At 69.4% G+C, this 56,312-nt stretch carries 53 protein-coding genes (1 of these 53 only partly in view); 32 read left to right on the top strand and 21 right to left on the bottom strand.

Translation table 11 applies throughout. The features are described from left to right. From ACLQ2O_RS16600 to ACLQ2O_RS16580, 5 genes are all read right to left on the bottom strand, one after another. A protein-coding gene (locus ACLQ2O_RS16600) for an AurF N-oxygenase family protein (protein ID WP_425832136.1) crosses the window boundary here: on the bottom strand, positions 1–595 show its 5' portion. The gene continues 281 nt to the left of window position 1, outside the view; the window shows 595 of its 876 coding nt (coding positions 1–595); it begins with the start codon at positions 593–595; the stop codon falls past the left edge of the window. Between the two features lie 88 nt (positions 596–683). Beyond that, on the bottom strand, positions 684–1,211 hold the full coding sequence (locus ACLQ2O_RS16595) for a GNAT family N-acetyltransferase (RefSeq protein WP_425832134.1): 528 nt from the start codon (positions 1,209–1,211) through the stop codon (positions 684–686). Continuing rightward, the gene (locus tag ACLQ2O_RS16590) at positions 1,212–2,180 is read right to left on the bottom strand and encodes a zinc-binding dehydrogenase (RefSeq protein ID WP_425832132.1); all 969 of its coding nucleotides are present in this window, start codon (positions 2,178–2,180) and stop codon (positions 1,212–1,214) included. A gap of 66 nt (positions 2,181–2,246) precedes the next feature. Beyond that, positions 2,247–2,840 (bottom strand): DUF1349 domain-containing protein, encoded by a 594-nt coding sequence (locus ACLQ2O_RS16585; protein WP_425832130.1) that lies wholly within the window; start codon positions 2,838–2,840, stop codon positions 2,247–2,249. A 239-nt stretch (positions 2,841–3,079) separates the two neighbouring features. Then, positions 3,080–4,279, bottom strand: a complete 1,200-nt coding sequence (locus ACLQ2O_RS16580; protein WP_425832128.1) for an NAD(P)-dependent malic enzyme — start codon at positions 4,277–4,279, stop codon at positions 3,080–3,082. A 303-nt stretch (positions 4,280–4,582) separates the two neighbouring features. Here ACLQ2O_RS16580 and ACLQ2O_RS16575 point away from each other — a divergent pair, with 303 nt between their 5' ends. The 3 genes from ACLQ2O_RS16575 to ACLQ2O_RS16565 are packed head-to-tail and all read left to right on the top strand — an operon-like array spanning position 4,583 to position 7,031. Continuing rightward, positions 4,583–5,428: an ABC transporter substrate-binding protein gene (locus ACLQ2O_RS16575; RefSeq protein WP_425832126.1), complete on the top strand. Its 846-nt coding sequence runs from the start codon at positions 4,583–4,585 to the stop codon at positions 5,426–5,428. Next, positions 5,425–6,246, top strand: a complete 822-nt coding sequence (locus tag ACLQ2O_RS16570) for an amino acid ABC transporter permease (protein WP_425832124.1) — start codon at positions 5,425–5,427, stop codon at positions 6,244–6,246. The genes ACLQ2O_RS16575 and ACLQ2O_RS16570 overlap by 4 nt, the downstream gene beginning before the upstream one ends. After that, the gene (locus ACLQ2O_RS16565; protein ID WP_425832122.1) at positions 6,246–7,031 is read left to right on the top strand and encodes an amino acid ABC transporter ATP-binding protein; all 786 of its coding nucleotides are present in this window, start codon (positions 6,246–6,248) and stop codon (positions 7,029–7,031) included. Before ACLQ2O_RS16570 ends, ACLQ2O_RS16565 begins: the two co-directional genes overlap by 1 nt. 43 nt (positions 7,032–7,074) lie before the next feature. Here the strand turns inward: ACLQ2O_RS16565 and ACLQ2O_RS16560 are convergent, their stop codons facing one another. Beyond that, positions 7,075–8,364, bottom strand: a complete 1,290-nt coding sequence (locus ACLQ2O_RS16560; protein ID WP_425832120.1) for a Gfo/Idh/MocA family protein — start codon at positions 8,362–8,364, stop codon at positions 7,075–7,077. A 223-nt stretch (positions 8,365–8,587) separates the two neighbouring features. Between ACLQ2O_RS16560 and ACLQ2O_RS16555 the strand changes: the two genes are divergently transcribed. Both ACLQ2O_RS16555 and ACLQ2O_RS16550 read left to right on the top strand, forming a co-directional pair. Continuing rightward, on the top strand, positions 8,588–8,980 hold the full coding sequence (locus ACLQ2O_RS16555; protein WP_425832118.1) for an ATP-binding protein: 393 nt from the start codon (positions 8,588–8,590) through the stop codon (positions 8,978–8,980). Further along, a complete protein-coding gene (locus ACLQ2O_RS16550; RefSeq protein WP_425832116.1) occupies positions 8,977–9,771 on the top strand; it encodes an RNA polymerase sigma factor SigF in 795 nt (264 codons plus the stop codon). Before ACLQ2O_RS16555 ends, ACLQ2O_RS16550 begins: the two co-directional genes overlap by 4 nt. 5 nt (positions 9,772–9,776) lie before the next feature. Here ACLQ2O_RS16550 and ACLQ2O_RS16545 read toward each other — a convergent pair whose 3' ends face one another. Next, entirely contained in the window at positions 9,777–10,181 is a 405-nt protein-coding gene (locus tag ACLQ2O_RS16545; RefSeq protein ID WP_425832114.1) for a hypothetical protein, read from the bottom strand. Positions 10,182–10,682: 501 nt separating this feature from the next. Between ACLQ2O_RS16545 and ACLQ2O_RS16540 the strand changes: the two genes are divergently transcribed. Next, complete coding sequence (locus ACLQ2O_RS16540; RefSeq protein WP_012922773.1) at positions 10,683–10,934, top strand: WhiB family transcriptional regulator; 252 nt, start codon at positions 10,683–10,685, stop codon at positions 10,932–10,934. Between the two features lie 181 nt (positions 10,935–11,115). Here ACLQ2O_RS16540 and ACLQ2O_RS16535 read toward each other — a convergent pair whose 3' ends face one another. Together ACLQ2O_RS16535 and ACLQ2O_RS16530 are read right to left on the bottom strand one after the other, a co-directional pair. Then, positions 11,116–11,517 carry a hypothetical protein gene (locus ACLQ2O_RS16535; RefSeq protein ID WP_425832112.1) on the bottom strand — a complete coding sequence of 134 codons (402 nt, stop codon included), beginning with the start codon at positions 11,515–11,517 and terminating at the stop codon, positions 11,116–11,118. Positions 11,518–11,619: 102 nt separating this feature from the next. After that, positions 11,620–13,095, bottom strand: a complete 1,476-nt coding sequence (locus ACLQ2O_RS16530; protein ID WP_425832110.1) for a sensor histidine kinase — start codon at positions 13,093–13,095, stop codon at positions 11,620–11,622. 97 nt (positions 13,096–13,192) lie between these two features. Here ACLQ2O_RS16530 and ACLQ2O_RS16525 point away from each other — a divergent pair, with 97 nt between their 5' ends. Next, on the top strand, positions 13,193–14,101 hold the full coding sequence (locus ACLQ2O_RS16525) for a DUF2785 domain-containing protein (RefSeq protein WP_425832108.1): 909 nt from the start codon (positions 13,193–13,195) through the stop codon (positions 14,099–14,101). Here the strand turns inward: ACLQ2O_RS16525 and ACLQ2O_RS16520 are convergent. Beyond that, the gene (locus ACLQ2O_RS16520) at positions 14,098–15,159 is read right to left on the bottom strand and encodes an endonuclease/exonuclease/phosphatase family protein (protein WP_425832106.1); all 1,062 of its coding nucleotides are present in this window, start codon (positions 15,157–15,159) and stop codon (positions 14,098–14,100) included. The genes ACLQ2O_RS16525 and ACLQ2O_RS16520 overlap by 4 nt on opposite strands. A gap of 84 nt (positions 15,160–15,243) precedes the next feature. Between ACLQ2O_RS16520 and ACLQ2O_RS16515 the strand changes: the two genes are divergently transcribed. The 4 genes from ACLQ2O_RS16515 (at position 15,244) to ACLQ2O_RS16500 (ending at position 18,765) form a co-directional block, all read left to right on the top strand. Then, positions 15,244–15,504, top strand: a complete 261-nt coding sequence (locus tag ACLQ2O_RS16515) for a DUF3311 domain-containing protein (RefSeq protein ID WP_425832104.1) — start codon at positions 15,244–15,246, stop codon at positions 15,502–15,504. Further along, on the top strand, positions 15,501–17,150 hold the full coding sequence (mctP, locus tag ACLQ2O_RS16510; protein ID WP_425832102.1) for a monocarboxylate uptake permease MctP: 1,650 nt from the start codon (positions 15,501–15,503) through the stop codon (positions 17,148–17,150). Before ACLQ2O_RS16515 ends, mctP begins: the two co-directional genes overlap by 4 nt. A 130-nt stretch (positions 17,151–17,280) precedes the next feature. Continuing rightward, positions 17,281–17,862, top strand: coding sequence for a DUF5317 family protein (locus ACLQ2O_RS16505; protein WP_425832100.1), 582 nt, complete (start codon positions 17,281–17,283; stop codon positions 17,860–17,862). Between the two features lie 129 nt (positions 17,863–17,991). After that, positions 17,992–18,765 (top strand): class I SAM-dependent DNA methyltransferase, encoded by a 774-nt coding sequence (locus ACLQ2O_RS16500; protein WP_425832099.1) that lies wholly within the window; start codon positions 17,992–17,994, stop codon positions 18,763–18,765. A gap of 7 nt (positions 18,766–18,772) precedes the next feature. On the opposite strand, the gene ACLQ2O_RS16495 is transcribed toward ACLQ2O_RS16500, so the two are convergent. Both ACLQ2O_RS16495 and ACLQ2O_RS16490 read right to left on the bottom strand, forming a co-directional pair. Then, positions 18,773–20,056 (bottom strand): HD-GYP domain-containing protein, encoded by a 1,284-nt coding sequence (locus tag ACLQ2O_RS16495; RefSeq protein WP_425832097.1) that lies wholly within the window; start codon positions 20,054–20,056, stop codon positions 18,773–18,775. Beyond that, the gene (locus tag ACLQ2O_RS16490; protein ID WP_425832629.1) at positions 20,053–21,387 is read right to left on the bottom strand and encodes an HD-GYP domain-containing protein; all 1,335 of its coding nucleotides are present in this window, start codon (positions 21,385–21,387) and stop codon (positions 20,053–20,055) included. The genes ACLQ2O_RS16495 and ACLQ2O_RS16490 overlap by 4 nt, the downstream gene beginning before the upstream one ends. 279 nt (positions 21,388–21,666) lie before the next feature. Here ACLQ2O_RS16490 and ACLQ2O_RS16485 point away from each other — a divergent pair, with 279 nt between their 5' ends. Together ACLQ2O_RS16485 and ACLQ2O_RS16480 are read left to right on the top strand one after the other, a co-directional pair. Further along, positions 21,667–21,741 (top strand): 50S ribosomal protein bL37, encoded by a 75-nt coding sequence (locus ACLQ2O_RS16485; RefSeq protein ID WP_369759046.1) that lies wholly within the window; start codon positions 21,667–21,669, stop codon positions 21,739–21,741. A 291-nt stretch (positions 21,742–22,032) separates the two neighbouring features. Beyond that, positions 22,033–24,444 carry a tetratricopeptide repeat protein gene (locus tag ACLQ2O_RS16480; RefSeq protein WP_425832095.1) on the top strand — a complete coding sequence of 804 codons (2,412 nt, stop codon included), beginning with the start codon at positions 22,033–22,035 and terminating at the stop codon, positions 24,442–24,444. A 59-nt stretch (positions 24,445–24,503) separates the two neighbouring features. On the opposite strand, the gene rsrA is transcribed toward ACLQ2O_RS16480, so the two are convergent. The 5 genes from rsrA to ACLQ2O_RS16455 form a co-directional block, all read right to left on the bottom strand. Further along, a complete protein-coding gene (gene rsrA, locus ACLQ2O_RS16475) occupies positions 24,504–24,776 on the bottom strand; it encodes a mycothiol system anti-sigma-R factor (RefSeq protein ID WP_425832093.1) in 273 nt (90 codons plus the stop codon). Further along, complete coding sequence (locus tag ACLQ2O_RS16470; RefSeq protein ID WP_425832091.1) at positions 24,773–25,390, bottom strand: sigma-70 family RNA polymerase sigma factor; 618 nt, start codon at positions 25,388–25,390, stop codon at positions 24,773–24,775. Before ACLQ2O_RS16470 ends, rsrA begins: the two co-directional genes overlap by 4 nt. Positions 25,391–25,490: 100 nt before the next feature. After that, on the bottom strand, positions 25,491–26,123 hold the full coding sequence (locus tag ACLQ2O_RS16465; protein ID WP_425832089.1) for an alpha/beta family hydrolase: 633 nt from the start codon (positions 26,121–26,123) through the stop codon (positions 25,491–25,493). Between the two features lie 66 nt (positions 26,124–26,189). Then, on the bottom strand, positions 26,190–26,999 hold the full coding sequence (locus ACLQ2O_RS16460) for an SOS response-associated peptidase (protein ID WP_425832087.1): 810 nt from the start codon (positions 26,997–26,999) through the stop codon (positions 26,190–26,192). A gap of 142 nt (positions 27,000–27,141) precedes the next feature. Further along, on the bottom strand, positions 27,142–27,948 hold the full coding sequence (locus ACLQ2O_RS16455) for a hypothetical protein (protein ID WP_425832085.1): 807 nt from the start codon (positions 27,946–27,948) through the stop codon (positions 27,142–27,144). A gap of 212 nt (positions 27,949–28,160) precedes the next feature. Between ACLQ2O_RS16455 and ACLQ2O_RS16450 the strand changes: the two genes are divergently transcribed. The 11 genes from ACLQ2O_RS16450 to ACLQ2O_RS16400 all read left to right on the top strand — a co-directional run bounded on the left by ACLQ2O_RS16450 (position 28,161) and on the right by ACLQ2O_RS16400 (position 42,827). Continuing rightward, the gene (locus ACLQ2O_RS16450) at positions 28,161–30,470 is read left to right on the top strand and encodes a sigma-70 family RNA polymerase sigma factor (protein WP_425832083.1); all 2,310 of its coding nucleotides are present in this window, start codon (positions 28,161–28,163) and stop codon (positions 30,468–30,470) included. A 265-nt stretch (positions 30,471–30,735) separates the two neighbouring features. Further along, complete coding sequence (gene aspS, locus ACLQ2O_RS16445; RefSeq protein WP_425832081.1) at positions 30,736–32,019, top strand: aspartate--tRNA(Asn) ligase; 1,284 nt, start codon at positions 30,736–30,738, stop codon at positions 32,017–32,019. A 47-nt stretch (positions 32,020–32,066) separates the two neighbouring features. Further along, positions 32,067–33,320, top strand: a complete 1,254-nt coding sequence (locus ACLQ2O_RS16440; RefSeq protein ID WP_425832080.1) for an ArgE/DapE family deacylase — start codon at positions 32,067–32,069, stop codon at positions 33,318–33,320. 15 nt (positions 33,321–33,335) lie between these two features. After that, positions 33,336–35,918: an ATP-binding protein gene (locus ACLQ2O_RS16435; protein ID WP_425832078.1), complete on the top strand. Its 2,583-nt coding sequence runs from the start codon at positions 33,336–33,338 to the stop codon at positions 35,916–35,918. A 137-nt stretch (positions 35,919–36,055) separates the two neighbouring features. Then, entirely contained in the window at positions 36,056–36,766 is a 711-nt protein-coding gene (locus ACLQ2O_RS16430) for an alpha/beta fold hydrolase (protein ID WP_425832076.1), read from the top strand. Beyond that, complete coding sequence (locus ACLQ2O_RS16425; protein ID WP_425832074.1) at positions 36,763–37,557, top strand: alpha/beta fold hydrolase; 795 nt, start codon at positions 36,763–36,765, stop codon at positions 37,555–37,557. The genes ACLQ2O_RS16430 and ACLQ2O_RS16425 overlap by 4 nt, the downstream gene beginning before the upstream one ends. Before the next feature lie 79 nt (positions 37,558–37,636). Then, complete coding sequence (locus ACLQ2O_RS16420) at positions 37,637–38,359, top strand: DsbA family oxidoreductase (RefSeq protein ID WP_425832072.1); 723 nt, start codon at positions 37,637–37,639, stop codon at positions 38,357–38,359. A 90-nt stretch (positions 38,360–38,449) separates the two neighbouring features. Next, positions 38,450–39,040 carry a DoxX family protein gene (locus ACLQ2O_RS16415; protein WP_425832070.1) on the top strand — a complete coding sequence of 197 codons (591 nt, stop codon included), beginning with the start codon at positions 38,450–38,452 and terminating at the stop codon, positions 39,038–39,040. A gap of 133 nt (positions 39,041–39,173) precedes the next feature. Further along, positions 39,174–40,445, top strand: coding sequence for a 3-phosphoshikimate 1-carboxyvinyltransferase (gene aroA / locus ACLQ2O_RS16410; RefSeq protein ID WP_425832068.1), 1,272 nt, complete (start codon positions 39,174–39,176; stop codon positions 40,443–40,445). 91 nt (positions 40,446–40,536) lie between these two features. Beyond that, positions 40,537–41,526: a ribosome small subunit-dependent GTPase A gene (rsgA, locus tag ACLQ2O_RS16405; protein ID WP_425832066.1), complete on the top strand. Its 990-nt coding sequence runs from the start codon at positions 40,537–40,539 to the stop codon at positions 41,524–41,526. 551 nt (positions 41,527–42,077) lie between these two features. After that, positions 42,078–42,827 (top strand): siderophore-interacting protein, encoded by a 750-nt coding sequence (locus ACLQ2O_RS16400; RefSeq protein ID WP_425832064.1) that lies wholly within the window; start codon positions 42,078–42,080, stop codon positions 42,825–42,827. 2 nt (positions 42,828–42,829) lie between these two features. Here the strand turns inward: ACLQ2O_RS16400 and ACLQ2O_RS16395 are convergent, their stop codons facing one another. Further along, on the bottom strand, positions 42,830–43,324 hold the full coding sequence (locus ACLQ2O_RS16395; protein WP_425832062.1) for a DUF2231 domain-containing protein: 495 nt from the start codon (positions 43,322–43,324) through the stop codon (positions 42,830–42,832). Positions 43,325–43,477: 153 nt separating this feature from the next. On the opposite strand from ACLQ2O_RS16395, the gene ACLQ2O_RS16390 reads away from it, so the two are divergent. Both ACLQ2O_RS16390 and hisN read left to right on the top strand, forming a co-directional pair. Next, entirely contained in the window at positions 43,478–44,431 is a 954-nt protein-coding gene (locus tag ACLQ2O_RS16390) for a cyclase family protein (protein WP_425832060.1), read from the top strand. Between the two features lie 57 nt (positions 44,432–44,488). Further along, positions 44,489–45,268, top strand: a complete 780-nt coding sequence (gene hisN, locus ACLQ2O_RS16385; RefSeq protein ID WP_425832058.1) for a histidinol-phosphatase — start codon at positions 44,489–44,491, stop codon at positions 45,266–45,268. 64 nt (positions 45,269–45,332) lie between these two features. On the opposite strand, the gene ACLQ2O_RS16380 is transcribed toward hisN, so the two are convergent. Both ACLQ2O_RS16380 and ACLQ2O_RS16375 read right to left on the bottom strand, forming a co-directional pair. Further along, on the bottom strand, positions 45,333–45,713 hold the full coding sequence (locus ACLQ2O_RS16380) for a hypothetical protein (protein ID WP_425832056.1): 381 nt from the start codon (positions 45,711–45,713) through the stop codon (positions 45,333–45,335). A gap of 29 nt (positions 45,714–45,742) precedes the next feature. Continuing rightward, the gene (locus tag ACLQ2O_RS16375; RefSeq protein WP_425832054.1) at positions 45,743–46,123 is read right to left on the bottom strand and encodes a hypothetical protein; all 381 of its coding nucleotides are present in this window, start codon (positions 46,121–46,123) and stop codon (positions 45,743–45,745) included. Positions 46,124–46,303: 180 nt separating this feature from the next. Here ACLQ2O_RS16375 and ACLQ2O_RS16370 point away from each other — a divergent pair, with 180 nt between their 5' ends. Continuing rightward, on the top strand, positions 46,304–49,417 hold the full coding sequence (locus ACLQ2O_RS16370) for a BTAD domain-containing putative transcriptional regulator (protein ID WP_425832052.1): 3,114 nt from the start codon (positions 46,304–46,306) through the stop codon (positions 49,415–49,417). Between the two features lie 5 nt (positions 49,418–49,422). Here the strand turns inward: ACLQ2O_RS16370 and ACLQ2O_RS16365 are convergent, their stop codons facing one another. Then, a complete protein-coding gene (locus ACLQ2O_RS16365; protein ID WP_425832050.1) occupies positions 49,423–50,388 on the bottom strand; it encodes a LacI family DNA-binding transcriptional regulator in 966 nt (321 codons plus the stop codon). Positions 50,389–50,644: 256 nt separating this feature from the next. Here ACLQ2O_RS16365 and ACLQ2O_RS16360 point away from each other — a divergent pair, with 256 nt between their 5' ends. The 5 genes from ACLQ2O_RS16360 to ACLQ2O_RS16340 are packed head-to-tail and all read left to right on the top strand — an operon-like array spanning position 50,645 to position 56,299. After that, positions 50,645–51,580: an ABC transporter permease gene (locus tag ACLQ2O_RS16360; RefSeq protein WP_425832048.1), complete on the top strand. Its 936-nt coding sequence runs from the start codon at positions 50,645–50,647 to the stop codon at positions 51,578–51,580. Continuing rightward, positions 51,577–52,497: a carbohydrate ABC transporter permease gene (locus ACLQ2O_RS16355; protein ID WP_425832046.1), complete on the top strand. Its 921-nt coding sequence runs from the start codon at positions 51,577–51,579 to the stop codon at positions 52,495–52,497. Before ACLQ2O_RS16360 ends, ACLQ2O_RS16355 begins: the two co-directional genes overlap by 4 nt. A gap of 16 nt (positions 52,498–52,513) precedes the next feature. Further along, the gene (locus tag ACLQ2O_RS16350; protein WP_425832044.1) at positions 52,514–54,142 is read left to right on the top strand and encodes an extracellular solute-binding protein; all 1,629 of its coding nucleotides are present in this window, start codon (positions 52,514–52,516) and stop codon (positions 54,140–54,142) included. A 16-nt stretch (positions 54,143–54,158) separates the two neighbouring features. Further along, the gene (locus tag ACLQ2O_RS16345) at positions 54,159–55,211 is read left to right on the top strand and encodes a Gfo/Idh/MocA family protein (protein WP_425832042.1); all 1,053 of its coding nucleotides are present in this window, start codon (positions 54,159–54,161) and stop codon (positions 55,209–55,211) included. Then, on the top strand, positions 55,208–56,299 hold the full coding sequence (locus tag ACLQ2O_RS16340; RefSeq protein ID WP_425832040.1) for a Gfo/Idh/MocA family protein: 1,092 nt from the start codon (positions 55,208–55,210) through the stop codon (positions 56,297–56,299). Before ACLQ2O_RS16345 ends, ACLQ2O_RS16340 begins: the two co-directional genes overlap by 4 nt. Positions 56,300–56,312: the final 13 nt, after the last annotated feature.

Below are 56,312 nucleotides of genomic sequence, written 5' to 3'. Positions count from 1 at the left end.
CCTCGCGGGCGAACACCATGTGCCGCGACTCCTCGACGACTTGGATGTGGTTCACCGTGCGGACCAGCGGCGCGACCCGGCGGTCGCGCATCCAGTCACGCTGCATCACGTCGAGGACCTCCTCGGCGACCAGGATCGCGGCGTACGCCGTGGCGCCGGTCGCGACGGTCTTGAAGCCGCGGCCGAGCTCACGGGCCAGCAGCCCCGGCCGGTAGCGGTCGTCGACGAGCCGGGCGGAGGCCTTGGCGAACATGATCGAGTGCCGGCACTCGTCGGCGATCTCGGTCAGCGCCCACTGGAACTCCGCGCTCGCCGGGCTCTCGTCGTACACGTCGCGGAGGATCATCTGCTGCAGGATCAGCTCGAACCAGATCCCGGTCGAGGCGACCGACGCGGCCTCGTGCTTGGTCAGCGCGCGGCGCTGCGGCTCGGTCAGCTCGTCCCAGTACGGCGTGCCGTAGAGCGTGCTCCACTCGGGACTCAGGCCGTAGCCGTCGCCGACGGGGGCGTCCCAGTCGATCTCGGTCTCCGGGTCGCGGGACAGCTGCGCCGCCGAGGCGAGCAGGCGTTGTGCGGTTTCGTCCGTGCCGTGCATGACGCACCTCCGGGAATCGATACATTCTCAATGTAACATGAGTGATGTATCGATCCGCAAGAGCTGCGCGGCCGGCTGTTCGGACGGGCTATCGGGCGGGCTTCTGGGCGGGCCGGACCATCCGGATCTCGGGGACGCCGAAGTACTCCTCGTCCACCCGGGCGCCGTCCTCGACGAAGCCGTTGCGCCGGTAGAAGGCCAGTGCGCGGTCGTTGCCCTCGAGCAGCCACAGGCTCGCCGCTTCCCGCCCGATCGCGACGTCCATGAGGCGCTGGCCGAGGCCGGTCCCCCACCAGGCCTGCCGCGCGTAGACGGAGTACAGCTCGAGCGGGGTCGGCGCGTCGTCGTCACGGCCGGGGCCGGGTGACGAGAAACCGATCACGCGGTCGTGGATCGGTACGTCCTTCCCCGGGTTGAACGCGAGCCAGCGGACCACACCGGCCTCGATCGCGCCGACCCAGCGCTCGGTACGACGGCCGATGCCGGCCGGGTCGGTCTTCTCCTTCAGCCGCTGAGGGTCCAGCAGGTCGGCGTACGCCTCCTGCCAGCACAGCAGGTGACACCACGCGCCGGCCTCGGCGTCCTCGACGGTGGCGCGACGGATCTCAATGTCCATCTAGACCGTGAAAACGATCTTGCCGAAGACGTCGCCCTCGTTCATCTTCGCGAAGCCCGTGCGGGCGTCGGACAGCGGCAGCGTGGTGTCGATGTGCGGCGAGATGCCCGCGTTCGCCATGAACCGGACCAGCTCGGCCAGCTCCTGCCGGGTGCCCATCGTCGAGCCCTGGATCCGCAGCTGGAGGAAGAAGATCCGGTTCAGCTCGGCCGACTTCGGCGCCTGACCGGACGTCGCGCCGGAGATCACCACCGTGCCGCCCTGCTTGAGCGACTTCAGCGAGTGCGACCAGGTCGCCTCGCCGACGGTCTCCATCACCGCGTCCACGCGCTCGGGAAGGCGTGCGCCCGACTCGAAGACGTCGTGCGCACCGATCTCCAGCGCCTTGGCCCGCTTCGCCTCGTCCCGGCTGGTCGCCCAGACCCGGATCCCGGCCGCGCGCGCCAGCGTGATCAGCGAGGTCGCGACGCCGCCGCCGGCGCCCTGCACCAGCACGGTGTCGCCCGGCTTCAGGCCGGACTGCGTGAACAGCATCCGGTACGCCGTGAGCCACGCCGTCGGCAGGCACGCAGCCTGCTCGAAGCTCAGCCCGGCCGGCTTCGGTACAACGTTGCCCGCCGGGACGACGACCTTCTCGGCGAGCGTTCCCTGGTACCGCTCGCTCAGCAGCGAGCGCTTCGGGTCGAGCGTCTCGTCGCCCTTCCAGGACGGGTCGGAGATGACCGCGTGCACGACCACCTCGTTGCCGTCCGGGTCGATGCCCGCGGCGTCGCAGCCGAGGATCATCGGCAGGCTCTTCTCCGCCAGGCCGACACCCTTCAACGACCACAGGTCGTGGTGGTTCAGCGCCGACGCCTTCACGTCGATCGTCACCCACCCGTCCGGAGCCACCGGATCCGGCCGCTCCCCGACCTCGAGCGCGGACACCGGGTCGTCGGCGTTGAACTTGGCGGCGTAGGCAGCAAGCATGAGCCCACACTAAGCGGTGGTCCGCACCTCGTCAGTTAGCAACGTCACCGGGCCCGCGCCACCGGGTCAGTCCGCGTGCAACCCTTCGTCCGCGGCGGTCACGGCGTACGACGTGAACCGCACCTTCAACCCGCTCCGCGTCGGCGCACAGCACATCGGCCCCGCCGCAACCTCCGCACCAGGATCCAACGGCGCCAGCCGAACCATCCGCCACGGCTCGTCCTCCACCCGCGCCCGCACCGCCACGGCATCGCCCGACCGGCTCACGCGGATCGTCACCTCACGCCCGGCCCACTCCGCCACCGGAGCCATCGACCAGTCCGACACCCCGCGCGTCACCACGGCCCCCAACTGCGGAGCCCCGTCGGTGAACTCCACCCCGGCCTTGATCCAGTTCTCCTCGTCGACCCGAATCAGCACACCGGCCTGGTCGTACAACTCCTCGAAAGCGGCCACGAACCCGACCTCGATCGCCGTACCGACCGGAAAGTCCGTCAGCAGGGCATGCCCGTCGTCGTGCACGAACCCGTAACTGGTGGTCCGCCAGAAGTCACTCCCCTCCCGCGCGGTCACCACCAGGTCGTTGCCATCAGCAAGCACACCGTCCGGTGCGTTCAGCCACGCCGCCTCGGACCACTCGATCGCACGCCGGTTCTCCACCCGAAGACCCTAGCCGCGCACCGGGACCGTGAACAAGAAAGCGGGACCTCGGACAAGTCATAACCTGTCCGAGGTCCCGCGTTGGTGTTCAAGGTCCCCAGTACGTGTCCGAGGCCCCGACATGCTGCCCGAGGCCCCGCGCGGGTGGCGAGGTCCCGCGTACGTGTCCGAGGCCCCGCCTTGCTGCCCGAGGCCCCGCGCGGGTGGCGAGGTCCCGCGTACGTGTCCGAGGTCCCGCGTCAGGCGCGGGCGACGCCGTCCTGGTGGGCGGCTGCGGCGACGGCGGCTGCCACGGCGGGGGCGACGCGCTTGTCGAAGGGGGACGGGATGATGTAGTCCGGGCGCAGGTCGTCGTCGGTGATCAGGCCGGCCAGCGCCTCGGCGGCGGCCAACTTCATGCCCTCGGTGATCCGGCTGGCGTTCGCGTCGAAGGCGCCTCGGAAGATGCCGGGGAAGGCGAGCACGTTGTTGATCTGGTTCGGGAAGTCCGAGCGGCCGGTGGCGACGACGGCGGCGTAGCGGTGGGCGAGGTCGGGGTGGACCTCCGGGTTCGGGTTGGCCAGGGCGAAGATCATCGCGTCGGGGGCCATCCGGGCGATCGCTTCCTCGGGGACCGTGCCGCCGGAGACGCCGAGGAAGACGTCCGCGCCGTCCAGCGCGTCGATCAGGCGGCCGGACAGTTGCGCGGTGTTCGTGTCGCGCGCCAGGGACAGCTTGACCGGGCTCAGGTCGGGGCGGTCCTCGTGCAGGACGCCCTTGCTGTCGACCACCGCGAGGTCACCGACGCCCGCCTGCAGCAGGATCCGCGCGCAGGCGACCCCGGCCGCGCCGGCGCCGGAGATCACCACGCGAATGTCGGAGATCGACTTGCCCGTCACCCGCAGCGCGTTCCGCAGCGCAGCCAGTACGACGACCGCCGTACCGTGCTGGTCGTCGTGGAAGACCGGGATGTCGAGCCGTTCCTTCAGCCGCCGCTCGATCTCGAAGCAGCGCGGCGCGGAGATGTCCTCCAGGTTGATGCCGCCGAACGTCGGCGCCATCCGCGCGACCGTGTCGACGAACTCGTCGACGTCGGTGCAGTCCAGCGCGATCGGCACCGAGTCGACGCCGCCGAACTCCTTGAACAGCAGGGCCTTGCCCTCCATCACCGGCAGCGCCGCGGCCGGCCCGATGTCGCCCAGACCCAGGACGGCGGTCCCGTCGGTCACCACCGCGACCACGTTCGACTTCCACGTGTAGGTGCGGACCAGCGACGGGTCCTGGTGGATCGCGGTGCAGACGCGGGCCACGCCCGGCGTGTAGGCCATCGACAGGTCGTCGGCGTCGCGGACCTGGATCGAGGACGTGACCTCGATCTTGCCGCCGCGGTGCAGCTCGAAGACCGGGTCACCGGCGTACGGGTCGACAGGAGTTTCGGAGGGAACGGCTTCGGCAACCATGAGGAGACCCTTCGTCAGCCCGGCGGACAGCGGGCGAGGCGTGTGCGGAACGTGTACGAGGTGGCGGTTCGATGAGGGTGCGTCGAACGGCGCCGTTGCCAGGGGGTCACCCGTCGCCACGAGTAAACCACAGGGCGCAGTGGTCTGATCCGTGAGGTCCCCCACACGGCAACAGCGGGGTGACGATCGAGTCTCGGCGACGGTTACCGGCCGACAGCGCACTGCCTGCTGTGTCAGGATGCGGGAATCCTGACCGGTAACGTCCGGCAGGACGACTACAACCAGTGTCGAGGAGTTTTCGCGATGAACATCGTCTCCACCCTCCGTCAACGTCGTTTCGCGGCCGCCACCGCAACGGTCGCCGCGCTCGCGCTCGCTCTCTCCGCGTGCGGCAGCGACGACTCGGGCAGCGGTGGGAGCGAGGACAAGGCCAAGGCTGCCGGTATCACCTTGGTGAAGCCGGGCAAGCTGACGATCTGCACGCACCTGCCGTACAAGCCGTTCCAGTACAAGGACGGCACCAAGGTGGTCGGCTTCGACGTCGACCTGCTGGACCTGCTGGCCAAGGACCTCGGGCTCGAGCAGGAGGTGGTCAACATCGAGTGGGCGCAGGTCACCTCCGGTGCCGCCTTCCAGGCCAAGAAGTGCGACGTCGGCATGGGCGCGATGACGATCACCAAGTCGCGCCAGGCCGCGATCAGCATCACCGCGCCGTACATGGACGCCACCCAGGTGCTGCTGACCAAGAAGGACGCGCCGTACAAGACGCTGGAGGACCTGAAGGGCAAGAAGGTCGGGGTCCAGGCCGACACCACCGGCAAGGACTTCGCCACCGAGCAGGGCAAGAAGATCGGCTTCGAGGTGGTCGTGTTCAACGACCTCGCGCTGCAGGAGAACAACGTCAAGTCCGGCCGGGTCGATGCCGGCATCAACGACAACGGCGTGCTCTACGACTTCGTCAAGGAGAACCCGGACACCGCGGTGGTCGCCGAGTTCGACACCGGTGAGCAGTACGGCTTCGGCGCGCTCAAGGACGGCAGCGGCCCGAAGCTGGTGGAGAAGTTCAACACCCTGCTGACCGCGGCGCAGGGCGACGGCAAGTACAACGAGATCTACAAGAAGTGGTTCGGGGTTGAGCCGAAGAAGTGAGCACACCCAACGACACGGTCGTCCGTAAGGGCCTGAGTCCGCGGCAGCGGTCCCAGCGCTCCCGCTGGATCCAGTACGCCGTACTGATCGTGCTGGTCGTGGTCGCGGCGCTGTCCGCCGACTGGGGCCAGATCGCCAGCGTCTTCTTCAAGCCCGAGTACATCAAGTCGGCCTTCGCGGACGGTCTGCTGACCGCGCTGGTGAAGACGCTCGAGTACACGGCCGGCGCGTTCGTGATCGGTCTGCTCGGCGGCACGCTGCTGGCGCTGATGCGGCTGTCCAGCGTCGGCCCGTACCGGTGGATCTCGACGGCCTACATCGAGTTCTTCCGCGGGCTGCCGGCGATCGTGGTGTTCATCGCGTTCAGCCTGCTGCCGCTGGCCTTCGAGGGCATGACCATCCCGCTCGACCCGTACGGCACGGTCTGGCTGGCGCTCGGCATCGTCGCGGCGGCCTACATGGCCGAAGTGATCCGGGCCGGCATCCAGGCGGTGCCGAAGGGACAGGTCGAGGCGGCCCGTTCGCTCGGCATGCCGCCGGGCCTGGCGACCCGCAAGATCGTGCTGCCGCAGGCGTTCCGGATCGTGCTGCCGCCGCTGACCAACGACCTGATCCTGCTGGTGAAGGACTCGTCGCTGGTGTTCATCATCGGTACGACGGCGTCGGCGTACGAGCTGACCGGGTTCGGCCGGGACCTGGCCAACACGTACTCGAACCTGACCCCGCTGGTCACGGCCGGGTTCTGCTACCTGGTCATCACGCTGCCGCTGGGCCTCGTGGTCCGTCGGCTCGAGGCGAAGGCTGCGAGGGCCCGCTGATGGCTGTGCAAGATACATTTCCCACCCCACCGCCCCAGTCGGTGGAAATCAAGAATCTGCACAAGTCCTTCGGCAGCAACCACGTCCTGCGCGGTATCGACTTCACCGTCGAGCAGGGCGAGGTCGTCTGCGTGATCGGTCCGTCCGGCTCGGGCAAGTCGACGCTGCTGCGCTGCGTCAACCTGCTCGAGGTCCCGCAGGAGGGGCAGGTGATCGTTCGCGGTGAGGACATCACCGACCGCGACTGCCACCTGGACGCGGCCCGGCAAGGGATCGGCATGGTGTTCCAGCAGTTCAACCTGTTCCCGCACCTGTCGGCGCTGGCCAACTGCATGGTCGCCCAGACGACCGTGCTGAAGCGCAAGGCCTCCGAGGCCGAGCAGATCGCCCGGTCGAACCTGTCCCGGGTCGGCCTGGACGACAAGGTCACGGCGTACCCGATGCAGCTGTCCGGTGGTCAGCAGCAGCGGGTCGCGATCGCGCGGGCGCTGTCGATGGACCCGGCGCTGATGCTGTTCGACGAGCCGACCTCGGCGCTCGACCCGGAGCTGGTCGGCGACGTCCTGACGGTGATGCGCAAGCTCGCCCTGGACGGGATGACGATGCTCGTGGTCACCCACGAGATGGCGTTCGCCCGCGAGGTGGCCGACCGGGTGGTGTTCATGGACGGCGGCGTGATCGTCGAGCAGGGCCCGCCGGCCGAGGTGATCGGCAACCCGCAGCAGCAACGCACGCAGGACTTCCTGCGCCGGGTGCTCAACCCGACCCACGTCGAGCCGAGCTGACCCGACGGCCGGTCCCCGCTGCGGGGACCGGCCGTCACTGCTTTCAGCCGACGGGCGGCATGTCGGTCTCCTCGGAGTCCAGCCCACGCCGTACCTGCGACCAACGGCCGCGAGTGAAGTCCGGTACGTCGACCGGCCCGCCGCCAAGTTTCAGCGATTCGACGCTGAGCGGCACCGGCGCGCACCAGGCCGCCGAGTCGTACACGTCGATGTCGGGCACCAGCCCGGCCCGCATCTGCTGCACGACCCGCCACTGCAGCACGTAGTCCATGCCGCCGTGGCCGCCGTTGTGCTCCGCGTCGTCACCGATCTTCTTCCACAGCCAGTGGTCGAACTCCTTGCGGTACGGCGCGAAGTCTCGCCAGTCGTGGTCGCCGTGCTCGGGCTCCAGGTAGACCCGCCCGCCGGTCTCGCCGACCGGGACGTAGTCCTCGAAGATCCCCCGGCTGCCGGCCAGGCTGTTGATCCGGCTGTACGGGCGCGGCGAGCTGACGTCGTGCTCGGACCGGATCACCCGGCCCTTCGCGGTCTCGACCAGGCAGGTGACCAGGTCGCCGTTGACGTACGTCTCGTTCCAGGACGGGTGCGAGCGCGGGACGTGCCGCTCCCGGTAGTCGGCCAGTCCGCGGGCCGCGGTCGCCGTGGCCCGGAGCGTGGTCAGCCGGTCGCCGCGGTTGATGTCCATCGCGGCCGCGATCGGGGCGAACCCGTGCATCGCGTAGAAGCTCGCCGTACTGCGGGTGTGCCAGTTCCGCCGCCACGCGTCGGTGTAGTAGGTGTCGCTGAACAGCGACTCCCGCAGGTCGTGCAGGTAGCCCCCGTGCCCGTTGGTGAGCTCGCCGAACACGCCCTCGCGCGCCATCTTGAGCATCGCCAGCTCGTTGCGGCCGTAGCTGCAGTTCTCCATCAGCCACAGGTGCCGGCTGGTCCGCTCGGAGGTGTCGACCAGGTCCCAGAGCTGCTCGAGCTCGGTGGCGATCGGCAGCTCGACGCCGGCGTGCTTGCCGGCGAGCAGCGCGGCCTTGCCCTGCTCGTGGTGGAACTCCCAGGGCGTCGCGATGTAGACGAGGTCCACGTCGTCGCTGCGGACCAGGTCCTCGTACGCCGAGGCCGAGCCGCCGTACTCGGCCGGGCGCGGTTTGCCGAGCTGCGCGAGCTTGTCGGCGGCCGCCGTGGCCCGGTCGGCGCGGATGTCGCAGACGGCGGTGACGACCGCGCCGGGGACCGCGGCCCAGCCGGCCAGCATCCCGGCGCCGCGGTTGCCGAGGCCGATCACGCCGATCCGGACGGTGTCGTACTGGTCGAACGGGACGTCGATCATCGTGGGGCTCACGGTGAACTCCTGTCGTGGGGGGCAGGCGCGGGGACCGGGTCGGGCGCGGTCCCGCAGAAGTGCGCGATAGTGCTCAGTATCCCAGCACGATCAACATCTACAAGCAACACGTTCGCGCAGTCGGGAACGATCCGGGGTCGCCGTGCATTGCCGGCCGCCAGCGGGGAAGATGTACGCGGTGGGCCGACCGCCCAGGAGTTCAGCCCGCCAGAGAGGCAGCACAGTGAGCAGCACCGGAACAGCCGCCGAGGTACGCCTCAGCATCCCCGCGGACAGTGCCTACATCGCCGTACCGCGCTCGGTGGTCGGCAACCTCGCGGCCCGTAACGACTTCACCGTCGACGCGATCGACGACCTGCGGATCGCCGTCGACGAGGCCTGCTCGCTGCTGCTGCCCCAGGCCACCGACGGGGTGCTGGAGTGCGTGTTCGCGATCAGCCCGCCGCAGCTGACCGTGCGGACGTCGGCCGCCGTACCGGCCGGGTGGATGCCGGACACCGACTCGTTCGGGTGGACCGTGCTGACCGCGCTGGTGGAGTCCGCCGCCGCGGAGACCCTGGACGGCCGCCTGACCATCACCGTGACGGCGACCGCCACCGCCGCGGAGAAGGCGTGACCGACGACAGATCCCTGGGCGAACCCCAGGAACCCACCGACCTGCGTACCCGGACCGCCGAACTCTTCGCCGCGCTGGGCGCCGCCCCGGCCGGCGACCCGGCGCACACGCTGGCCCGCGACGGGCTCGTCTCGCTGCACATGCCCCTGGTCGAACACCTGGCCCGCCGCTTCCGCAACCGCGGCGAGCCGTACGACGACCTGGTGCAGGTCGCGACGATCGGGCTGATCAAGGCGGTCGACCGGTTCGACCTCGAGCGCGGGGTCGAGTTCTCGACGTACGCGACGCCGACGATCCTCGGCGAGATCAAGCGGTACTTCCGCGACAAGGGCTGGGCGATCCGCGTCCCGCGCCGGCTGCAGGAGCTGCGGCTGTCGCTGACGGCGGCGACCGCGGAGCTGACCCAGGAGCTCGGCCGGGCGCCCACGGTCGCGGAGCTGTCGACCCGCCTGGAGCTGGCGCCGGACCTGGTGATCGAAGGGCTGGAGTCCGCGAACGCGTACAACACGCTGTCGCTGGACGCCCCCGACCAGAACGAGGCCGACGCGACGACCGTGCTGGACGGGCTCGGCGGCGAGGACGAGGCGCTGGAAAGCGTCGAGTACCGGGAGTCCCTGAAGCCGCTGCTGGCCCAGCTGGACACCCGCGAGAAACGGATCCTGACGCTGCGGTTCTTCCGGGGCATGACGCAGTCCCAGATCGCCGAGGAGATCGGCATCTCGCAGATGCACGTCTCCCGGCTGCTGGCCCGGACGCTGACCGAGCTCAGGGCGGGCCTGCTGAAGGAGTAGGGCTTTCAGAGGACCGGCGGGTGGCTCGGGTCGTCGCGGAGGGCCTCGGTCGAGGCCTTCTGGAAGATGGCGACCAGTACGCCGACCGCCGCGATCGCGAGCACGACCGAGATCGCCCTGGTCGAGCCGCCCCAGAAGCTGTAGGCCATCAGGACCTGGATCAGCTGGGTGAACACCGCCGGTCCGCGGCTCCACGTCGAGGCGCGGAACAGGCCGCGCGCCACCAGCAGCAGGCCGCCGCCGTACGCGAGCAGGAACAGGGTCGTGGTGAGCCCGAGCACCAACCGTCCGGAGTCGAGCGTTAACGCTTCGGCAAATCCGAGAACGACGACCACAAGCCCTTCCGCAGCGACCACAGCCGCGGCTAACTTGAGCGGACGCGGTGCGGCTGCAGAGGAATCGGTCGGCACACCGCAAGCCTACGCGGCGGAGGTTCGGCCGGATCAGCGCGGTTTGCCGGTCCGGCGGAACGTCCGTCGCGTGGCAACTCGACGCCCCGGCGGACTGCTGTGAGGAGCAGTCCGGCGCAGGGCACGACGGACCTGGGCCCACCCCTGCCCCAGGGCTGTCGAGGGTCGGAGAGCCTTTCCCCACAGGGATTCCAGGTTTTGCGTAACCCCGAGGCTGTTCGATCGGTTACTTGCAGTGAACGGGTGATTGCAGCACCGGCCCCGCGTTCGGATAACGGACGTAGCGGTCCGCTGTGCACCGGTTCGAAGTGTAAAGGAAGCGTTGTGATCGGATCGACAAGTCCATAACCCTTGTTTCGCCAGCGCGAGATTGGGAACATGGTGTCGTTCGTGAAAACGTTCACAACGCTGCGCACCACCCCCGTGCGATTAGCTTCCACGCTGACCGGGCACAGACCAGCCTTCAGCGTAATTCGACTACCGAGAGAGATGGGATCCGCCATGGATTGGCGCCACCGGGCCGTTTGCCTCGATGAGGACCCGGAACTGTTCTTCCCCATCGGCAACACCGGGCCCGCGATCATGCAGATCGAGGAGGCCAAGCAGGTGTGCCGTCGTTGCGACGTGCGTGAGCAGTGCCTCGCCTGGGCACTGGAAGCCGGCCAGGACCACGGTGTCTGGGGCGGCCTGAGCGAGGACGAGCGTCGTGCGCTGAAGCGCCGCAACGCCCGCGCCCGCATCCGTACCGCCTGACGCAGCTACACGATGGGGCCCCGCGGGATCCGCGGGGCCTTTTGATTTCCAGGCGTTCCGGGCCCACAGGTTGCCCACAGCCCCCGACGTTGCCTGCGAAGAACTATGGGTCAGCACCAACAGTTGAACTCCCCCACGGTTGTTCCCAGCCAACGAACTCCACTCCCCTCCCGTGAGTCCCTCACCGGCGCAGACCGGTGAGCTGCAGCTCGGCGAACAGACCGACAGCAGCCGCCTGGACGATCACGAACCCGACCCCGAGAGCGGTCGGTTCGAGCACGAACAGCGCGGCGAGACTGGCCACCACCCAGGCGACGTTGATCACGGCGATCTCGACGACAGCCGTACGACGGACCGCCGGCCGGCGGCCGATCAGCAGCAGAGCCACACCCCACAGCACCAGGAACGCGCCGACCCCGGCGGACAGAGCCACGGACAGGCCCAGCGGGCCGTCCAGCGCCCAGCCCGCACCCAGGAGCAGGACTCCCAGGCCACCGGACGCCACGGCGTCCAGGCGGATGACTCGGGTCAAGAACCGGCTCTGGACAGTGGTACTCGCGGTGGAGATCGTTTTGGTGCTCATGGTCGTTCCTCCTGGTCGATCGGCTGATGACCAGAAGCCTGCCGCCACCGCGCGGATCAGGCGATGACGTGACAGGTAACGCCGGCGACCACCCCGGAGGTGTCAGTCCTTGATCGGCAGGTCGAGCGTCACCGTCGTACCGGGGCCGCTCGTGCGGGCCTGGAACTCGAGGGTGCCGTCGAGCTCGCCGAGCACGAGCGTCCGCACGATCGAGAGGCCCAGGTTGCCTGAGGTCTCGGAGTCGAAGTCTTCCGGGAGACCCTTGCCGTCGTCGGTGATGACGACGTGCAGGCGGCCGACCGAGCGGTTCGCCTCCAGCTCGATCGTTCCGCTGGCGTCCTCGCCGTCGCGCGCACCGAAGGCGTGCTCCACCGAGTTCTGCATCAGCTCGGTCAGCACCATCGCCAACGGAGTAGCGACTTCGGAGTCCAGCACACCGAAGCTGCCACTCCGGCGGATCACCACCGACGTCGCAACCGTCGACACGTCCGCGACCATCGCCGCCACCCGATCCGCGACGTCGTCGAAGTCCACGTGCTCGTCGAACGACTCCGACAGCGTCTCGTGCACGATCGCGATCGACCCGACCCGCCGTACGGCCTCGGCCAACGCCGCCTGTCCTTCGGGCACCGTGATGCGCCGTCCCTGCATCCGGAGTAACGCGGCGACGGTCTGCAAGTTGTTCTTCACACGATGGTGAATCTCCCGGATGGTCGCCTCCTTGGTGACCAGCTCCCGCTCCCGGCTGCGCAGCTCCGTCACGTCCCGGAGCAGGATCAGCGCGCCCACGTGCTCACCGCCGGCCCGCAGCGGGATCGCGCGCAGGAACAGCGTCGCGTCGGCGTTCTCGATCTCGAGCTCCTTGGCGGCCCGCCCGGTCAGCACCGACGCCAGGACGTCGTCGACCTTGTGCCCGGTGTGCAGCAGCTCGCCGGTGACATCCTTGAGCCGGCTGCCGACCAGGTCGGTGACCAGTCCCATCCTCCGGTACGCCGACAACGCGTTCGGGCTCGCGAACGTCACCATTCCGTGCCGGTCGACCCGAATGCACCCGTCCCCGACCCGGGGCGTGGTGGACAGCAGCCGCTCCCCGCCGTACGGGAAGATGCCGTCGGTGATCATCCGGGCCAGGTCGGTCGCGCTCTGCAGGTAGGCGATCTCCAGCCGGGACGGCGTCCGGACGCCGAGCAGGTTGGTGTTGCGGGCGATCACCGCGATCACCCGGTCGCCGCGCCGGACCGGGATCGTCTCGACGCGCACGGGCACGTCGTCGCGCCACTCCGGGTCGCCCTCGCGGCAGATCCGGCCGCCGTCGTAGGCCTGGTCGAGCAGCGGCCGCCGGTCGCGCGGGATGAAGCTGCCGACGATGTCGTCCAGGTACGCCGTCGGTCCGGTGGTCGGGCGCATCTGCGCACCGGCCCAGAAACCGAGCCCCTCGGTGTCGGGCAGCCAGAGCACCAGGTCGGCGAAGGACAGGTCGGCCAGCATCTGCCAGTCCGAGACCAGCAGCTGCAGCCGGTCCAGGTCGGCGGAGTCCAGGGTCGTGTGGTTCCGGGCCACGTCACTCAGCGAGGGCACGTCGTTGAGCGTAGTCGTTCCACCCGGCTCGACAGATTTGCGCATTGGGTGTTGATTGATCTGTGCCGAACCAGGTCACGAGTGAAAGGATGGCTCGGTGGAGTCGACGTCGTACTGGCAGGACGTGATGGCCGCGGACTATGCGGTCCCCCACGACCGTGGGCTGAGCGACCTCACCGAGGAGCTCGTCCGGGGCCTGGCCAGCACGAACCCGCAGATCCGCGACGCCCTGGCCTACCCGACCCTGGCGACCTGGCTCGAGCGCGGCGTGTACGACGACCTGCTGCCCGGTTTCGGTGACGGCCTCTGCGCCGGCCTGAACTACGGGCTCGGCGAGGACGGCACCGACACGGTCTTCCGGCGCTCGTTCACCGCGCTGACGCTGGCCGAGGTGATCCACCGCGACAACGCCGAGTTCCTGGTGCACGACGAGGTCGTGATGCGCTGGGGCGACCGGCTGGCGACCTGGCTGCTGCGCGAGCGCGACCTGCGCGGGTACGTCGCGGACTGCGGCTGGGCGCACGCCGTCGCGCACGGCGCCGACGCGATCGGCGCGCTGGCCCGTTCGCGGCACTGCGACGCCGGGGTGCTGCGCGCGCTGCTCGACGTACTGGCCGACCGGATCGTCAAGGACACCCAGTACCGCTGGGTCCACGAGGAGCACGACCGGGTCGCGCACGCGGTGATGACGATCCTGCACCGCAACATGCTGACCAGCGACGAGCTGGAGCGCTGGCTGAAGCCGGTGGCGGCGACGGCGGCCCAGCAGCCGATGATGCACGAGACGCTGCCGGAGTGGCCGACGCCGAACGTGTTCAACGCCCGCGGCGTGCTGCACGTCCTGCTCAGCCAGCTCGCGATCGGCGTGAAGGGCTTCCCGATCCCCGGCGACGACGACCTGTTCGGCCGCCCGATCGAGTCCCGCGCCGACCTGCTGCTGATGGTCACCGAGGCCGTCCGCGCCTCCCAGCCGTACATCTACCGCCCGGCGCCGAGCTCGAGCTAGCTCTCCTTGTGGACGGCGACCGCGGCGATCACCGCGCGGTGGTCGGTTCCGTCGATGTCGTACGTCTTGAACCGGCTCGGCTCCACCCCGGCCCCGGCGACGACGTGGTCGATCTGCGTCCGCGCGAACGCCGGCCGGTCCGACGGCCACGTCCCCTGCAGCCCCGCTCCCACGGCCGGCCCGACGCTGCGGCAGTTCTTGCCGAGCGCGTCGCGGAAGTCCGCGTGGTCGGTCGTCGCGTTGAAGTCCCCGGCAACGATCGTCGGTACGTCGGACGAGCACCACTTCCGCAGTACGACGAGATCCTGCTTCCACGTGGTCACCTCCGACGGCAGCGGTGGGTAACCGTGGTAGGCGATCAGCCGCAGCTTGCCGAGCGTGCCACCGGTCACGACGATGTGCCCGAAGCGGGTCGTCGTCTGCTGTACGACGCCCGCCTGGTCGGGCTCGGCCTTGCCGGGCGGCGGCTCCGTGGCCGGCACCGCGGCGTTCACCCGGCCGGGGTCGAGCGTGTCCGCGGTGAACTCGACCTTGCCGAGCGTGCCCGACACCAGCACGCTGGTCGCGCTCTCCGGCGCGGAGTTCGCCTGCACCGTGTACCCGTGGTAACCGAGGCCCTTCAGCTCTTCCTGGATCCGCTCACGGACGTCGACCTGTGCCTCGGGCAACGACACGAGGTCGGGCCGCTGCGAGCGGATCAGCTTCGCGACCGCCTCCGGATCGGCACCCCCGCCGAGCACGTTCGCGACCATCACCGTCAGTGCCCGCGACCCGGGCTCGGGCGGCTCCGGGTCGGAGATCGCTCGCGGCGCCGCGAGCGCCACCCCGGTCACCGTGAGCACCAGCAGCAAGGCCCCGAGCAGCCGCCACCGCAGCAGCAACAGCAGGCCCACCACCAGCGCGAGGACCAGCATCTGCGGCCTGAAGGCCACGAGCTGCGGGAACGGCGTGACCTCGTCGAGGCCGAACAGCTCCGGGTAGAGGGGAAGGGCAACGACCAGCAGCATCAGCGTCGACAGCACGACGCTGCGAACCCGCCAGGCGGTTTCGTTGTCCATCGGTGGCCCCCTACATCTAGTGCCTGTCTATCAACGAACGGTAGCGTTCAGCGTTGCGCCAGCCCGTGTCCCGAGGAGGTAGCTGTGTCCAAGCTGTCCGCGGTGAGACCCGCGTACTGGATCGCCGGCGTTCTGCTGGCGGCTTCAGTCGTGGTTCCTCTCCTGGTCTCCACCTACGCCAAGGACGAACCCCGGTTGTGGGGCTTCCCGTTCTTCTACTGGTACCAGCTGGCCTGGGTGTTCATCTCCGCGATCACGGTGAGCATCTCGTACTGGCTGGTGCTGGGCGTGGAGAAGAAGCGACGCGCCGCCGAGGGGCTCGGGGTCAAGGAGGGCGACCGGTGAAGGACGTCGACTGGGTGCAGCTGATCATCGTCGTGGTGATCTTCGTCGCGGTCACCGTGATGGGGTTCATGGCGGCACGGTGGCGCAGGACCGGTGAGCTGGACAGCCTGGACGAGTGGGGCCTGGGCGGGCGGGGCTTCGGCACCTTCATCACCTGGTTCCTGCTCGGCGGCGACCTCTACACGGCGTACACGTTCGTCGCGGTCCCGGCCGCGATGTACGCGACGGGTGCGATCAGCGGGTTCTTCGCGGTGCCCTACACGATCGTGGTTTACCCGATCATCTTCGTGTTCATGTCTCGGCTGTGGTCGGTCTCGCACCGCAACGGCTACGTCACGCCCGCGGACTTCGTCGGCGGCCGGTACGGCAGCCGCGGTCTGTCGCTCGCGGTGGCCGTCACCGGCATCCTCGCGACGATGCCGTACATCGCGCTGCAGCTGGTCGGCATGCAGGCCGTCTTCGAGGTGATGGGCCTCGGCGGCGACAACCTGCTGGCCAAGGACCTGCCGCTGCTGATCGCGTTCGCGGTCCTCGCGGCCTACACCTACTCGTCCGGACTGCGGGCGCCGGCGATGATCGCGTTCGTCAAGGACGGGCTGATCTACCTGGTGATCGGCGCCGCGATCCTCTACCTGCCCGGCCAGCTCGGCGGCTGGGACAGCATCTTCGACGCGGCCCAGACCAAGATGGAGGCGACGTCGCCGGCCACCGGCCAGGCCGTCGGCTCGTTCATCCCGGGTGCGGGCGGCTACTCGTCGTACTGGACGCTCGCGCTCGGTTCGGCGATGGCGCTGTTCATGTACCCGCACTCGGTCACCGCGGTGCTGTCGACCAAGAACCGCAACGTCGTACGGCGCAACGCGGCGATCCTGCCGGCGTACTCGCTGCTGCTCGGTCTGCTCGCGCTGCTCGGCTTCATGGCGATCAAGGCGAACGTCGACATCAAGGGCCTGGACGGCCTGGCCAACCCGCAGCTGGCGATCCCGCGGCTGTTCGACCAGGAGTTCCCGGCCTGGTTCGCCGGGATCGCGTTCGCGGCGATCGCGGTCGGTGCGCTGGTGCCGGCGGCGATCATGTCGATCGCGGCGGCGAACCTGTTCACCCGCAACATCTACCGCGACTTCCTCAAGCCGGACGCCACACCGGCCCAGGAGGCCAAGGTCTCCAAGCTCGCCTCGCTGCTGGTGAAGTTCGGCGCGCTGGTCTTCGTGCTCGGGATGGACAAGTCGATCTCGATCAACCTGCAGCTGCTCGGCGGGATCTGGATCCTGCAGACCTTCCCGGCGATCGTCGTCGGCCTGTTCACCCGGTGGTTCCACCGCTGGGCGCTGCTGGCCGGCTGGGCGGTCGGCATGGTGTGGGGCACGATCAACGCCTACAACGTGGTGAACCCGGCGACCGGCAAGCACTTCGGCGGTTCGCTGGCGACGATCCCGTTCACCGAGACCAAGGCCTACATCGGGCTGACGGCCTTCGGGCTCAACCTGATCGTCGTGGTCGTGCTGACCTTGATCCTGCGGGCCGCGAAGGTCGCCGAGGGCAAGGACTCCACGCACCACTCCGACTACCTGGCCGACGCCGGGGACCCGGGCGTGAAGGACCTGGACGAGCTGCTCGACGAGGGCGGAGCGACCGCGAAACCCTGACCTGGTTGGCGATCGTGACGGGCGGTCTCTCCTCGGGAGAGGCCGCCCGTCACGCTTTGCGGTTATGTCGACACGCTCGGGAGTTCCGTGGTGCCCGGATTCGGGCAACCCGCCAGGCAGAATCGCGAGGGTGCTGCTGGTACTCCTCGTCATGGTGCTGGCCGCGGGGGCGGCGTTGCTCACCGGCGGCCGCCTCGTCTCCCTCGCCGACAACGGCCTGTCCGGCCTGCACTGGCTCGTAGCCGCGGCGATCGGCCAGCTGCTCGGCTCGATCACCGGCGGCATCGCGTACCCGGTCGGCCTGATCGGCTCGGCCGTCTGCATCGCGGTGTTCCTGCGCCAGAACCTGCGCCGGCCCGGCGTCGCCCTGCTCGCACTGGGGTTCACGGCGAACGCGGTGGTCGTCGTACTGAATGGTGCGATGCCGGTGTCACGCGGAGCCCTCGCGCAGGCAGGCCTGCGGACCTTCGTGGAGGACCCGCGCCACGAGCTCTCGACCCCTTCGACCCTGCTCCCGTGGCTGGGCGACGTCGTACCGGTCGCCCTCCCTTGGCTCGGTCAGGCCGTCAGCCCCGGCGACGTCCTGATCGCCGCCGGCGCCGGACTCCTCCTGTACGCCGGCCTCGGCGGCACCGGCCGCGTCCCGACCGACCCCACACCGGGTTGGTCCGACCTAGAAGCGAAAACCGCGCGGGACGACCCCGCCCTGTGACCCCGAGTACGATCGATTTTCCCGAAGTCCACTGCGCATCGTTGGGTTCATCGGACCGAGTCCTCCGGCAGGCCAGTCGATTCTGACCGCCATCTACCGGCGCCTGCCCAACGCGAAACGGCACAGCACATGACCGAAGCGAACGAACACGGCCTCCCTCGACCCCGACGCGATCAGACAACCTACGGCGAGGTGTTCGCCTCCGTGTTCGACCGGCACATCGCTCGGCGCGACACAGAGGACTGCCTGCGCCTCCTGCGATCACGGATCGGTCCCCGTGCCGCAGACCTGCTCGACCTGGGTTCCGGGACGGGCCGGATCGGGATCCCACTGGCGACGGACGGCCACCGAGTGACCGGCATCGAGATCTCGGAGCGGATGATCACCGCTCTGCGAGCGAAGCCAGGAGGCACCTCGATCCAAGTCATCCAGGGCGACCTCGTCGAGGTCGACTACGGCGGGCCTTACGACGTCGTCTACGCGGCGGACGGAGTCTTGACCGACATTCGGCCCTGGCCCCGGCTGGTGGCAACGTTCGAAAAAATCAGGAAAGCCCTGCGACCGACCGGAACCTTCATCTGCGACGGCGGTGTTCCGCCCGTCGCCGCGGTCAGCAAAACATCGCATCAGGTGGATCGTCCGCTGTCTGACGGAGCACATCTGACCGCCGATTTCGAGCACGACGCCGTGGACCAGTTCTGCTGGGGAACAGTCAGAGTCACTCTTGCGGACGGCACCTTCCACGAGGACCCGGCAGCCTTCTTCGGCTACCTGTGGTGCGAGCAACTCGACGACCTCGCCCGCCGAGCGGGTTTCGAGCTCGTGGACAGATTCGGAGACTGGAGCGGGAGCGAGTTCACCGCCGGCTCCAGGTACCAGGTATCGATCTACGCGCGGACCTGACGACGGCCTAGAACCGGAAGCCTCGTCCGACTACCCGTCTCAGCGACTCGACCACCACCGGGTCGTACTCCGCCCCGATCCCCAGCCCGATCGACTCCATCGCCTTGTCCGGCGACTGCCCCGAGCCCTCCCCCACCAGTTGCTCGTACGCCAGCGCGACGTTGACGATCCCACTCTCGACAGGAATCTGCGAGTTGTTCGCCCGCCCCTGCCGATAGGGATCGTTGGAGTGCCGAACGATCTCGGCGACGTGATCCAGTACGCCGGACCGCTCGATCACTGAAGCCCCGATCTCGGCCGCCTGCTGCCGCTCGGCCCGGGTTCGCAACAGCGATGCTCCACCGGGACTGGGGTCCGCGAGCGCCAACTGCCCAACACCGGACAGCAGGGCGGCGTACTCCAAGGCTTCGATGCGATCCGGTTTCAGCCCGAGGTCGTTGCCGATCGCCACCGCCAGACCCGCTGTCCGAGCGTTCTGCCCAGGGCTGCTGAACCCGGCGATCTCCGTGCTGCGCGCCATCGCTCGCATGGTCGCGCGGTACGTCCGCTGCGCGGAGGCGAACCGACGGAACGCGAACTGCGTCAGCAACAACGGCACGACCACGAGGGGCGGGGCCCACAGACCAATGATCGACGTGCCGGCGGCCAGCAGCACCCCGCCGATGCCCATTGCCATACCGATCTGCCCCATCACCACCAACTCGTCGCGCAGAGCCGACGGAAAGGGCCGGTTCACCTGTTCGGTCGCCTGCCCCGCACCTACCACAGCGTCTACCAGGCCGGCGGTGAGGACGCTGGCCAGCATCGCGGCGACGATCGGAAGGGAGTGCTGCCAGGAGCCGTTCCAGCCGTCCGCGGACGAGACGATGGCGCTGAACACCGCCGCCGCGCACGCGACCGACAGCACACGTCGGCAGGAGACCACGGCGTCCCACCGCAGCCCCGCGATCGCTCGCGGAACGATCCCGATCATGGTGCCGATGCCCACGACGGTGATCACCTGGGCGACGTCGGGCGGTACGTCGAGCGAAGGGCCGCGCAGCATCGCGTAGGCCAGCGCGGCGCTGGTGGCGATCGGCGCCCGGTTGCGGGTCCTGTCGACGTTGAACTGGACGACTTCGCCGATGGCGACCAGCAGACCGAAGGTCACCGCGAACGGCCACTCGGTGACGCCTTGCCTGACGGTGATCAGCAACGCCGACAATCCCAGGGACGCGCCGGCCAGCAGGATCACCACCCCACTGCCGAATCTCCGGACCTCGAACGTCTCCGATTCTTCTGACCGCGTCACGCCGGCCCCGCCGCGGACCCCGAGGCACCACCGCTGCTGCCGAGACTCAGGTCGTCGTGGTCGATGCTCGCCTCGACCGATCCGTCCGGTGCGGGCTGGTCGACCGCCGCGGCCTTCCAGCCGTGCTGACGGATCACGCTGACGAAAGAGTCCACCAGCCGTGGGTCGAAATGCGTCAGCTTGTCCTGCTCGAGGATCGCCAACGTCTCCTCCACACTGCGCGCCGGACGGTACGAGCGGTTGGAGGTCAAACAGTCGAACGCGTCGACGATACCGATGATGCGGGCGAAGTACGGAATGTTCGTCGCGCTGAGACCCGCGGGATAACCGGTTCCGTCGTACTTCTCGTGGTGGTGCAGGACGGCGGACTTCACCTCCTCCAGGAACGGGATGTTCCCGATCAGTTCGACCCCCCGCGCGGGGTGCAGCCGGATCGCGTCCATCTCGGTGTCGTCAAGCCGTCCGGGCTTGCGAATGATGCTGGTCGGCACACCCACCTTGCCCACGTCGTGCAGGAGACCCGCGTGCTCGAGCGCGATCTGGCGGTCCGGGTTCAGCTTGAGGAACCGCCCCAGCATCCCCACACCCTTGCTGACCCGTTCGGAGTGACCTCGCGTGTAGGGATCCTTGGTCTCGATCAGGTGGATGAAAGCCCGCATGGTCGCGGCCTGAGCAGTTTTCTCGGCTTCGTACTGCCGCAGTGCCCAGCGGGCCACCAGCAGAGGGACCAGAATCAGCAAACCGGCGACGAACCCCAGGCCGCCGATCCACACCACGGCCAGCAGCAGGCCCAGGCATCCGTACCCGAGCAGCGGGGTGAGCGTGGGAGCCGCGGCGTACCTCATCGACCTGAGAGGGGAGACCCCCTGGTCGAGCAACAGCACAGTGGACATCAGGAGCGCGTTGACCACCAGGGTGCCCAGACATGCAAGAACTCCGGTGAACACCAACTGGTGCGGGACGACCAGTACTTCGGCGCCCACGGGGCCGCCGGTCAGGTCGTACACGACACCGCCGACCGCGGCCGACAGCACGAACTGGGAACCGTTGAAGGCTCGCTTCATCAGCGGGATCCCGCGCCGCTGGACCAGCGCATTGCAGGCGGAGACGACGACAGCGGCCGCAGGGCCCGCGAGCGGGTAGACCGCGACCAGGATCACAGTGTCGAGCGACGCCCGGTTCTGCTGGTCCAAGCGGGAGCGCAATGAGCCGCCGACGAGCATGAACGCACACAGCAGCAGAATGGTCACAACGTCGGTCACATGGGTCAACGAAACCACGAACACGATGACAGCGCACAGAACGGTCACGCTGACGAACAGACGGAGCATCCGCACTCGCATCGATCACCTCGCAGCTGCGGACGTCAGTCTAGGTCACCACTCCCACTGATCGCCCAGCATAAGTCACCTCCGTACAGCGGTCGCGGTCTTGCGCACAGGAAGTTGCGCACAGGGGGCAGACAGCACATCGCTGACTAGTCATAAGTTTGCTCATCAGGCGCGCCGCGAAACACTGTAGGGCAGCGCCTGACTCGCCGCACGGTGCTCAGGACACGGTTGTGGTATGAGAGACTGTGACTCTTTGCAGTTGTTACAAGGAGGCTTCAGATGGGCAAGACCGGCCGTAAGCGCCGCGCACGCAAGAAGAAGGGCGCCAACCACGGTAAGCGCCCGAACGCCTGAGTCAGGCGACTACGCACAGCGAGGACCCCGGTGAATCACCGGGGTCTTTGCAATTTGGTCACATGTTCCGACAGGACCACCAATAGCAGAGGTCCTGTATTCGGAGCGTCTGGAATCGGCTACTGAACGCTATGATTCAAACAGCTGTTCAGAGTCGCGCCCGTCTCCCCTGCTTCCGCTGGCCGCCTGTGGACAAACCCCAGCACGATGTCGGCCTGGACTCCTACAGTTGGTCTGTCGATCGCGGTTGTATACCGCGGACCGCGGGACGAACGGGGAGGTGAGCACTGCTTGGCATCCGAGACCACGCTCGGCGAACTGCTGCGCGAGTTCCGGGTCGCCGCCAACCTCACCCAGAACGCTCTCGCCGAGAAGGCCGGCTTGAGCGAGCAGGCGGTCAGCCTGCTCGAGCGCGGGACCCGCAAGCGTCCCCGGCCGAGCACTGTGCAGGCTCTGGCCAAGGCCCTCGCCCTCGATTCCGACGCCGAGGAGCAGTTGGCAGAGGCGGCGCGCGGTGGCTCGCGCGGCGGTTCGCAGCCGCGAACGAAGCCTCTGGCCGCCGACCCCGCCGCGGTGCCCCGGCAGTTGCCACCGACACTGCCGGACTTCACCGGCCGTGCCGATGAGCTCGAGGTGCTGGTCTCCGTACTGACCGGCGACGAGCCCGTCGGGATCGTCCGAACGGCCGCAGTGACCGGCATGGGCGGCGTCGGCAAGACCTCGCTGGCAGTCCACGCGGCCCACCTCACCGCGGATTCCTACCCCGACGGGCACTTCTACCTCGATCTGCGCGGCTACGGGCAGGATGAGCCTGTCCGGCCGTTGGACGCCCTCGGCCAGTTGCTGCGCTCGCTGGGCGTGGACGCAGAGTCGATTCCCGACGGTATCGACGAAGCCGCCGCGCTGTACCGGTCCCGCCTGGCCGGGCGCCGGATTCTGGTCCTGCTGGACAACGCCTCCGGCGCGGCGCAGGTGCGCCCGCTGTTGCCGGGGGCACCAGGTGCCGCAGTGGTCGTGACCAGCCGACGAGGACTCACCGCCCTTCCGGGCTTTCGTCAGGTCCGGCTGGCGCCGTTGTCGGAGGCTGACTCGATCACGTTGCTGGGCAGGATCGCCGGCGATTCCCGGGTTGCCGCCGAGGCGAGTTCGGCCAAGGCGATCGCTCGCCTCACCGGCCGGTTGCCGCTCGCCGTACGGTTGATCGGCGCCCGGCTGGCCGCTCGCCCGGGCTGGCCGGTCAAGCACGTGATGCACCAGCTCGAGGACGGCCGGCGTCGGCTCGACGAGCTGGGGTCCGGCTACAACGGCGTACGGTCGAACATCGCTGCCTCAGTGGAGTTCCTGGCCGCCAGCGACCAACTCGTCGAACGCCAGGCCGCCGCGGCGCTGGATTTTCTCGGCCTGCCGAACGGCACCGAGCTCGTCACGACCACGACAGCACACCTGCTCGGTGAGTCGGAGCGGCACACCGAGGAGATGCTGGAGCGCCTGGTCGACCTGAACCTGCTCGAGTCGACCGCACCCGGGCGGTACCACCTGCATGACCTGATCCAGGCCTACGCACGGGAGCAGTCCACCCAGCGACTCTCCGAAGGAGCTCGTACCGACGCGCTGTCCCGGGTGCTGATCTTCTACACCGGCCTCGCTTGGCGGTGCCAGCAGGCGACGCATCGGGAGGGAAGCCGCCTGGCGATGGCCGGCGACAGTATGCGAACTGTGCCAGAGGTCACCGACGTCAACGCGGTGCTCAAGTGGTTCGATACCGAGTGGACGAACCTGACCGGAGCGTTCCACCAGGCTCAGCGGATCCCCGCGCTGCGCGCGCTGCTGCCCGAGCTCACCCTGGCGCTGTTCGGGTACTTCGAGGCTCGGGCGCTGTGGACCGAGATGCGTGCCCTGTTCGTGATCGGGCGGCAGATCGCCGGAGAGCTTAACCAGCAGCGTCTGGCGGCCTGGCTCGAGCACGACCTCGGTATCCCGTCGGCGGAGCGGAACGCCCAGGAGGAGTCGTTGGCGCATTTCCAGGACGCCTTGATGCTGTTCCGCGAGATCGGCGACCCGATCGGCCAGGCCCGCGCCGCCAGTTCGGTCAGCCATCTCCTCGAGCAGCTCGGCCGGCTGGACGACGCGGTGGAGTCGGCCGAGGAGTCCTTGGAACTGAGTCAGCGGATCGGGGATCACGGGCTCGAGGGCCTGAGCTACCTCGCTCTCGGCACGTTGTACAGCCGGCGTGGTGACACTGTCCTGGCCAACCGGGCCTTCAACCGTTCCATCGCCCTAGCCACCATGTCCGGCAGCGAACGCTCGCTGGGCAAGCGGTACCAGGTCGCCGCAGACTCCTACGCGATGGCAGGAGAGCTCCCGCAGGCCATCGACCTGATGACCAAGGCTCTGTCGACGTTCGAGCGGCTGTCGGACGAGAACGGATGCTCTGAGAGCCACAGCCGCTTGGCCGCCTTCTACCTGCAGGTCGGTGACGTCGCCGAAGCCGTTCGAAACGCGGAATCCGGCGCCGAGCTTGCCCGCGCCCTCGGCAATCACCAGCGCGAGGGCGAGGCCCTCATCGCGCTCGGGAAGATCGAGCAGGCCACCGACCAGCTGGGCGCTGCCCGCACCCACTGGCGTGCCGCTGCGACCCTGCTGCACTCGCCGTCACCTCATCAGGAGGCGATCGCGCTCGCTCTGCTCGCCCGGACGGAATAACCGCGACGACCGCGCACCCGGGGGATACGCGGTCGTCGGTCGTGCTGTGGGCCGGCCGCTCAGTCCGGGCTGCTCGTTTCGACGCGGACCTCGGTCAGGCGGAGCAGGATCTTGGCGCGGAGTGCGTCGGGGGCCTGGTCGTCGCCGCAGGAGCGGTGGACGAGTTTCTTGATGCAGCGTTCGAGGTCGTACTGGTCGAGGCAGGGGGCGCACTCTTCCAGATGGGTGCGGATCTCGTCGCTGCTGGCGTCTTCGAGCTCGTTGTCGATGAAGACGTACACGCGCTGCAGGATCTCGCTGCAGTCGACGTCGTGGTGCTCGCCGCAGCTCACGACTCCTCCTCGGTCTCTGCGCTGTCGGCCGCGGGGATCAGGCCGCGGTCCCGGGCGTAGTCGGCCAGCAGCTCGCGCAGCTGGCGCCGGCCGCGGTGCAACCGCGACATCACGGTGCCGACCGGAGTCCCCATGATCTCCGCGATCTCCTTGTAAGCAAAGCCCTCGACGTCGGCCAGGTAGACCGCCAGGCGGAAGTCCTCCGGGATCGACTGCAGGGCCGACTTCACGTCGGAATCGGGCAGGTGCTCCAGGGCGACCGCTTCGGCCGACTTCAGCCCGCCGGGAGTGTGCGACTCGGCAGCGGTCAGCTGCCAGTCCTCGATCTCCTCGGTCGGCGACTGCGTGGGTTGACGCTGCCGCTTGCGGTAGCCGTTGATGAAGGTGTTGGTGAGGATCCGGTACAGCCACGCCTTCAGGTTGGTGCCGGGCGTGAACTGGTGGAAGGAGCTGTACGCCTTCGCGAAGGTGTCCTGGACCAGGTCCTCGGCGTCGGACGGGTTACGCGTCATCCGCATCGCCGCGGCGTACATCTGGTCGAGGAAAGGCAGCGCCTCGCGCTCGAAGCGCTCGGTCCGCTGCTCGGGAGTCTCGGTGGTCGTCGGAGTCGGCATCGATACCGAGAATACCGGGGCGACCCCAGAACTCCGCGCTCTGTCCAGGCTCGTTACCGTCATGTCTTGTAGAACACACCCCGCTCGGGGGTAATTCCCGTCAGCCGGAGACTTCCCGGGAGACCCATTCGAAGACGGCCTCGACGAGCAGTTCGTAGGACTCCTGCTGCGTCAGCTCGGCCCTTTTCGGCACCTTGAAGCTGTGGTCGGCGTCCGGGACGACGGCCATCTCGGTCAGCGGCGGGAACTCCTCCGGCGTACCGAACGGGTCCTTCTCCCCCTGGACGACGAACGTCGGCAGCCCGGCCGCCTGGAGCTCGTCGACCCGCGACTTGTCCGGCTTGCCCGGCGGGTGCAGCGGGAACGACAACGCCAGTACGCCGGAAGCGCCCAGCCCGGTCGCCGTACGGCAGGCCACGCGCGCTCCCGCGCTGCGACCACCGAGCACCAGCGGCGTCCGGATCCGGAGCTGGCCGATGATCGCGATCCAGGACTCGTCCAGGATCTTCGGCGCCGGCGCGAGCTTGCGGCCGGCCCGGCGCCAGGGCTGCTCGATCAGGAACACGTTGATGTCCTGCTTCGGCAGCCGGGCTGCCAGCGCGGCCAGGTCACCGGCCTCGATCCCGCCGCCGGCCCCGTGACCGAGGGCCAGGGTCGCCACCGGCCGCCGGGCCCGGTACGCCACGATCCGCGCCTCACCGTGCGGCGTCGCCACAATCCGTTCGTCGGTCACGGGCCCATCCTGTCATTGCGGACCCCGCTGCCCGGCGTCCTACACAGGAAGAAAGGACAGAAAGATTCAGAACAGCGGATTGTCATCGGCCGCGGTCGGCGGGCCGGGCCGGTCGGCCGGGTCCTCGCCGTCCGGCGGGAGCGGGTCGACCAGGTGCGGACCGTTGTTCTTCACCGAGCTGACCGCCTTCGACACGGCGTACGCCTCGAGCCGTCCGGGCGCGGCCGGAACCAGCAGCTCCAGCAGCTCGTCGGGGTCGGACGACAGCGGGTCGAGCCAGGCGTCGTACCGGTCGCGCTCGACCAGCAGCGGCATCCGGTCGTGGATCTGGCCGAGGTCGTCGGTCGCCGAGGTGGTGAGCACCGTGCAGGTCCACAGCCAGGCGGCGTCGGAGTCGGCGTCGGCCACCGACTTGTCGCGCCAGATCTCGTACAGGCCGGCCATCGCCAGCACGCCGCCGTCGGCCGGGCGGATGAAGTACGGCTGCTTGACCGGCTTGCCGTTCTTCTTCTGCTCGGTCTCGTACCACTCGTAGTACCCGTCGGCGGGCAGCAGGCAGCGCCGGGTCGCGAACGCCTTCTTGAAGGCGGGCTTCTCGGCCACGGTCTCCATCCGGGCGTTGATCAGCCGGCTGCCGATCGAGGTGTCCTTGGCCCAGGACGGCACCAGCCCCCACTTGACCGTGGTCAGCTTGCGGACCACCTCGTCGGGCTGCTCGCGGTTCTTCCGCTCGACCACGGCGATCACCGGGTCGGTCGGCGCGACGTTGAAGTTGTCCGGCAGCTCCTGCACGGACTCCTTCACGTTGCCCGCGGCGATCTCGAACTCGACCACCAGGTCGGAGGGGTCCCGGCTGCTCGCGTAACGGCCACACATGAAGGTCAGCCTATCCACCGCCGCGGACATTTTCGCCGTACGGCGAACGCACAGCGGCGGTGGATCGCCTACCCCGTGATAGGCGATCCACCGCCTGCTCGATGCGCCCGGGCATCCCCCTGTAGACGTCCGGGCGCAAGCTTCAGCTCCGGGTCAGCTCGTCGAGCAACCGCACAGCCATCGCATCACTGGCCGGCAGGCCCTCGATCCAGATCCGGGCCAGCTGGGGCTCGTCGGTGTCGAGCCGCCACTGGGTGATCAGCGCTCGGACCGTCGCGACCTGGTCCGGCAGGTTCGGCTCGCGGTCGACGAGCGCCGCCGCGCGGTGTGAGCCGAGGCGGCCCAGTACGTCACCGCCGGCGAACACGATCCGCAGGCACTCCGCGACGTCGACGAGCCGGAGCTCGCGGTCGAACGGCGTGGTGCCGGGCGGGTTGAGCGGCTCGACCACCACCAGTGCGTGGGTCGCCGGTACGGAAGTTCCACGGAGATCGGCCTCCCGGTAGATCTCGCCGAGGCGGGACCGCAGGTGCGCCAGGCTGGACAGCCCGGTCAGCGGGTCCTCGCAACTCAGTGAGTGCAGGTAGATGAGGGATGCTTCGGCCCAGCTGGAACTGAGTGCGCGTACCGCGGCGAAAGCCGGCTCGCCCCCGGCGATCGAGCGGTACAACGCACTCAGTCCATCAAGTGCCTCGAGCAGCGAGACCCCGTCGGCCGCCAAGCGGCGTCCGACCTCGTCACTCGCAGGCACGACGTCGGCCCCGTCCCGGAGCGCCTCGGCAATCGCGAGGTAGGCACTCCGGTCGGGACCAGCTGTGCCGTGCGGCTCCCTCCTTCCGCACGGTTGCTCTGCCGACGACGCTTCCGGCCGGTCCCGGGCGAGCGACCCCGCCAGGTTCGGACCACGCAGCGAGTCGAACCGCCGGCGGATGTCCGCGTACAACGACATGACCCTCCTCAACGCAGTCCTTCAGCCTCCCGACCGGGTGGCCGGAAGCGTCGTTCTGAGGGAGAGACAGCGCGATGACGGGTTCATGACGCAGATTTCGGAGAATTTTTCTCGTAACCTCGGACCGGTCGCCGTCGTCAGGAAAGGTGCGCCGATCCGTCCCATCTGGGAGTCTTGACCTCGGCAACTAAGTGACAGACGGTGACGAAGCGATGACAGCAGGGGGAACGGGCGCGATGGAGGAAGTACCGAGCGACGCGGAGCTGATCGCGCGTGTGCGTTCGGGCGACCTCGAGGCGTACGGCGAGCTGTTCGCGCGCCACCACCACGCGGCCGAGCGGATGGCCCGGCAGCTGGTGCCGGCCAACGACGCCGACGACCTGGCCAGCGACGCCTTCGCGAAGGTGCTCGATGCCCTCCGCAACGGCGGCGGCCCGGACGTCTCGTTCCGGGCGTACCTGCTGACGACCGTACGACGGGTGCACGTCGACCGGATCCGGGCCGGCCGCAAGGTCACCTCGACCGACGACATCGCGGCGTACGAGCGGGAGCCCCAGGGCTTCGACGACCCGACGGTGACCGGCTTCGAGAGCGGCGCGGCGGCGAAGGCGTTCGCCTCGCTGCCGGAGCGCTGGCAGGCCGTGCTGTGGCACACCGAGGTCGAGGGCGAGAAGCCCGCGGCCATCGCTCCCCTGCTGGGCCTGACCGCCAACGGCGTCTCCGCGTTGGCCTACCGAGCCCGTGAGGGTCTGCGCCAGGCGTACCTGCAGCAGCACCTGGCCGACGTCGCCGGTGACCGCTGCCGCTGGACTACCGAGCGCCTGGGCGCCTACGTCCGCGGCGGCCTCACCAAGCGCGAGAACCGGAACGTCCGCGAGCACCTGGACGACTGCGCCAAATGCACCGCGGTCTACCTCGAGCTGGTCGAGGTCAACAGCGCGCTGCCGGCACTGCTCGCTCCGGCCCTGCTGGGCACGGCCGGCCTGGGTTACCTGGCCGCCGTCTCAGGCGCGAAGGTCGGACTGGTCGGCTTCTTCGTCACCGGCTGGCAGAAGGCCACCGAGAACAGCACCCGTACGGCGGTCAGCGCCGGTACGGCGGTCGTGGTCGTCGTCGCCGCCGTGATGGCGGCGCTCGCACTGACCGGCAACGACACACCCCCGGCAGCGATCGACCAGCCGTCGGCCCAGCCGACACAGCAGCCGCCGCCCCCGCCGCCTCCCGTCAACCCCACGCAGAAGCCGCCGACGCAGAAGCCGCCGGAGACCCAGCCGACACAGCCGGACCCGACGCAGCCCGAGCCCACTGAGCCGGAGCCGACTACGGCTCCCACTACCGCGCCCACCACGGCCCCGACCACCCCGCTGCCGACGCCGCCGTTGCCGACCACGCCGATCCTCGACGAGGGCCTGCTGACGATCAGCCTGCCCACCGGCGGCGGCAGCCCCTCCACCGGAGGGCCTGGCGGGGGCAGCCCCGCGGCGTACGGGCCGTGGACGCGGAGCGTGGCCGAGCGGGACGCCGGTCTGCGCGCCACGGTCTCCATCAAGGTCCCGGCGAGCAACACCGACCCCGTCGTCATCGGCATCAAGTTCGGCAAGGCCCTGCAGTGGCCCCTGACCGGCAACCCGGCCGGCTGGACCTGCACCAAGGCCGCCGACGGCAGGAGCGGCAGCTGCACGGCCGTCAACCCGGCGGCACCGCCCACGCTCCCGATGACGTTCACCGAGCCCACCGGCGGCGCGGTGGCCGACCGGACGTTCACCGTCTCCGGCAAGTCCGGCCGTCTGTACGACGACGACTCCGCGACGCTGACCGCTCCCCCGCGCCTCGACGAGAGCCTGCTCAAGCTGGCCGTCCGCAAGACCGACCCGGACCGCTACTTCCGCACGATCACCGTGGCCCCCGGCACCGACCGGACCGGCGTCACGCTGAAGCTGACGTACGGCGCTTCGCTGGAGTGGCCGCTGGCCGCCAACCCGACCGGCTGGAAGTGCAACCCGGCCGCCAGGACCTGTACGTCGACCACGCCGACCAAGCCGGCGCCGCTGCCCGCCGACTTCGCCGTACCGGACGGTGGGTCCGCGGCGGCCCGCACGTACACGGTGACGGCGACGGCCGGGCTGCTGCACGACACCGACTCGGAGACACTGGCACCGGTCCGGCTGGACGAGTCGCTGCTGCGGATCCTCACCCCGGACCCGCACAACGACCCGAACCCGTTCGTCTACAACAGGTTCCTCGACCTGAGCGGCACGACCGGTCCGGTCACGCTGGAGATCTCCTGGGGCAAGAGCGTCACCCTGGTCTCCTACATCTCCCGGGGCTGGACCTGCTCGCGCTCCACCGACGTACGGCGTGCGACGTGCTCGACGGACAACTACACGAAGTCCCTGAACACCGAGTGGGCCGCCTGGCCTGGCTCCGGGGTCAAGAACCAGATCACCGTCAAGGCGGTCACCCCGGGCCGGTACGACACCGACACCGCCCAGATCCCGCCGACGGCGCACAGCAAGCGCTAATCGGTTTGGCGTCGCCGGGGCGGCGCCCTAGGCTTGCTGCTGTTCGCGCTGACGGAACCGAGTAGCGCCGGACACCTGTGCTTCCAGAGAGTCGCCGGTAGCTGCGAAGGCGACGTACAGGCCCGGCCGTGAAGACACTCCTGAGCGAATGCGACAGCAAGAGGCCGGACTGGGCAGACCAGACCGGTGAAGGTGTGGTGGCACCGCGAGTTCCCCTTCGCCCACACCTCCGGGGTTCGAGTAATCCGACGGAGGTGAAACAGCGATGCGCATTCTCAACCACGAGATCCCCTCAGCAGTAGGCCAGACCGTCACGGTGGCCGGCTGGGTGCACCGAAGACGACGGCTGGCCACGGTCAGCTTCCTGGTCCTGCGGGACCGGTCCGGCCTCAGCCAGGTCGTCGTCAAGGCGCCGGAGACCCAGGCCCAGCTGGACGGGCTCGGTGAGGAGACCGTCGTCCAGGTGACCGGTACGGTCGCCGCCAACCCGCAGGCGCCCGGTGGGGCCGAGCTGGTCGACCCGGTGATCGTCCCGCTGACCGAACCGGCCAAGACGCCGCCGATCGAGCTGTGGCGTCCCACGGTCGGCGCTGGTCTGCCGGTCGTGCTGGACAACGCACCGGTCGCTCTGCGGCACCCGGCGGTCCGGGCCGGCTGGGAGGTCGCGGCAGCCGCGCTGCACGGGTTCCGCAGCACGCTGGACGGCGTGGACTTCACGGAGATCCAGACGCCGAAGATCGTCGGTACGGCGACCGAGTCGGGCGCCAACGTGTTCGCGCTCGACTACTTCGGCGGTTCGGCGTACCTGGCCCAGTCGCCGCAGTTCTACAAGCAGACGATGGTCGGGGTGTTCGAGCGGGTCTACGAGGTCGGTCCGGTGTTCCGGGCCGAGCCGCACGACACGGTCCGGCACCTGGCCGAGTACGTGTCGCTGGACGCGGAGTTCGGCTTCATCGGCGACCACCGCGACGTACTGGCCGTGCTGCGCGACGTACTGGCGGGCATGCTCGCGGCGGTCGGGTCCAGAGCCGGTACGGCGCTGGAGCGGCTCGGGGTGGAGCTGCCGGAGATCCCGGTCGAGGTACCGGTGCTGCACTTCTCCGAGGCGCTCAAGCTGGCGGGAGCGGACCCTGGTGAGCCCGACCTGTCGCCTGCTGACGAGAGGGCTATCGGCGAGTGGGCGCTGCGGGAGCACGGCAGCGCTTTCGTGGCGGTCGAGGGCTACCCGATGGTGAAGCGGCCGTTCTACACGCACCCGCAGCCGTCGGACCCTCGCTGGTCGAACTCCTTCGACCTGCTGTTCCGTGGGGTCGAGCTGGTCACCGGTGGGCAGCGTCTGCACCGCTACGGTGACTACCTGGCCGCACTGGCGGCCCGGGGCGAGTCCACCGACTCGTACAGCTCCTACCTACAGGCGTTCCAGCACGGCATGCCACCGCACGGCGGCTTCGCCATCGGCCTGGAACGCTTCGTGGCTCGCCTCACCGGTGCGGAGAACGTCCGGGAGGTCACGCTGTTCCCGCGCGACCTGCACCGGCTGACTCCGTGAGCTAGTCGGCACGCCCGCTCCACTGTGCTCGGTGCATGATGTGCGCCATGAGTGCTGACGTGGAGCGGGCGGTGCTGGCGGCTCTGGACGACGACCTGATCGTCGAGGAGCTGCGGGAGCTGGTGCGGATCCCGAGTGTCGACGGGACCGCTGGGGAGAACGTGGCCCAGGAGTGGGTCGCCGGGCGGCTGCATGGGCTCGGGATGGCGGTCGACCACTGGCAGCTGGACCTGCCGGCGGTGACCTCGGACCCCGCCTTTCCGGGGATGGAGGTTCCGCGCAGCGACGCCTGGGGCTGTGTGGGGACGCTCGGTGAGGGGGTGCCGGGGCTGGTCTTCAACGGCCACGTGGACGTCGTACCGCCGGGTGATCTCGCGCTGTGGCCGGACGGCGACCCGTACTCGGCGCGGGTCAGCGACGGCATCATGTGGGGCCGCGGGACCTGCGACATGAAGAGCGGGATCGCCGCGTTCCTCGGCGCGGTCCGGGCGGTTGTTGCTTCGGGCATCGAGTTGCGGCGGCCGCTGGCCGTGCACACGGTGGTCGGCGAGGAGGACGGCGGGCTCGGCACGTTCGCCACCCTGCGCCGCGGGCACTCCGGTGCCGCCTGCCTGATCGCCGAGCCGACCGCCGGCACGGTGATCCCCGCGAACGCCGGCTCGCTCACCTTCCGGCTGGAAGTCCCCGGGCTCGCCTCGCACGGCTCGACCCGGACCCGTGGCGTCAGCGCGATCGAGAAGTTCGAGCTGATCCACGCGGCGCTGCGCGAGCTGGAGGCCGGGCGGAACCGTGCGCCGCACCCGCTGCTCGAGCACCTCGACCTGGCCTACCCCCTGTCGATCGGCACGATCCACTCCGGCGACTGGGCGAGCACAGTGCCCGACCTGCTCGTGGCCGAAGGCCGGTACGGCGTACGGCTGGGTGAGCCGGTCGAGGACGCGCTGGCCGCCTTCGCGGACGCGGTCGCTGCTGCCTGCGAGAAGGACGACTGGCTGCGGGACCGCCCGGTCAAGGCGACCTGGCCCGGCGGGGTGTTCGCGTCCGGTCAGCTGCCGGACGGTGACCCGCTGCTCGACGACACACTGCGCGCTGTGGTGGACGCGGGTGCGGGGGCTCCGGAGGTCAGGGGTGGGCCGTACGGGTCCGACCTGCGGCAGTACGCGGCGGCCGGCGTACCGACGTTGCAGTACGGGCCCGGCGACGTCCGCTACGCCCACGCCACCGACGAGCACGTCGCCCTCGCCGAGGTCCTGCACTGTGCGCGGGTCTACGCGCTTCTGGCTGTTCGCCGCTGCTCCTAGTGGTACAAAGTGGCCATGGAACCGCTGCGTGGGCGCTCGGCCGAGTTGGGCCGGTTGCTGGAGGCCATGCGCGCGGCGGACCAGGGTGCTGCGTCGCTGACCGTTGTCACCGGCGAACCGGGCATCGGGAAGTCGGCGCTGCTGCGCGCGGCGATCGAGCAGGCCGAACGGCACGGGTTGCTGGTCGCAACTGCCACTGCGCACCAGACGGACAACATCAGTCCGCTGTCCTCACTCGCTCCGGCGCTCCGGGCGGGCAAAGAGCCGCTGATCGGCACCGAGCACTTCCTGGAGCTGGCCGCGCTCAACACCCAGCCGCTCTGGCTCGCCGAGCGGCTTGCTGACCTCGTCGGTCAGCGCCTGGCGGGCACGGCCGCGCTGGTCGTGCTGGACGATGCGCAGTGGTCCGACCCGCTCACCGGGTTCGTGCTGCGGGTGGTGCTGTCGCGGCTGGCTGACGCCCGGATCATGTGGTTGCTGGCGACCCGTCCGGCGCCTGGCGGGGTGACCGACCAGCTCGTCGACGCACTGGGCGACCAGCTGCCGGTGCACCTGGTCCAGGTGGCTCCGCTGGACTCCGAGGCCGTGCTGCAGATTGCCGCGGACCGGCTGAACCAGCCGGTGGACGCTGCCCTGTCTGTCCGGCTTGGTGGCGCGCAGGGCGTGCCCTTCCTGGTGGAGCAAGTTGTCGCCGGCCTCTACCTTTCCGACCTGCCCGACGGCCTGGTCGAAGGCGTCCGACGACGCACGGCCGGTACGACGGAGCTGTGCCGCACGTTGCTGCGGACTGCCGCGGTGTTCGGCAGCGAGTTCCGGCTGGAGGACGTCGCCGCGCTGATGCGCGAGGGCGTCGCGCGGCTGGCCGAGCCGCTGGACGAGGCGATCCGGGCCGGGCTGCTGGCGGACAGCGGAGCCCACCTGACCTTCCGGCACGAGCTGCTGCGGGCCGCCGTACTGGCTGATGTGCCGCCGTCGGCCCAGCGGGCGCTGCACTCCGCCATCGCCGACCAACTGCTGCTCACGGAGCAGGGCGCTTCGGCTGCCGCTCCACACATCCTGGCGACTGCAGCTGTCGGCGACCTGACAGCCATCAGCACACTCCGTTCGGCTGCGCGCGATCTGATCATCACCATGTCGATCACTGCGCTGTCGGTGATCCAGGAGACGTTCGAGCTGACTCCGGTCGACCAGCCGATCCGCGGCGAGGTCGGTGCGGACGTGGTCGAGATCCTGCTCGCCGCCCACCAGTACGACGCCGCGCGGGCGTTCGCCGACGACCTGCTCGGCGGGACGCCGCTTTACCAGGGCCCGGTGACGCCTGAGCTGGCTGCGCGGGTCCTGCTGCTGCTGGCGCCGCACGAGTGGGCTGTCGGCGTGCTGGACCCTTCGCGCCTGACAGTCTCCGGCTCGCCACAGGCCTTGGCCGACCGCCTCGCTGCCTACCAGGTACTGGCCGGCGCAACCGACCCGTTCGAGACAGATGACCCGGTGACGAGCGCACTGCTTCAGCTCGCCCGAGCCGAGCAGGCGGCAGCCGAAGGACGCTTCGCCGACGCAGCCGCGGCCTACGCGTCCGCACGCGGGCGGCATACCGCTCTCCTCACCGAGGTCGGCGCCCCACCTGCGGTGCGGGTCGAGCTGGCCGAGCTCTTCTGCCGCGCTCAAGCGGGTGAGCCGGCCGCCGCTCTCCAGCGGCTGTCCGAGGGCATCGACGGCGACTCCTGGCTGGCGCCGCAGGTCGCCGTCCTGCGGGCTCAGCTGGAGCTTGCCCTCGGCAACCTCCCTGCGGCGCGTGCAGCCGCCAGGGCGAGCCTCCGCTGGGCCGCCGAGTTCCACGAGCCGTCGACCGAGCCGATGGCCCGTCAGGTCCTCGCACTGATCGCCCTGCTCCAGGGAGATCTCGCTGCCGCCCGCAAGGTCCCCGACGAACCAGTCCGGGCTCTGCTCGCGATGGCCGACGGCGATGCGACGGCAGGTCGGCGCCTGCTGGCCACGCCCCTGGACCACCCGATCCGGCTGGAACTCCTGCTCCACGCCGCTGCTCACGGGCCCGACACCACCGAAGCCGTCGCCGAGCACGCCGCCCTCACCCCGGTAGCTCACCTGGCTGCCGCCTATCACCAGCAAGACCCAGCGGCGCTCACCGAGGCAGTCGACCAGTTGCGCTCTACTGACCGACACCTGCTGCTCGCCGAGGCCGAGGAGCTGCACGGCCGGGTCGAGCTGGAGCATGGCGACCGCAGTACCGGCATCGCCGCGCTGGAGCGCGCACTCGACTCCTACACCCAGCTGGGCGCCACGGCGTTCGCCGTACCGGTGCAGGCCGTGCTGCAGGCAGCTGGTGTACGCCGGCGCCGCTGGTCCGCCGTACCGACGCGGCCGGAGTCCGGCTGGGAGGCGCTGACTCCGATGGAGCGCAAGGTCGCGCTGCTCGTTGCCGACGGCCACACCAACCGCTCGGCGGCCGAGGAGCTGGTGCTGTCGGCCAGCACGGTCGGCACCCACCTGCGCAACGTCTTCAGCAAGCTCGACGTCAACTCGCGCGTCCAGCTCACCCGGCTGGTGCTGCAGCAGTTCGCTTCTCCCCCGAACGCATGAGTTTTGGGTGCACCGGCCGCTGCTGAGGAAGGCCGGCGGGTGCGCAAGTTCCCGTCTTCGGTCGATCCGGCGAAGCAGCCGTCGGCGGTTTTCTAGAGGCACAAGGAAACCGCTGACCAAGAACCGAGGACAAGACAATGAGCGAGAAGAACCCCACCGCGCTGCTGGTGCACGGCGCCTTCGCCGACGGCGGCAGCTGGGCCGGCGTGGTCGCCGAGCTGGAGAACCGCGGCATCAAGGCGATCGCCGTACCGAACGACCTGTCCGGAGCGGCCGCCGACGGCCGCAAGGTGGCGGCGCTGGCCCGGGAGATCGACGGCCCGGTCGTGCTGGTCGGCCACTCGTACGGCGGTGCGGTGATCACCTCGGCCGCCAACGACGCCGACAACGTCACCGCACTGGTCTACGTGACCGCGTTCGCGCTGGACGAGGGCGAGGGCATCCTCGAGTACCTCGGCAACTTCCCGGCCAACGAGCTCGGTACGTCGCTCGCGCCGCACCAGTTCGGCGAGCAGACCTACCTCAGCATCGCCGAGGACAAGTTCGCGAAGATCTTCGCCGCGGACGTCCCGGCCGGACAGTCCCTGGTGATGGGCCGCTCGCAGCGCCCGATCGCCGCCGCCGCCTTCGAGGAGAAGTCCGGCGCCGCGAGCTGGAAGCGACTGCCGAGCTACTACCTGGTCGCCACCGCCGACAACGCCATCCCGGTCGAGGCGCAGCGCGCCATGGCCGAGCGGGCCGGCGCGAAGACCACCGAGGTCGACGGTTCGCACGCGGTCGCGGTCTCGCAGCCGCTGGCCGTCGCCGAGTTCGTCGCGAGCGCGGTCGAGGCAGGTGCGGACAAATGAGCACCCGTCGCCGCTTCCTGGCCACCGTCGCCGGTGTCGCCTCCGCCGCCCTGCTGACCGTCGGCGTCACCACCGCCGCCGCTCTTCCCGACCACCACAGCTCCCCGAAGCCGACCGTCGTCCTGCTGCACGGCGCGTTCGCGGACGGCTCCAGCTGGAACGAGGTCTCCGAACGCCTTCAGCGCGACGGCTACAAGGTCGTCGTACCGGCTGTGCCACTGCGCAGCATCGCCGGCGACACCGAGTACCTGTCCGGCGTACTGGCCGGGATCCCTGGTCCGAAGGTCCTCGTCGGTCACTCGTACGGCGGTGCGCTGGTCAGCCAGCTGGCCGGCACGCCCGGGGTCAAGTCGCTGGTGTACGTCGCGGCCTTCATCCCGCAGGCCGGTGAGACGATCGGCGACCTGAACGCGAAGTACCCCGGTAGCCTGCTCGGCCCGGACACCAGTACCACCATCACGTACCCCGGTGGAGCGGACCTGCTGGTGAAGCCCGAGTCCTTCCGCCAGGTCGTCGCAGGGGATCTCCCCCGCAGCCAGGCCGCCGTGCTCGCCGCCTCCCAGCGCCCGGTCGCCGCCGCCGTCTTCGGTGAGAAGGTCGCCAGGACAGCACCGGCCAACCTCCCCAAGTACGCCGTCGTCGCCACCGGCGACCACGCCATCCCCCCGGCCGTCGAGCGCTACATGGCCAACCGGGCCCACGCCACCACGATCGAGGTGAACGGCTCCCACCTGGTAGCCCTCTCCCAGCCCCAGAAGGTCACCAACCTGATCGAACGCGCCGCCCGCTGAACACACTCCCGAGGGGTGGACCTGTCACAGGTCCACCCCTCGGGAATACCCACCTCGAGTGAAGTAGTTGTTGTTGTTCATGCGTATTGATGTCTGGTCCGATGTCGTCTGCCCCTGGTGCTACATCGGCAAGCGCCGCCTCGAGGAAGCGCTCGCGACCTCCGGCGAGCAGGCCGAGGTCGTCTACCACAGCTTCCAGCTAGACCCCGAAGCCACCAGCGATGACGACCGCGACCTGGCCACCCGCATCGGCGAGAAGTACGGTCGCGGCCGCGAGTGGGGCCTGCAGGCCAACGAGCACGTCACCGGCGTCGCCCGCGAGGTCGGCCTCGAGTTCAACTTCGACGTCGCCAAGTCGGCCAACACCGTCGACGCCCACCGCCTCCTCCACCTCGCCCGCGAGCTCGGCTCTTCCGGCGAGGTGCCCGCCGACACCCAGGCCCGTCTCAAGGAGCGCCTCCTCAAGGCCTACTTCACCGACGGCCTCCCGGTCGGCGACCACGCCACCCTGACCCAGCTCGCGACCGAGACCGGCCTCGCCGCCGACCGCGTGACCGAGGTCCTCGCCAGTACGACGTACGAGCAGGAAGTGGCAGCCGACCAGGCCCAGGCCCTCGCGTACGGCGCCAACGGCGTCCCGTTCTTCGTCATCGACGAGAAGTACGGCGTCAGCGGCGCCCAGCCGACCGAGGTGTTCCAGGAGGCCCTGCGCCAGGCCGCCGCCGACCGCAAGCCGGTGACGCTGATCACCTCCGGCAGCACCGACGACGCCGTCTGCGGCCCGGACGGCTGCCCGATCTGATGAAGTCTCGGCCCGGTGGGAGGGGTTGGGCCGAAGACACACGGGTACCTGGTGCCCAGATCGCTTCGCCGGACGATGTAAGAAGGAGCCATGACTGTCGTGCGCGCACTGGCCAGGCCGTTGCTGTCCGTTCTCTTCGTCGTGCAGGGCGCCAACTCGGTGCGCAACCCGGAGCCACTGGTTCCGAAGGCGCAACCGGTGACGGACCGCCTGGTGCCGCTGGTGAAGCGGGTCGCCCCGCCACAGGTCGGCGGCCGCATCCCTGACACGACAGCCAACCTCGTCCGCCTCAACGGCGCCGTCCAGGTGCTCGGCGGCCTGGCACTCGCCAGCGGCAAGGGCCGGCGCCTCGGCGCCGGACTGCTGGCCGCCTCACTCGTACCGACCACGATGGCCGGGCACCCGTTCTGGCTGGAGAAGGACAAGCAGGCCAAGCAGGCCCAGCGCATCCAGTTCATGAAGAACCTCGGCCTGTTCGGCGGCCTGCTGCTCGCGGCGGTCGACACCGAGGGGCAGCCGGGTCTGGTCTGGCGTGCCTCGCACGGCGCGAAGGCGGCGAAGCGGGAGACCAAGCGCGGCGCGAAGCTCGCCAAGCGCGAGACCAAGCAGCTGGCCAAGTCCGCGCGGCGCGAGACCAAGCTGGCTGCCCGGACCGCACGGGCCGAGCTGCCCTTCATCTGAGACCTGTGGACAACCGGCACCTGGTCCAGGTGCCGGTTTTCTGCTGTCCGGGGTCCTGTGGACAGAGCGCGACGCCGTACGGCGTGCATGCCCTAGGCTCTTGAGCGACATCAGGTTTCGCTGGAGGAGTGTTATGGGGACGTCAGAGGGCTGGCCGGCACCGCGCCCGGCCGGGGCTGTTCACGGCCGGGTCACCGTGCCGGGATCGAAGTCGATCAGCAACCGTGCGCTGATCCTCGCCGCGCTCGCGGACGGGCCCTCCACCCTCTCCGGCCTGCTCGCCGCGCGCGACACCGCGCTGATGCGGGCCGCCCTGGTCTCGCTCGGCGTGGGCATCAGCGAGAAGGACGGCCTGGTCACCGTCACGCCCGGTTCGCTCAAGGGCCCGGCCGACGTCGACTGCGGCCTGGCCGGCACCGTGATGCGCTTCGTCCCGCCGGTCGCCGCGCTGGCCGACGGCGTCATCTCCTTCGACGGCGACCCGTACGCACGCGAGCGCCCGATGAACGTCATCCTCGGCGCCCTGCGCACGCTCGGTGTCGAGATCGACGACCACGGCACCGGCCGGATGCCGTACGCCGTGAGCGGCACGGGTTCGGTCCGCGGCGGCGAGGTCACGCTGGACGCGTCCGGTTCGTCGCAGTTCGTCTCCGCGTTGCTGCTGGCCGGCGCCCGGTACGACGCAGGGGTCGACCTTCGCCACGACGGGAAGCCCGTGCCGTCGCAGCCGCACCTGGACATGTCGGTGGCGATGCTGCGCGAGCGCGGTGTCGCGGTCGACGACAGCGAGCCGAACCGGTGGGTCGTTGCCCCCGGCCCGATTCGTGCGCTGGACGCCGTGATCGAGCCCGACCTGTCGAACGCAGCGCCCTTCCTGGCAGCGGCCGTCGTCACCGGCGGGTCGGTCACCGTCACGGGGTGGCCGACGGCAACGACCCAGCCGGGCGGCCAGCTGCCGGAGCTGCTGTCGCGTTTCGGCGCCGAGGTCTCGCTGGCCGACGGCGAGCTGACCGTGCGCGGGACCGGACGGATCGCGGCGGCCGACCTGGACCTGGGCGAGGTCGGCGAGCTGTCGCCGGTGCTGGCGGCCATCGCCGTACTGGCTGACGGCCCGTCGTACTTCCGTGGCATCGCGCACCTGCGCAACCACGAGACGGATCGGCTGGCGGCGCTGGAGACCGAGTTCAACGCGCTCGGGAGCGACGTCACGCAGACACCTGATGGGTTGGAGTTCCGGCCGAAACCCTTGCACGGTGGGCTTTTCGGCACGTACCACGACCACCGGATGGCGCACGCGGCCGCGGTGGTCGGGCTCGCCGTCGACGGGATCGAGATCGAGAACATCGGCACGACCGCGAAGACGCTGCCGGAGTTCCCCGAGCTGTGGTCCGCGTTGGCCGGATGAGCGCGCCCGTGGGACTGTCTGCCGAGCCCGCGATCGCACGCCTTGGCCGAGCTGCACGGCCAAGCGGCGCTGTCCCCGGGGGCGAGGCCTGATGTCGCGGTACGACGAGGAGGCGAAGTACGACCGGCCGAAGCGCCGTACCCGGCCGCGGACCAAGGACCGGCCGACGTACGACGACGCCGTGACCGGGTTCGTGATCACCCGCGACCGCGGGCGGTACACGACCTGGGTCGGCGAGGGCGATCGGGTCGTCACCGCGATGAAGGCCCGCCAGCTCGGCCGCAAGGGCGTCATCGTCGGCGACCGCGTCAAGCTCGACGGCGACGCGACCGGGGACGAAGGCACGCTGGCCCGGATCGTCGAGGTCCTCCCCCGCACGACGCTGCTGCGCCGCTCGGCCGACGACGACGATCCCGTCGAGCGCCCGCTGGTCGCGAACGCGGACCAGCTGGTGATCGTGGTCTCCGTCGCCAACCCCGAGCCGCGCACCCGTCTGATCGACCGCTTCCTCGTCGCGGCGTACGACGCCGGCATGCGCCCGCTGCTCTGCCTCACGAAAACCGACCTGGCCGACCCCGAGCCCCTCCTCTCGACGTACCGGCCGCTCGGCGTCGAGTCGGTCGCGACCCAGCAGGGCGGCAACCTCGACGACCTGGACGAACAGCTCCGCGACCGCACCAGCGTCATGGTCGGCCACTCCGGCGTCGGCAAGTCCACCCTCGTCAACGCCCTGGTCCCCGGCACGAACCGAGCCATCGGCGTAGTCAACGACAACACCGGCCGAGGCCGCCACACCTCCACCAGCGCCCTCCTCCTCCGCCTCCCCAAGGGCGGCTGGATCGTCGACACCCCCGGCATCCGCTCCTTCGGCCTGGCCCACGTCCAACCGGACCAACTCATCCACGCCTTCGCCGACCTGGCCGCCGAAACCACCAACTGCCCCCGAGCCTGCGGCCACTCCGAGTCCGACCCCGGCTGCGCCCTCGACGAAGCAGTCACCGAAGGCCGCATCGAAGCCGAACGAGTAGCCTCCTTCCGCCGCCTCCTAGCCAGCCGAGAAGGCCGCCCCGACCCCGCCTGACCCACCCCACGAGGCCGGCACAGCCGCGCGCACCACCAGCCAGCACAGCCCGGCTTACCTTCCAACCGTTTCCGGCCGCCGCGGCCTCAGCTGGCGCGGACCTCCCCGGCCGCACGGCAGACAACCTCAGCCCGAGACACAACCAACCGGGCACAGCCCGGCGGCCACAACCGGAGACCGCCAGGCGAGCACAGCCTGCACGCACCACCAAGCCGGACCAGCCCCGCGCACCACCAAGCCCGCACGCCGACGGGACCGCCAGGCCGACACAGCCGCGCGCACCACCAAGCCGGCACGCCGAGGCGCAGCGAGGCGGCACAGCGGGCTCAACTTTCTACCTGTCTCCCGGCCGCCGCGGCCCCAGCCAGCGCCGACCTCCCCGGCCGCATCGCCGACAACCTCAGCCCTCACCTTGTGAGGCTAGCCTTACCTAAGGCTAGGATTTGCGGTATGCGCTTCCACCCGGTCCACTTCGTCCCGTCCACGGACGCCCTGACGCGGCGCCGCCAGATCACCCTCGCCCTCACCGACCTGCTCGGCGCGGCAACCCGATGACCGCCGTCGTGATGGCCACCGTGACCGGCGTACACCAGACCAGCCCGTCCTTCCTCACCGTCACCCTGGCCGGCTGCGCGACGCTCGAGACCGGCGGGTTCGACCAGCGAATCAAGATCCTGCTCGCCCACCCAGGGCAACCCGAGCCAGTCCTCCCGCCCGCCGACAACTGGTACGGCGCATACCGCGAGCTGCCCGACCACGTCCGTCCGATCATGCGCACGTTCACGATCCGGGCGCAGCGCGGTGCGGAGATCGACATCGAGTTCGCCCTGCACGGTGACGCCGGCCCCGCGTCGTCGTGGGCCCGGTCCGCCGTACCGGGCAGCCGTCTCGGCATCATCGGCCCCGAGATCGGCGACAACCCGAAGGCTTACCAGTACGCCCCCGACTCCCCCGACTGGCAGCTGCTCGTCGGCGACGACACCGCCGTACCGGCGCTGGCCTCGATCATCGAGTCCCTCCCCGCCGACACCGTCGCGCGCGCGTTCGTCCAGGTCCCGCACGCCGCCGACGTCCGTGACTTCGACACCGCCGCGGACCTCGAGATCGCCTGGTCGATCGGCTCCGGTCTGGCCGACGCCGTCCGCTCCGCCAAACTCCCCGACGGTACGCCGTACGCCTGGGTGGCAGGTGAGGCCGGCATCGTCCGCGAGATCCGCCGCCATCTCACCGGCACGCTCGACTGGGACAGCAAGCCGCACTACTTCGGCGGCTACTGGAAGGCCGGCCAGTCAGAGGGCTAGCCCTACTTCGGCGGCAGCTGCCCGTCCCACACGGCCTTGGCGCCCGCGTCACCCGTGCGGATCGTCTGGTAGATCACCAGTACGCCGACCACGACGACGGCCGCGCTCAGCACCCACTCCAGCGGCCGGCTCTTGGTTGCCTTGGCACCCTTTCCGCTGGCCAACGCCGACGGCCCGGCCAGCAGCAGGACCGCGGCCACCACCAGCACCGCGAACCCGATCACGAACAGGAACAGCAGGTCCCCGCGGTCCTGGTGCAGCTTGACCGCCGGCTCCAGCTCCGGGATCGCCGCCAGGAACGCCTCGCCGCTCTTCTTCGCGACGAACGCCACCACCAGCCCGGCGATCCCGAGCAGCAGGGCCGGCCACCGCAACAGCCACCGCCACTTCGGCACCAGCGCGAACACGATCGCCGTCAGCGCGGCCACCGGCAGCACCACCACCGCGGCGTGAATCACCAGGACGTGCAGGGGAAGATCTCCGAAGCGTTCGAACATGACGCCTCCTGTGGCTCGACCGAAGTGAACTGACACCAACTGAACGTTCAACCACCCAGAACGGTTCAATCAGCTTAGGGCGTGTCTCCGACCGGCCGGTGGAGGCGCAGTACAGTGCAGCCGATCTTGGGGCTCGTGACCGGAGGAGCTGGAATGACCGCAGAGCGACCGCTGCCCACGCAGGACGACGTCCTCGGGTACTTCGACACCCTGTCCAACTGGGGACGCTGGGGCGACGACGACGAGCTCGGCACCCTGAACCTCATCACCGACGAGGTCCGGCTGGCGGCGGCGCAGACCGTGCGCCACGGCAGGAGCGTGTCGTGCGGGTGGGAGGTCGCCGTACCGGAGGAGATGGAGCGGTCGACGACGGCGTGCCCGTGCGCGGCCGAGATGCCGGGCGCCGAGCACATGCCGCCGCACTTCCACAACGACCGGCGCTGGGGCTTCTCCAACGAGCGGCTCGGCATCTTCTTCCACGGCAACACGATCACCCACGTCGACTCGCCGTGCCATCTCTTCTGGGACGGCAAGATGTACAACGGGCGGTCGCACTCGCTGGTCGACGCCGCCACGGGCTCGGCCTGGGCGGCCGTCACCGCCGCGGCGCACGGGATCGTCACGCGGGGCGTCCTGCTCGACGTCGCGGCCGTCCGCGATGTGCCGTGGCTCGAACCAGGCCAAGGCGTGTTCCCCGAGGACCTCGAGGAGGCCGAGCGCCGCCAGGGTGTGCAGGTGCGGTCCGGCGACGCGGTACTCGTGCGCACCGGCTACGGCCGCGCCAGGCACGAGTCCGGTGCGGTCGGCGGCATCGAGCAGGCCGGCTGGCACGCGTCCTGCCTGCCCTGGCTGCACGACCGTGGGGTCGCGCTGATCGGCGCCGACACTCCGCAGGACGTTCAGCCGTCGGGGTACGACGACGTACTGATGCCCGTGCACGCCGTGAGCCTGGTGGCGATGGGCCTGTGGCTGCTCGACAACTGCGACCTGGAGGCGTGCGCGGCAACGGCGGCCGAGCTCGGCCAGTGGGACTTCCAGCTCGCGGTCGCACCGGTCCGCTTCGCCGGTACGTCGGGCAGCCCGGTCAATCCCATCGCCACCTTCTGACCGCCGTACGCCGGACCGAGCGGCCGTGGATGAGCCGCTCACAGGTAGCCTTCCGGCATGCCTTCGCACACGGACGACCTGCGGCTTGCGCACATCCTGGCTGATGACGCGGACTCGACCACGATGGACCGGTACAAGGCGCTCGACCTGCACGTCGCGACGAAGCCGGACCTGACGCCGGTGAGCGATGCCGACCGCCGGGTCGAGGACGTGATGCGCAAGACGCTGGCCCGCGCGCGGCCGCGCGACGCGTTCGTGGGGGAAGAGGAAGGCACCACCGGCTGGGGCCCGCGGCGCTGGGTCGTGGACCCGATCGACGGGACGAAGAACTACATCCGCGGCGTCCCGGTCTGGGCCACGTTGATCAGCTTGATGATCGAGGACCAGGTCGTCGTCGGGGTGGTGTCCGCGCCGGCGCTCCAGCGGCGGTGGTGGGCGTCGTACGGCGATGGCGCGTGGACCGGCCGCGCACTGATGTCCGCGCAGCCCTGCCGGGTGAGTGACGTGAGCAAGATCGAGGACGCCTCGCTGTCGTACTCGTCCCTCAAGGGCTGGGACAAGCTCGGCAAGCGCGACCAGTGGGCCGACCTGATGGACGACGCCTGGCGCACCCGCGCGTACGGCGACTTCTGGTCGTACATGCTGGTCGCCGAAGGCGCCGTCGACATCGCGGCCGAGCCGGAGCTCAACCTGTACGACATGGCCGCCCTGTCGATCATCGTCGACGAGGCCGGCGGCAAGTTCACCTCCGTCGACGGCACCCCCGGCCCGACCGGCGCCAACGCGGTCGCCACCAACGGCCGCCTCCACGAAGAAGTCCTCAACCGGCTGTCCTGACGACCCGATCGGGCGGAGACGAACGCCGCTCGGCGCCCGTCCCCGCCCACCCGGCGACAGATCGTCAGGCCCGGGTCGAGATCCACTGGCTGTACCCGCGCCCCTCGACGGCGTACCGCAGGGACACCTTCGTACCTTCCTTGATGGAAAGGTCCCGGAAACCGCAGCCGACCTTCCCACCGTTGGTGTCGGTGACGGTCACGGACTTGTTGCCCCACCTCACCTCGCCCTTCACCCAACGCCCGTCGGCCGCCGTGTCACAGACGTGGAAGTACTCGCCGTCGGAGTGGAACTCCGACCAACCACCGGCAGGGCTGCTCGCCGCCCGCAGCCCGCTCGCGCTCGCCTCCTGCGGCATCGGTGCCGCCGAGGCCACCGTCCCGGCCAGGCAGGTCACCGCCACCGCAGCGCCGGCGACGACTGTCATTCGGACACGCTTCTTCATCGTCTCTCCTCAAACGGTTGAGTTTGTCGTCAGGCGCGCAGCGCACGCCAGGCCGAGTAGCCCTGGCCTTCGACGCCGATCCTCAGGTAGACCACGGTGCCGTCCTTGATGGAGAGGTTCTTGTGGCCGCAGCCGGTCTTCGAGCCGTTGGTGTCGGTGACCGACGCGGTCTTGCTGCCCCACTTCAGCTGGGCCTTCACCCAGCGCCCGTCAGCGAGCGTGTCACAGGCCCACAGGTGCTCGCCGTACGCGTTGAACTGCACGTAACCAGGGCTTGCCTGGATCTGCTGCACCGAGGTGGTTTCGGCCGGAGTCTCCGGCAGCGGCGCTGCCGAGGCCATCGTCGCGGTGACGCAGGACGCGGCTACGGCGGCGCCGGTGGCGATGGCCAGGCGGACACGGTTCTTCATGGTTTCTCCTTGGGTGATCGTGAAGTACCTACCGAGCGGCCGGCCCCCCCCCCCCCCCCCCGTTCCGGCCGGTTTCGACTGCACGCAGAGTCAAACGCGAACCCCTGTGGCCAACCTGAACTCGATCTGAAGCCGACCCGCGGCCGGGATAAACTCGCTCGGGATGGAGACAGCCGACCTGTGGTGATCAGACTGCTCGGGCCGCTGGAGATTCGCGGCCAGGACGACCAGTGGCAGCGGATCGAGGCTCCCAAGTGCCGGCTGCTGCTCGCGCTGCTGGCGATCAGCGCGGGGCATCCTGTCCCGCTCGACCGGATCGCCGATCGGCTGTGGCCGGACGGTCCGCCGAGGTCGGCGACCAACCAGATCCACGGGTACGTGTCGCGGTTGCGCGCGCTGCTCGACGACTCGGGCAGCAAGCAGGTGCTGATCACCCGCTCCCCCGGCTACGAGCTCGCCGCGGTCGAGCACCTGGACGCCGTACGGTTCGAGAGCCTGGCCGCCGAAGGGTCGGCCGCGCTCGACCGCGGCGATCTCGAAACGGCCGATGCGTCGCTGCGCGAGGCGCTGAGCCTGTGGCGCGGGCCCGCCTTCGCCGACGTCACGGACTGCCCGGAGGTCCTGACCGAGGCCGACCGCCTCAACGAGCAGCGGCTGACCGCGTGGGAGGCCCGGATCGAGGTCGACCTGCGGCTGGGGCGGCACGACCAGCTCGTCCCCGAACTGCGTCAACTCGTCGAGCAGCACCAGTTCCGGGAACGCTTCTGGTCGCAGCTGATCCTCGCCCTGCACCAGACGGGACGCCAGACCGACGCGCTCGCGACGTACCGGCAGCTGTACGAGCTTCTCGACCAGGAGGCCGGCGTCGCCCCGTCGAACGCGGTCCGGCAACTACACCAGCGAATCCTGGACAACGACCCTGCCCTGACCCGAAGCCACGAAAAGCCACCACTCAAGCAATCACCAGCAGCCCCACGCCAACTCCTCGCCCTCCCCACCGGATTCACCGGCCGCGCCCGCGAGCTTTCGATCCTCGACAACCTCCTCGATTCCACCGACGCCCCCGGCATCGCCGCGATCAGCGGCCTCGGCGGCACCGGCAAGACCGCGCTCTCGGCGTACTGGGCCCATCAGACCGCCGACCGGTTCCCCGATGGACAGCTGTACGTCGACCTTCGGGGCAACGGCCCCCATTCCCCGGTGACTCCACGCGACGCGCTCGGCCGCCTGCTGCGCGCCCTCGGCGCCGACCCCGCCCGCGTGCCCCAGGACGTGGACGAGGCAGCGGCCGCCTACCGCTCGCTGGTCGCCGACCGCCGGATCCTGATCATTCTCGATGACGCCCGGGACACCGAACACGTACGGCCGCTGCTGCCCGGGACCGGTCCAGCCGTCCTCTTGGTGATCAGCCGCCGTCGCCTGACCAGCCTGATGGCGCTGCATTCGGCGACGGCCGTTCCGCTCGGCCGGCTGGACGTGGCCGAGGGACTTGCCCTTCTCGAGGAGCTGCTCGGCGCCGACCGGGTCAACGCCGAACAGTCCGCGGCGGCCCGCTTGGTCGACCTCTGTGACGGGCTCCCGCTCGCGATCCGGATCAGCGCGGCCGATCTCGTGCAGCACCCCGAGCGGCTGTTCACCGAGCTGACCGCCACCTTGGACCCCGCGGACCGGCTCACCTCGATGGAGCTCGACGACGATCCCCGCGCCAACGTCCGGCTCGCGCTCGACCACTCGCACTCCCTGCTCAGCCCCGACGCGCGCCGTCTGCTCCGCCTGCTGGCGCTGACACCTTGCCCGGATCTGCCCGACGACGCGATCATCGCGTTGAGCGGTCTCGGTGCCGCCGCGGGTGCTCGCGTGCTCCGTCAGCTCGCCGACAGCCACTTGGTCGAACGGCGCAAGCCTGGGCGGTACACGCTGCACGACCTCGTCAAGGTGCACGCGCTCGAGCACGGACCGGCCGAGCCCGACGAGGACCTGGGGATCGAACGGCTGATCGCCTGGTACCTCGCGACGACCGCCCGAGCGATCGCGGAGTACCTCCCGGACGGCGTACGGGTCGTCGAGAAGATCGAGGCGATAGCACCCGTGCCGGACCTGACCGACCCGGTCGCAGCGCGATCCTGGCTGGAAGCCGAACGTCTCAACCTCAGCGCAGTCGTCCGTACGGCGGCCGAACGCGGCAGCGCCCGCGCCGCCTGGCAACTGTGCGACCTCCTCCGCGGCTTCTACTTCCTGCACCGTCACCCCGAGGACTGGATCGAGGTGGGACACCTCGGCCTCGCGGCGGCGCGGGCCGACGATCACCTCGCCGGTCAGGCCGGCGCCGAACTGTGTCTCGCGCAGGCCTACCGCTCGATGACCGCGTACGACGCCGCGCGCACCCACCAGCAGGCGGCGGTCGAGCTGGCCGGGCGGTCCGGGTGGAAGCTGGGCGAATCGATGGCCCTGAACGAGGTCGCCGTCCTGCACTTCGAGCAAGGCCGGATCGACGACGGGGTCGCCAGCCTGGAACGCGCGATCGTCATCGACGAGGAGACCGGTCACCGTGAGCTGCTGAGCCGGCACCTGATGAACCTCGGACTCGCTTGCCTGCACGCCGGAAAGCTCGACGAGGCCGCGAGCAGGCTGCGGTACGTCGTGACGCTGACCGCCCCCTCCGCCGGAATGCGCGCACTGGCCCAGAGCAGTCTCGGACTGGCGTTGTGGCTCCTCGGTCACCCGGTCCCGGCTCAGGTCCAGCTCGACGAAGCGCTTGCGCTGCAGCGCGAGCAGGGCCACGACGCCGGCCTCCTGATGACCCACGGCCAACTGGGCAACGTCTTGTGCGACCTGGGCCAGTACGCCGACGCCCTGACCCACGTCGAGCAGGCGCTCGCGATCGCCGACCGGATCCGCAGTACCCGGCTGCGCGGCGGCATCCTCGCCCTCCAAGCGCGGATCGAGCACTACGCCGGCCGCCCCGACGTCGCACTGCGCACCGCGGAAGAGGCCGAGCAACTCGCGCGCTCGGGTGAGAACAACCTCGAGCTCGCCGACGCGTTACTCGTTCGGGCCGACATCCACCTCGAGCTGAACGACCTCGACCAGGCGACCTCGGCATCCACCGAGGCACTCGCCCTTGCCGACGGTCACCAGTACCCGATCGAGGCCGGTCGGGCCCATGCGCTGCTCGCCGACGTCCATCTTGCCTCCGGCAACAAGGAGGCCGCGCAGCACTCGGCCGCCGCAGCAGAACGCCACCGGAAACGCACCGGCTACCGCGCGGACCAGGCTCGCCGGCAGTCCGCCTGACGCAGTCAGCGCTCCGGCGGTGGCGCTGTCGACTCTCTGAAGATCAGGTGGTTGATGGTCCGGTCGGCCGGCTTCGGGGACGGTTCGCCGCTGATCTCCGCCAGCAGTCGGAGGATCGCGTCGCGGCCCTGGGCCTCGCGGTCGACCGCGACCGTCGACAGCGACGGCGTGGCGAACTTGCCCATCACCTCGTCGTCCCACCCGAAGACGCTCAGGTCGTCCGGGACCCTCCACCCCCGCGACAGCGCACCGCGGACCACTCCCATCGCGACCACGTCGTTCGCTGCCACGACGGCGGTCACGCCGCAGTCGTCAGGCAGCGAAGTGATCGCGTCGAAACCCGACTGCGCGGTCCAGTCGCCGTCGTGCACGCCGACCGATTGCAGCCCGAGCCGTTCGATCGCCTCCAGGTAGACGGCTTTGCGGTTGCGGGCCGAGGCGAAGTCCTGGTCGCCGGCCACGTGGAAGAACGACCGGTGCCCGAGCGACGCCAGGTACTCGACGATCTCCACGATCTCGGAGGCGGCGGCGAGCTCGCCGAGGCCGCGCAGCTTGTCGTCGTACGTCTCGCTCTCGACGATCGGGACCTGCCGGAGCCGGTTGCCCTTCAGGCCGGTCGGCGAGATCGCCAGGATGCCCTCGACCTGACCGGACCGGGCCAGGTCCTCGATCCGGGCCGACCGTGCCCGCTGCCCACCCTCGACGCTCACCACTTCGACCTGGTAGCCCGCCCGGTGCGCCGTCTCGGACGCCGCGGCGAGCAGGCGGCCGGGGAAGTGCGGGCCGGAGGCGAGCACGATCGCGAGCCGGTTCGTCCGCCGGGTCCGCATCGACCGGGCGACCAGGTTCGGCCGGTAGTCGAGCGTCTTGACGGCGAACTCGACCTTGACGCGGGTCTTGGGCTTCAGGCTGTCCGCGTCCTGCAGGTAACGGGACACCGTCGTGTGCGACACGCCCGCCAGCCGTGCCACCTGATGGATCGTCGCCGGTCGTTTCGCCTCCACCGTCCCCGCCTCCCCAGCTGATCGCCGGGCTGTTCACCCGGCGGCGGCACACACGTTAGCCGATCCGGGCGCTGCGCAGCAGGTCGCGCGACCCGATCTACAACGATTGACCTTGGACCTGTCCGATAGCGGAACGGGGGGTTGACACCCCCAGACAGCTGCGGTTAGCTTCCGGATCAGAAGTGGATCGATCACATTTTATTGATTGACTCCGGGAGCGCCTATGAGCGATGCCGCCCGCAGCCGAAAACTTTCCTTTCGCGAGCGTTTACGACGAGATTATCCTGTCCTCTTGCTGGCTATTCCCGGCATGTTGGTCATTTTCGCCTTCCAGTACTACCCGCTGTGGGGCAACGTCATTGCCTTCCAGGACTACCAGCCCTATCTCGGGGTCGGGAAGAGTCTCTGGTCCGGCGTCGAGAACTTCACCACCGTCTTCAACGGTGACCCGGAGTTCCTCAACGCGGTCAAGAACACCCTGGTCCTGACGCTGATCCAGACCGTCATCGTCTTCCCCGCGCCGATCGTGGTCGCGCTGGTCCTGCACAGCCTGCTGTCGAACCGGCTGCGACAGATCGTCCAGACGATCATCTACGTGCCGCACTTCATGTCCTGGGTGATCGTGGTCGCGGTGTTCCAGCAGATGCTGGGCGGCACCGGGATGATCAACAACTGGCTGCGGTCGCACGGTTACGACCCGATCAACATCATCGGCAATGCCGACGCGTTCCGCGGGCTGCTCACCTCACAGGTGATGTGGAAGGACACCGGCTGGGCGACGATCCTGTTCCTGGCCGTGCTCTCCCAGATCGACAAGTCGCTGTACGAGGCATCCGCCGCGGACGGTGCCAGTCGGTGGCGGCAGACCTGGCACGTCACACTGCCGGGCCTGAAGCCGATCATCATCCTGCTGCTGATCCTCAAACTCGGCGATTCGCTGACGGTCGGCTTCGAGCAGATCATCCTCCAGCAGCAAGGCGTGGGAGTCGAAGCCAGCGAAGTGCTCGACACCTACGTCTACAACAACGGCATCCTTGGCGGTGACTGGGGCGTTTCGGCCGCGGTCGGACTGGTGAAGAGCGTCGTCGCGCTGACTCTGGTGCTGACGGCCAACAAGCTGGCGCACCGCCTGGGTGAGGAAGGGGTGTACCGCGGATGAGCGATCGAAGCCCAGCACGCAGTCGGCGCCAGGTCCTGGTGGGTGGGATGCCGATGCCGAGCACGGCGGAGCGGGCCGTCAAGGCCGTCTTCCTGACCGCGATCTGCGCGGCGGTCGTGATCCCGTTCATCGGGGTGATCTCGACCAGCCTGGCCAGTCCGGACGAGGTCGTCGACGCCGGCGGTTTCGTCCTGCTGCCGCACGGTTTCGACCTGTCGGCGTACCGGTCGATCCTGTCCGGCGGCACGGTGACCCAGGCCCTCCTGGTCAGTGCCTTTGTCACCGCCGTCGGTACGGCGATCTCGCTGCTGCTCACCTGCACCCTCGGCTGGGCGCTGAGCCGGCGGGGAACGCTCGGCAACAAGCCCCTGCTGCTGATGGTCCTGGTCAGCCTGCTGTTCAACCCCGGCCTGATCCCCACCTACCTGGTGGTCCAGCAGTTCGGTCTGCTCAACAGCCTCTGGGCGATCATCCTTCCGACGTCGGTGAGCGCGTTCAACGTCATCGTCGTCCGGGCCTACTTCGCCGGACTGCCGACCGAGGTGCTCGACTCGGCCACGATCGACGGCGCGTCGGAGTGGAAGGTCTTCTGGTACATCGGGCTGCCGCTGTCGAAGGCGGTCGTGGCCGTGGTCGGTCTCTTCTACGGCGTCGGGTACTGGAACAGCTTCTTCGGCGCCCTGCTCTACCTGAACGACAGCAGCAAATGGCCGCTGCAACTGGTCCTACGGACCTACGTGGTGGACGGCGTCGAAATCGGCGCCCAGGACCTGGGGGCGGCGGGTGAAGCACTGCCTCCTCAGACCTCGATTCAAATGGCAATTCTGATGATTTCCATCATTCCGATCCTGTGCGTCTACCCCTTCGTCCAGCGGCATTTCGCCAAGGGCGTTCTGACCGGCGCCGTCAAGGGCTGACACGAGAGGCAGAACCATGACCATTGATGATTCACGGCTCAGCCGGCGGGCCTTGCTGGGTGGCGTCGGAGCCCTCGGGCTGACCGGTGTCGTCGGCGGCTGCTCCAACGAAGGCCGCGGCGGTAACAGCGGGCAGAGCAACAGCGGGAACCAGTCCGGCGTCCGGCCGGCGTACGTGCCCTACAAAGGGGTCAAACCCGATCTGGACGGCGCCGAGTACAACATCCCCAACGCCTTCAACCGATTCCCGGCCAATCCGGTCAGGGCGATCGAGAACCCGCCCGGCGACGGCAAGCCGATCAACGTCCTGGGGTCCACCAACACTCCCGTCCCGCCGAAGCTCGAGCAGAACCGCTTCTGGCAGGAATTGAACAAGAGGGTCGGTTCACCGATCTCGGTCAGCCTGACGCCATCAGGTGACTACGCCCAGAAGTTCGCCACCTCGGTCGCCGGCGACCAGCTCGGCGACATCTTCCAGGTCGGCGGCGTTCCCCAGGTCCCGCAACTGCTCGAAGCCAAGGCCGCGGACCTGACCCCGCACCTGTCCGGCGACAACATCAAGAAGTACCCGTTCCTGGCGAACCTGCCCTCGGTCGGCTGGAACTCGTGCATCTTCGGCGACAAGATCTACGCCGTCCCGGTGCCGCGGGGAGCGATCAGCTCCCAGGCGTTGTACACCCGCGTTGACCTGCTGCAAAAACAGGGACTCAGCGACGAGGTGAAAAGCCTCGACGACTTCCTCGAGCTGTGCAAGGCCTTGACCGACAAGCGCGCGAACCGGTTCGCGCTGGCCTCGTCACCGACGATGTTCGTCCGGAACATGTTCGACATTCCGAACACCTGGAGCGAGGACGGCAAGAAGCTGGTCAGCTACCTCGAGCACGAGGCGCACGAGGAGGTCTTCGAGTTCCTGCGCAAACTGTGGAGCTCGGGTTACATCCACCCCGACGCCTACTCCGGGCAGCAGGTGGACCTGAAGATCCGGTTCGGCAACGGATCGAGCCCGCTGGTCGTCGACACCTTCAGCGGCTGGCCCGACTACCTGCAGACGGCGGTCAGCGACCAGGCCCGGATCGGCATCATCGCACCCCCGAAGCACGACGGCTCGGGCAAGGGCAAGATCTGGCTGGGCGGCCCCACCAGCAACACGACAGCGATCAGTAAGAAGGCTGAGGGCCGGGTCGAGAGCTTGCTGGCGTACCTGAACTACCTGGCCGCGCCCTTCGGCACCCAGGAGTACCTGTTCCGTAAGTTCGGGCTGCCGGTCGTGCACCACAAGATCGTCGACGGCAATCCGGTCCTGACCGCCAAGGGCTTCAGCGAGTCCCAGCTCGGCCTGAAGTACCAGGCCGACGAGCCGTGGACGATCTTCCTGCCCGAGCAGAAGGGCAACGCCGAGGTGCAGTTCAATGCTATGAAGGAGATCTGCCCGGACGCCTTCGCCAACCCGGCCGCCGGGTTGTACTCCGAGACCAACGTGCGCAGGGGAGCCCAGCTCACCAGCGACATCGACCAGGTGGCCGACGACATCGTCCAGGGCCGCAAGCCGGTGTCGGCCTGGGCCGACGCAGTCAAGAAGTGGAAGAGCGGCGGCGGCGACAAGATCGCCGAGGAATTCGCCCAAGCCCTCGAAGCATCGCGTTGACGCGAAAGGAAGACCTTTGACATCCACGCAACCCGTCAGGTTCGCCGCGGTCGGACTCGACCACGCCCATATCCACGGCCAGGTCGCCGGGCTGATCAAGGCCGGCGGAGAGTTCGTCGCGATGGCCACCGACGACCCGTCGTCGGGCGTCGCCCACCAGGTCCGCGAGCGCTACCCCGACGTACCGTTCGTCGAGAACCCGGACGAGCTGATCGCCCGGGACGACCTCGACCTGATCGTCACAGCCGCCGTACCGGACCGCCGCGGGCCGATCGCCGTCGCGGCGCTGCGGTCCGGCAAGGACGTCGTCGCCGACAAGCCCGGCTGCGTCAGCCACGACCAACTCGAGGAGATCGAGAAGGCGGTCGCCGAGACCGGCCGGTTCTGGTCGGTGACGTTCTCCGAGCGCTTCGAGGTCGCGTCGGCGATCAAGGCCGGCCAACTGGTCCGCGAGGGGCGGATCGGGACCGTCGTCCAGACCATCGGCCTCGGCCCGCACCGGATCGGTGACCGCGGCCACCTCGGCGGCAACGCCGGGCGCCCGGACTGGTTCTACGAGAAGGAGCGCTACGGCGGCATCCTGGCCGACATCGCCTCGCACCAGATCGACCAGTTCCTCTGGTACACCGACTCGCGCACGGCCGAGGTGGTGACGAGCTCGGTCGGGAACTTCGCCAACCCGGACAAGCCCGGTCTGCAGGACTTCGGCGACGTGCTGCTGCGCAGCGACCACGCCCAGGGGTACATCCGGGTCGACTGGTACACCCCGGCCGGCCTCGGGACCTGGGGCGACGGCCGGCTGATGATCCTCGGCACCGAGGGCTACATCGAGCTGCGCAAGTACGTCGACATCGCCGGCCGGGACGGCGGCAACCACCTGTTCGTCGTCGACGGGGAGAAGACCGAGTACATCGACTGCTCCGACGTCGAGCTGACCTACTACCCGGATCTAGTCCGCGACGTCCGGGAACGGACCACGACGGCGGCGCCGCAGGAGCACACCTTCGAGACCATGCGGCTGGCGCTGACGGCGCAGCAGAACGCGGCCGTCCGGGGAGCCGCCAGGTGACGGCCAACCTCAAGGTTGCGGTCGTCGGGGCCGGCGGCATCAGTCGCCGGCATGCCGAGGCCTTCGCGAGCACGGGCCGGACCACGCTGGTCGGCGTCGCCGACATCGTCACCGCGAACGCGCAGGCGCTGGCCGAGGAGCACGGGGCCAAGGCGTTCGGGAGCGTGACGGAACTGCTGGCGGCGGTCGATCCGGACCTGGTCTCGGTGACGACGCCGCCGGGCAGCCACGCCGAGATCGCGATCGAGGTACTGGCGGCGGGGAAGTCGGTCCTGCTGGAGAAGCCGCCCGTGCTGAGTCTGGCCGAGATGGATGCGGTGGCGGAAGCCGAGCGGGCCAGCGAAGGGTCGGTGTACGTCGTCTTTCAGCACCGGCACGGGTCCGGCGCGGTCCGGGCCGCGGAGCTCCTGGCCGGCGGTGCTTTGGGGGCGCCGCAGGTGGCGGTCTGCGAGACGTTGTGGTTCCGGCCGCGTCCGTACTTCGACCCGGAGTGGCGCGGGACGTGGGTGGGTGAAGGCGGTGGGCCGACGCTGGGCCACGGCATCCACCAGATCGACCTGCTGCTGCACCTGCTCGGACCGTGGCGCACGATCAACGCCACCGCCGTACGGCTGGACCGTCCGGTCGAGTTCGAGGACGTGTCGATGGCGTCGGTGATCTTCGAGAGCAACGCCGTGGCGAGTGTGATCAACAGCCTGCTGTCGCCGCAGGAGCTCAGCCGGATCCGGATCGACACGACCGGTGGATCGCTGGAGGTCAACCACCTGTACGGCTACAAGGACGCGGACTGGAAGTTCACTCCCGCGCCCGACGCCGCCGACACGTGGGGTCCGTCGGCCGGCGAGGACGTTGCCAGCAGCCACGAAGCGCAGCTCGGCCGCCTGGTCGACGACCTCCTCACCGGACAGACCCACGCCACCACGCTGGCCAGCACCCGCCCGACGATGGAGTTCGTGACCGCGCTGTACGCCTCAGCCCTCACCGACCAGTCCGTACGCCGCGCCGACCTGGTCCCCGGTCACCCGTTCTACCAAGCCCTCAACGGAGGCCTCGACCAAACCAAACTCACCGAGGCTTTCGCACCGTGATGAGGTGCCGCCC

The sequence above is a fragment of the Kribbella sp. DT2 genome (assembly GCF_049844575.1).
Taxonomy (GTDB): Bacteria; Actinomycetota; Actinomycetes; order Propionibacteriales; family Kribbellaceae; genus Kribbella.
The sequence above is the reverse complement of the archived record's forward strand: the minus strand, read 5'-3'. Positions and strand labels throughout refer to the sequence as shown.

What these genes read in the sequence shown, in the direction of transcription:
- ACLQ2O_RS16520 (WP_425832106.1), bottom strand. Translation starts at nt 15,159, where the DNA reads ATGGACAACGAAACCGCCTGGCGGGTTCGCAGCGTCGTGCTGTCGACG.
- ACLQ2O_RS16455 (WP_425832085.1), bottom strand. Translation starts at nt 27,948, where the DNA reads ATGTCGTTGTACGCGGACATCCGCCGGCGGTTCGACTCGCTGCGTGGT.
- ACLQ2O_RS16425 (WP_425832074.1), top strand. Translation starts at nt 36,763, where the DNA reads ATGAGCACCCGTCGCCGCTTCCTGGCCACCGTCGCCGGTGTCGCCTCC.
- ACLQ2O_RS16540 (WP_012922773.1), top strand. Translation starts at nt 10,683, where the DNA reads ATGGATTGGCGCCACCGGGCCGTTTGCCTCGATGAGGACCCGGAACTG.
- ACLQ2O_RS16380 (WP_425832056.1), bottom strand. Translation starts at nt 45,713, where the DNA reads ATGAAGAAGCGTGTCCGAATGACAGTCGTCGCCGGCGCTGCGGTGGCG.
- aroA (WP_425832068.1), top strand. Translation starts at nt 39,174, where the DNA reads ATGGGGACGTCAGAGGGCTGGCCGGCACCGCGCCCGGCCGGGGCTGTT.
- ACLQ2O_RS16595 (WP_425832134.1), bottom strand. Translation starts at nt 1,211, where the DNA reads ATGGACATTGAGATCCGTCGCGCCACCGTCGAGGACGCCGAGGCCGGC.
- ACLQ2O_RS16580 (WP_425832128.1), bottom strand. Translation starts at nt 4,279, where the DNA reads ATGGTTGCCGAAGCCGTTCCCTCCGAAACTCCTGTCGACCCGTACGCC.
- ACLQ2O_RS16375 (WP_425832054.1), bottom strand. Translation starts at nt 46,123, where the DNA reads ATGAAGAACCGTGTCCGCCTGGCCATCGCCACCGGCGCCGCCGTAGCC.
- ACLQ2O_RS16590 (WP_425832132.1), bottom strand. Translation starts at nt 2,180, where the DNA reads ATGCTTGCTGCCTACGCCGCCAAGTTCAACGCCGACGACCCGGTGTCC.
- rsgA (WP_425832066.1), top strand. Translation starts at nt 40,537, where the DNA reads ATGTCGCGGTACGACGAGGAGGCGAAGTACGACCGGCCGAAGCGCCGT.
- ACLQ2O_RS16535 (WP_425832112.1), bottom strand. Translation starts at nt 11,517, where the DNA reads ATGAGCACCAAAACGATCTCCACCGCGAGTACCACTGTCCAGAGCCGG.
- ACLQ2O_RS16565 (WP_425832122.1), top strand. Translation starts at nt 6,246, where the DNA reads ATGGCTGTGCAAGATACATTTCCCACCCCACCGCCCCAGTCGGTGGAA.
- ACLQ2O_RS16450 (WP_425832083.1), top strand. Translation starts at nt 28,161, where the DNA reads ATGACAGCAGGGGGAACGGGCGCGATGGAGGAAGTACCGAGCGACGCG.
- ACLQ2O_RS16395 (WP_425832062.1), bottom strand. Translation starts at nt 43,324, where the DNA reads ATGTTCGAACGCTTCGGAGATCTTCCCCTGCACGTCCTGGTGATTCAC.
- ACLQ2O_RS16390 (WP_425832060.1), top strand. Translation starts at nt 43,478, where the DNA reads ATGACCGCAGAGCGACCGCTGCCCACGCAGGACGACGTCCTCGGGTAC.
- ACLQ2O_RS16575 (WP_425832126.1), top strand. Translation starts at nt 4,583, where the DNA reads ATGAACATCGTCTCCACCCTCCGTCAACGTCGTTTCGCGGCCGCCACC.
- ACLQ2O_RS16470 (WP_425832091.1), bottom strand. Translation starts at nt 25,390, where the DNA reads ATGCCGACTCCGACGACCACCGAGACTCCCGAGCAGCGGACCGAGCGC.
- ACLQ2O_RS16430 (WP_425832076.1), top strand. Translation starts at nt 36,056, where the DNA reads ATGAGCGAGAAGAACCCCACCGCGCTGCTGGTGCACGGCGCCTTCGCC.
- ACLQ2O_RS16350 (WP_425832044.1), top strand. Translation starts at nt 52,514, where the DNA reads ATGACCATTGATGATTCACGGCTCAGCCGGCGGGCCTTGCTGGGTGGC.
- ACLQ2O_RS16500 (WP_425832099.1), top strand. Translation starts at nt 17,992, where the DNA reads ATGACCGAAGCGAACGAACACGGCCTCCCTCGACCCCGACGCGATCAG.
- ACLQ2O_RS16460 (WP_425832087.1), bottom strand. Translation starts at nt 26,999, where the DNA reads ATGTGTGGCCGTTACGCGAGCAGCCGGGACCCCTCCGACCTGGTGGTC.
- aspS (WP_425832081.1), top strand. Translation starts at nt 30,736, where the DNA reads ATGCGCATTCTCAACCACGAGATCCCCTCAGCAGTAGGCCAGACCGTC.
- ACLQ2O_RS16355 (WP_425832046.1), top strand. Translation starts at nt 51,577, where the DNA reads ATGAGCGATCGAAGCCCAGCACGCAGTCGGCGCCAGGTCCTGGTGGGT.
- hisN (WP_425832058.1), top strand. Translation starts at nt 44,489, where the DNA reads ATGCCTTCGCACACGGACGACCTGCGGCTTGCGCACATCCTGGCTGAT.
- ACLQ2O_RS16415 (WP_425832070.1), top strand. Translation starts at nt 38,450, where the DNA reads ATGACTGTCGTGCGCGCACTGGCCAGGCCGTTGCTGTCCGTTCTCTTC.
- ACLQ2O_RS16435 (WP_425832078.1), top strand. Translation starts at nt 33,336, where the DNA reads ATGGAACCGCTGCGTGGGCGCTCGGCCGAGTTGGGCCGGTTGCTGGAG.
- ACLQ2O_RS16400 (WP_425832064.1), top strand. Translation starts at nt 42,078, where the DNA reads ATGACCGCCGTCGTGATGGCCACCGTGACCGGCGTACACCAGACCAGC.
- ACLQ2O_RS16420 (WP_425832072.1), top strand. Translation starts at nt 37,637, where the DNA reads ATGCGTATTGATGTCTGGTCCGATGTCGTCTGCCCCTGGTGCTACATC.
- ACLQ2O_RS16490 (WP_425832629.1), bottom strand. Translation starts at nt 21,387, where the DNA reads ATGCTCCGTCTGTTCGTCAGCGTGACCGTTCTGTGCGCTGTCATCGTG.
- ACLQ2O_RS16440 (WP_425832080.1), top strand. Translation starts at nt 32,067, where the DNA reads ATGAGTGCTGACGTGGAGCGGGCGGTGCTGGCGGCTCTGGACGACGAC.
- ACLQ2O_RS16360 (WP_425832048.1), top strand. Translation starts at nt 50,645, where the DNA reads ATGAGCGATGCCGCCCGCAGCCGAAAACTTTCCTTTCGCGAGCGTTTA.